This is a genomic window from Polaromonas sp. P4_F4 (assembly GCF_056401355.1).
Genome location: NZ_JBFUJO010000017.1, coordinates 54,382 through 111,376 on the forward strand (window position 1 = coordinate 54,382; position 56,995 = coordinate 111,376).

Consider the following 56,995-nt stretch of genomic DNA (forward strand, 5'->3'; position numbering starts at 1 on the left):
CGGCGCGCAGCCCTGACGAATTTGATGCGGTAGGCGATCAGCGTGTCAGCCGCCAGCAGCGTGAACAGCAGCAGGCCCTGAAAGACGCCGGTGAGCGATTTGGGCAGCCCCAGCCGCGACTGGGCCAGCTCGCCGCCGATGTAGAACATGCTCATCAACAGGGCCGAAAACACCATGCCCACCGGATGCAGCCGCCCGACGAAAGCCACGATGATGGCGGCAAAGCCATAACCCACGGGGACATGAGGCGTGAGCTGGCCGATAGGCCCGGCCACCTCCAGCGCACCGGCCAGGCCGGCCGCACCGCCCGAGGCCAGAAGCGCCACCCACAAAGCCTTGCGCGAGGAAAAACCGGCATAGCGCGCCGCCGCCGGCGCCAGGCCGCCGACCTGCAAGGCAAAGCCGGCGCGGGTGCGAAACAAAAATACCCACAAGGCGGCCACGCCCAGCAGCGCCAGCAGCAGCCCGATGCTCACGCGCGAGCCCTGCATCAGCCGGGGAATCTGCGTGACGGCCTCGAAATTTTTCGTCTGCGGAAAGTTATAACCAGCCGGGTCCTTCCAGGGCCCGTAAACGAGGTAGCTGAGCACCAGCACCGCTACGTAAACCAGCATCAGGCTGACCAGAATTTCGTTCGCATTGAAACGGTCACGCAGCAAGGCCGTGAGCGCCGCCCAGGCCATGCCGCCGGCCACCCCGGCCAGCAAAATGGCCGCCACAATCCAGCTGCCGGTGGTTTTGTCGGCCAGCAAGGCCATGCCACCGGCCGCCACGGCGCCCATCACAAACTGCCCTTCGGCGCCAATGTTCCAGACGTTGGAGCGAAAGCACACCGCCAGGCCCAGCGCAATGATCAGCAGCGGCGTGGCCTTGACCATCAGCTCGCCGAGCGCATAAGGCGTTTTGATGGGGTCCCAGAAGAACACCAGCAAACCCTTGACCGGGTCCTTGCCCAGCGCCGTGAACATCAGCACGCCAATCACCACAGTCACCAGCAGGGCCAGCAGTGGCGAGGCATAGCTCCAGAACTTCGAAGTCTGGGGTCTGGCTTCAAGCCGCAGCATGTGGAACTCCTTTTTCCGTTTGGGCACCCTGATCCCAAAGCCCGCTCATCCACTGCCCCACCCGCTCCACCGTCGCGTCGGCGCGCCGCAGCGAGGGCGAGAGGTGCCCTTTGGCCATGACGTAGAGGCGGTCACAGATTTCGAACAGCTCTTCCAGCTCTTCGCTGATCACCAGCACGGCACAGCCGCTGTCGCGCAGTTTCAAAATCTCGCCACGGATTTGCGCTGCAGCCCCGACGTCAACACCCCAGGTCGGCTGCGAGACGATCAACAGGCTGGGCTTGGCCTCAATCTCGCGGCCGACAATGAATTTCTGCAGGTTGCCGCCCGACAGCGACATCGCCGCGGCATTGGCTCCGTTGGCTTTCACGTTGTAGCGCCCGATGATGCCCTCGGCCTGCGCCTGCAAACCGGCCAGGTGAATCCAGCCCCCAGCCTTCACGGCATCGCCCCGCGTCAGCAGCAGGTTGTGCGCCAGCCCCAGCGTGGGCACGGCACCACGCCCCAGCCGCTCCTCGGGCACAAAGTTCAGGCCCAGCTCGCGGCGCTGCATCGGCCCCAGCCTTCCGGCGTCCTGGTTTCTGACCAGGATGGTGCCCGCGGCAGCCCGCGTGTCTTCGCCGGACAGGGCGTACAGCAGTTCTTTTTGCCCGTTGCCCGACACACCGGCAATGCCGACCACCTCGCCAGCACAGACCTGCAGGGCAACCTGCTGCAAATCCACGCCGAATTGCTCCTCACGGGCCAGGCTCAGCCCACGCACGTCGAGCACGGTTGCGCCGACCTGCACCTCGCGGTGCTCCAGGGCCGGCGGCTCGGCGCCAATCATCAGGCGGCTCAGCGAGGCATTGGACTCCAGGCGCGGATCGCAGACCCCCGAGACGCGCCCGCCGCGCAGCACGGTGCAGGCGGTACAGAGCGCGCGGATTTCATGGAGCTTGTGGCTGATGTACAAAATGCTGCAGCCCTGCTCCGCCAGCCGGCGCAGCGTGACGAACAGGCTCTCCACCGCCTGCGGCGTCAGCACCGAGGTGGGCTCGTCGAGGATCAGCAGTTTGGGATGGGTCAGCAATGCCCGCACGATCTCCACGCGCTGGCGCTCGCCCACGCTCAGGGTGTGCACGGGCCGCGTCGGGTCGAGCTCCAGTCCGTAGGCCTGCGTCGTTTGCGTGATGCGCTGCGACACCTCGGCCAGGCGCAGCTTGTCCAGCCCGAGCCAGACGTTTTCGGCCACCGTCAGCGTGTCAAACAGGCTGAAATGCTGAAACACCATGCTGATGCCCAATGCACGCGCCTCGTGCGGGTTGCGCACCAGCACCGGCTGGCCGTCCACCACCACGCTGCCGGAGTCGGGCTTGACCGAGCCGTAGATGATTTTCATCAGGGTGGATTTGCCGGCACCGTTTTCGCCCAGCACGGCATGGATCTCGCCGGGCTGCACCGTCAGCGCAATGTCGCTGTTGGCCAGCACGCCGGGGTAGCGCTTGGTGATGCCCGCAAGCTGCAGCCGGGGTGGCGCGCCCCCGCCCGCCATGCCGCTGCTTTCGGTGGGATTGTCAGTGACAGTAGGTGAAGCAGTCATTGTCTTGGGTTGTCTGATTTGTGGATGTTGCAGGCCTGTCACCATTGATTGATGCGTACTAAATGCTATTCTTTTTGCTATTCTTTTCGGAGCGAAGTAGCCACTGACTTGACGCGCTCGCGCAGCCATTTGGCGGCATTGGAGGCATGCGTGCGTTCGTGCCAGAGCTGGTAGTACATCATGCGGGGAAACTCGATCGGGCACGGCAGTATTTTGACCGGCAGCAGCCCGGCAAACCGCTCGCAGTACTGCCGGCCGGTCGTCATGATTAGCAAGCTCGATGCCACCATGGAGGGCATCAGACCAAAGTGCGGGCAACGCACCGTGATGTTGCGCTGCAGCCCGAGGGTGTCCAGGTGCTCGTCGATCACGCCCTTGGCGCCCGGGTGCGTGGCCATCGGTGCAATGTGCTCGGCCTCCAGCCAGTTCGCGACGTGCGCCGCGCTCCAGCCGCGGCGCACGGCCGGATGGTCTTTGGCCACCAGGCACACCACCTCGTCGCCAAACAGCCGCCCCATGTGCAGGTCATCGGGCGGTGCGGCCCAGTTGCCGATCACGATGTCCACCTGACCCTGCGCCAGGTGGGCGCGGTAGTCGGACTCGGCCGTGAGCGGATGGATTTCAATATGGCAGCGTGGCGCCTGCGTCTTGATTTGCGCCACCAGCTGCGGCAGGAACAGGGGATCGAGGTAGTCGCTCGCGGCCAGGCGGAACGTCGTTTCGGCGGTAGCCGGCTCAAACCCCTTGGCGTTGCTGAACAGCATGCTGGATGCGCGAAGAATGCTGGCCGAGGGCTCGATCATGCGCAGGCCGGCATCGGTGGGCACCATGCCGGCGCCCGAGCGCACAAGAATCGGGTCGCCCGCCAGCTCGCGCAGGCGCTTGAGCGCCGCGCTGACGGCGGGTTGGTACATTCCCAGGCGCATGGCGGCGCGTGATACGCTGCGTTCAGTAAGCACGGTATTCAAGACCCTGATGAGGTGGAGGTCTATCTTGTCGAAAAGCGCCTGATCTTTCATACGCTCTTGCCCATGCGCCTGATATGCGCTTTTGTATGCCGACTGTGGACTGACTGTTTTACCCTGAAACTCATGTCTAGCATGGCCATCCGATCTGACACCCAGAACACTGTCAAGCCCATCCGGTTCATCCGGCGTGGTGAAGTGGTAACGCTTGCCAATGTACCACCCAGCCGCACCCTGCTGGAGGTACTGCGCGAAGACCTCGCGTGCACCGGCACCAAGGAAGGCTGCGGTGAAGGCGACTGCGGCGCCTGCACCGTCGTGCTGGGCGAGGCCGAGGGCAAAACCATCCGCTACCGCGCCATCAACAGCTGCATACGGTTGGCGCATTCAATTGACGGCCTGGCGCTGTGGACAGTGGAAGATATTGCCCCCACGCTTTTCACTTCGCCTTCGGCTTCGTGTAATGCGCTGCCCCCCGAGGGGGCGCTGCGCCTGCGGCCCGGCAAAGCCGGTTCCGCGGCCCCTACTGGCGAAGAAGAAAGGGGTGAACCAACACTACACCCCGCGCAAGAGGCCATGGTCCAGTGCCACGGTTCCCAATGCGGCTTCTGCACCCCCGGCTTTGTCATGAGCCTGTTCGGCATGTACCAGAACCATGTGTGCCAGGGCGAACCCATCACGCGCGCGCTGGCGCAGGAAGAACTCTCGGGCAACCTGTGCCGCTGCACCGGCTACCGACCCATTCTCGACGCCGCGCAAGCCATGGACGCGCTCCCGAAGGTGGCCATTGACGAAACCGCCCTGCTACAAAAACTGAAGCAACTGGCGCCCTCGTCGTTCCGGCCAGGCGCCGATTTCGCTTACGAATCGCCGTCCACCCTGGCAGCGCTGCTGCAGGCGCGGGCCGCGCACCCCAAGGCGCAACTGGTGGCCGGCTGCACCGATGTGGGCCTCTGGGTGACCAAGCAGCATCAGCAGCTCCGCCAGGTACTGGACGTCACCAAGGTGCGGGAACTGCGCCGCATTGAAGACTACCCGCAGCACATCGCCATAGGCGCCGCGGTGACGCTGGCCGATGCCTATGCCGCGCTGGCGAAAGACCGGCCCCAGCTGCACACCTTTGCCGCCCGCTTTGCCGGCCTGCCGGTGCGCAACGCGGGCACGCTGGGCGGCAATGTCGCCAATGGTTCGCCGATTGGCGACTCCATGCCGCTGCTGATTGCGCTGGGCGCCAACGTCGTGCTGATGAGTGAACGGCAAGGCGTGATGGGCCACCGCGAGATGCCGCTGGAGCAACTCTACATCGGCTATCGCCAGACCGTGATGGCCCCGAATGAAGTGCTGGCCTGGATCAAGGTTCCGCGACCGGGGAGCCCTCACCCTAACCCTCTCCCAGGGGGAGAGGGGATTGAAGAAAAAGACGGTATTGCTCCCTCGCCCCTCTGGGGAGAGGGCTGGGGTGAGGGGCCGGAACGGCTACGGGTCTACAAAATCTCCAAGCGCTACGACGACGACATCTCCGCGGTCTGCCTGGCCCTGAACCTGCGCATCGACAAGGGCATCGTGACCAGCGCGTCGATAGGCGCAGGCGGCGTCGCCGCAACGCCCGTGCGCGCCGTCAAGACCGAGGCAGCGCTGCTCGGCCAGGCATGGACCACCGCGACGGTGCAACAAGCCATCACCACCTTGCGCGCCGAGTTCTCGCCGATCTCGGACATGCGCGCTTCTGCCGCCTACCGCAGCACGGTGCTGGGCAACCTGCTGCAGCGCTACTGGCTCGAAAGCCAGGGACTGCAGCAGATCAACCTCGAATCCTTCCGGCTGGAGGAGACAGCATGAACGCCCCTGAAATACTGCCGGTTCATGTGGCCGGACCGGCACAGCCGTCGGCCGCCGGACGCCCCCACTTTCATGAAAGTGCCCGTGCGCAGGTGGCCGGTTCAGCCCTTTATGTCGACGACATTCCCGAAGTCAAGGGCACGCTGTTTGCGGCGCCCATCCTGTCGACTGTGGCCCACGGCAAACTGCTGGGCGTCGATGCCGGCGCCGCGCTGGCCATGCCGGGCGTGCGCGGCGTGGTGCTGGCCGGCGACATCCCGGGCGACCCGCTGCTCCCCACGTTTGGGCAAGACGAGCCCGTGCTGGCGACGACCAGGGTCGAACACATCGGCCAGGTGATCGGTGTGGTCGTGGCCGACACCGTGATGCAGGCCCGCCGCGCGGCGCGCAAGGTTCAACTCACGATAGAAGCGCTGCCGCCGGTGCTCGATGTCCGGGACGCGTTGGCAGCACAAAGCTTTGTCTTGCCGCCCGTGGTCGTCAAGCGCGGCGATGCCGAGGCCGCGCTGGCAACGGCGCCACACACCCTCCGTGGCTCGTTCGAAGTGGGTGGGCAGGAGCATTTTTATCTCGAAGGCCAGGTGGCCTATGCGCTGCCGCAGGAGCAGAACCAGTGGCTGATTTATTCCAGCACGCAGCACCCCGGCGAAGCCCAGCACTGGGTATCGCACGCGCTGGGCATTGACAGCCACGCCGTGCGCGTCGAGTGCCGCCGCATGGGCGGCGGGTTTGGCGGCAAGGAAACCCAAAGCGGCCACATGGCGGTGTGGGCGGCGCTTGCGGCCCACAAACTCGGGCGGCCCGTCAAGCTGCGCATGGACCGCGATGACGACTTCCTGGTCACCGGCAAACGCCATCCGTTTGCCTATGACTACACGGTGGGCTTTGACGACAGCGGCCGCCTGTGCGGCCTCAAGCTCATGATGGCCGTGAACTGCGGCTTCAGCGCCGACCTCAGCGGCCCGGTGGCTGACCGCGCGATTTTTCACGCCGACAACGCCTACTTTCTCGAAGACGTGGCGATCACGTCCTACCGCTGCAAGACCAATATGCAGAGCAACACGGCTTTTCGCGGTTTTGGCGGGCCGCAAGGCATGATCGCGATCGAAACCATCCTGGGCGATATTGCCCGGACGCTGGGGCTGGATCCGCTCGATGTGCGCAAGCGCAACCTGTACAGCGACGAGGTCGTCGCGCCGAAGACCGACACCACGCCCGAAACGCGTCGGGACACAACCCACTACGGCATGCGGGTCGAAGACAACATCCTGCACCCCCTGCTGTCCAGGCTGGAGCAGACCGCGCACTACCGCCAGCGGCGTGAAGCCATGGCTGCATGGAATGCGCAGAGCCCCGTGATCAAACGCGGCATCGCCATCACGCCCGTCAAGTTCGGCATCTCGTTCACCGCCACCCTGTTCAACCAGGCCGGCGCGCTGGTGCATGTCTACACCGACGGCAGCGTGCAGGTGAACCACGGCGGCACCGAGATGGGCCAGGGCCTGAACACCAAGGTGGCGCAAATCGTGGCCGACGAACTCGGCGTGGCGTTTGAGCAGGTGCTGGCCACGGCGAGCGACACGAGCAAAATCCCCAACGCCTCGGCCACCGCCGCATCCGCCGGCACCGACCTCAATGCCAGGGCGGCGCAGTATGCCGCCCGCCAGGTGCGAGACAACCTGGCGCAGTGGGTGGCCGGGCTGGACCGCTGCGATGTGGCGGCGGTGCGTTTTGCGGGCGGCGAAGTCACGACGCCGGCCCGCACGCGTGCGTTCACCGAGGTTGCCAAGCTCGCGCATGCCAACCGCATCCAGCTCTGGAGCGACGGCTTTTATCGCACGCCCAAAATTCATTACGACAAAACCACGCTGACCGGCCGGCCGTTTTACTACTTCGCCTATGGCGCAGCGTGCACCGAAGTCGCCATCGACACCCTGACCGGTGAAAGCCGCGTGCTAAAAGTCGACATCCTGCACGACGTGGGCACCAGCATCAACCCGGCGATCGACATCGGGCAGATCGAGGGCGGTTTTGTGCAGGGCATGGGCTGGCTCACCACCGAGCAGCTGGTGTGGAATGACAAGGGCGCGCTGTCGACCCACGCCCCCAGCACCTACAAGATCCCGGCCACCGGCGACGTTCCCGAACACTTCAACATCGCACTGTGGCCCGAACCCAACCGCGAAGACAACGTGTTTGGCAGCAAGGCCGTGGGCGAGCCACCGCTGATGCTGGCGATCAGTGTGTATGAGGCCTTGCGCGATGCGATCGCTTCAGTCCGGCCGGACCGGACCGTCGTGCTGCAGGCGCCGGCCACGCCCGAGCATGTGCTGGCGGCGCTTGGCCGCCCTGCTGATATCCCTGCTCACATCTTCATGTCGAGGAAACCCCGCAAGGTTTGAGACGTGTTGCCGACATGCCAGGCCAGGAAGAACTCGGTTTTCGCCCGGGTCCCGTGCAGGGCCCGGTATAAAACATTCTGCATCTGCAGCCTTTGCATCGATTCGGGAACGATCGCAATCCCAACGCCCGCCGCCACCAGCCCCACCACGGTCGACATCGGGTAGGCCTCTTGCACGATACGCGGTGAAAAGCCCGCGGCCTCGCACATCTTGCGCAGCTGTTCGTGGATCGCGGGCGCCTCGCTGCGGCTGAAGAATACGAAGTCCTCCTCCGCCAGCGACTGCAGCATGACCCTGTCCTGCCCCGCCAGCCGGTGATGCGCCGGCAGCGCGGCCATGAAGCCTTCCTTGAACAGGCTGCGCGTGGCCAGCCAGGGCTCGGTGACGGACTGGCGAATGATGCCGACGTCGATCTCGCTGTTTTTGAGCATGACGGTTTGCCGGGCCACCGTGAGCTGCTGCACGGACACCGCCACGTGGGGATAGAGCCGCCGGTATTGGCTTAACAGGGCAGGCACCGAGGTGTAAATGGTGGAGCCCACAAACCCGATGCGCAGCGAGCCGGTTTCTCCGCGGCTGGCGCGGCCGACGACCTCGGGAATGCCTGCCGACAGCGCCAGCAGGCGGCGCGCTTCCTCCAGCAGCGCCTGGCCCGCCTGCGTCAGGGCCACCTCATGCGAGGAACGGATCAGCAAAACCGCCCCCAGTTCCTGTTCGAGCCTGGCGATCTGGCGGCTCAGGGGCGGCTGTGAAATGTGTACGCGCGAGGCGGCGCGGCTAAAGCTCAGCTCTTCGGCCACGGCCACAAAGTAAGACAGTTGGCGCAAATCCATGAATACCTTTCTGGTATAGCCAATGACTTTATTATGCATTGGACAGCAATAAAGGCGGGGCATAGCATCCACTCCATGACGACTGCTTCTGGAGACAAAATGACCCCTCACCTTCCCCCCGGTTCCGGCCGGCGCCGCCTGCTCTCGCACAGCCTGAAGCTCGCCGCCCTGGCGCTGGCCTTGTCGGCCGCCTGGGCTCCGCCCGCAACCGCCCAGGCGGCTTACCCGTCCAAGCCCATCAAGCTGATAGCGCCTTTTGCCGCGGGCGGCGCGGCCGACACGGTGGCGCGCATCCTGGCGCCCAAGCTGTCCGAATCCCTGGGCCAGCCCATCATCATTGAAAACCGCGCCGGCGCGAGCGGTGCCATCGGTTCCGCCTATGTCGCGGCGGCAGCGCCGGACGGCTACACCCTGCTGATCAACCTGGGCCCGCCGCACCAGACCGTGCAGTTCTTTACCAAGGGGATCAAATACGACCCCGTCAAGGACTTCACCGCCATTTCGCACGTGGCCACCGCGCCGCAGTCGCTGGTGGTGCCCGCGTCCTCGCCGATCAAGTCGGTGGCCGATTTCGTCGCGGCGGCCAAGGGTTCGGCCAAGGGCTTGTCGTATGCGACCTCCGGTTCCGGGACCTCGCAGCACCTGGCCGGCCTGCTGCTGGCGAGTTCGCAAAAACTCGCGCTGACGCATGTCGGCTACCGGGGCGGCGCGCCGGCTCTGACCGACGTCGTCGGCGCGCAGATAGACGCCGGCCTGCTGGTGCTGTCCAACACCCTGCCTTACATCCAGGCGGGAAAACTCCGCGCGCTGGGCGTGGTGGAAAGCCACCGCTCCAAATCGGCCCCCAACATCCCGACGCTGGCCGAAGGCGGCCTCACGGGCTTTTCGGTGCCCGACACCTGGGTGGGCGTCATGGGGCCAGCCGGCCTTCCCGCACCCATCGTGCAGCGGCTCAATGCCGACATCCTCAAGATCCTCCGCAATCCGGACGTCAAGGCGCAACTGCAGCAAAACAGCTATGACGCCGTCGAAGCCTCGCCCGAAGAGTTCGCCAGGCTGCTGGCCGACAGCACTCAGGTCTACAAGTCCATCGTCCAGAAAGCCGGCATCACGCCCGAATGAATTGAACCAGAAAACCAACGACAAAATGACAACCCAACCAGCCACCACCCCCGCAGGCCGCAGGGCCAGCGCCGCCTTTCCCCGCGTGACCGTCGTGCTGACCTTCCTGATGGAGAACTGGTCCGTCGGCAAGGCGCCGCCCTATTCGCCCATGACCAGCCCGCCCAAAGCCGGCGAGATTGACCGGGCCGGTATTCTCTGGGCCAACTATGGCGGGCGCTCCGGCATCGCCAGGCTCATGCGAATTGCCGAACGCCACGGCGTGTCGGGAACGGTCTGCGTGAACGCGCGCTCGGCCGAGCTGTTTCCCGAGACGGTCAGGCACATCGTGAAGTCGGGCTTTGAACTGAGCGGCCACAACTACGCGCAGGACGAGGTGCTGTCCGGCCTGAACGAGGCCGACGAGCGCGCACTGATCCAGAAAAGCCTGCGCATCCTGCAGGAAGTGTCGGGCGTGCGCCCCACCGGCTGGCTGAGCTCCACCATCGCGACCACCGACCGCACGGCCGACCTGCTGAGCCAGGAGGGCCTGCTCTGGCACGGCGACTACAACGACATCGACCAGCCGCACCAGGTGGCGACGCAGTCCGGCCGCATCGTGGCGATTCCGCACAGCGACTATGCCGACAACCGCGTGCTGCGCGGCGCGCCGGACGACTGGTACCACTGCTACAAGGACATGTTCGACTACCTCTACCGCCAGGAGTCGGGCGCGTTGATCAACATCACCATGCACGGCAACTTCGGCGGCCGGCCCCTGATGTCGGCACAGCTGGACAAGCTGCTGACCTACATGCTGGCCCATGACGAGGTCTGGATGCCGCGGCATGACGAGCTGGCCCACTGGGTCAACGAGCACGGCATAGCCGAAACGCCCTTCATCCAGCGCTTTGCGGCCTGAGCCGACACCACCCACCGTAACACCCCCGACAGGAAAGCCGAGACATGATCACCGAGATTGAATGCCGACAGGCCGCGGATGCACTGCTGGAAGCCGGCCGCACCCGCCAACCAATACGCCAGGTCAGCCAGACCTGGCCCGCGATGGACATCGAAGATGCCTATGCCATCCAGAAACTCTGGGCAGACGGCAGGATGGCGCAGGGCGCGCGCATCGTCGGCCACAAGATCGGCCTGACCTCACGCGCGATGCAGAGGGCGTCAAAAATGACGGAGCCGGACTACGGCATGCTCATGGACGACATGCTGTACACCGACGGCGCCCGCATACCGGCCAGCGGCTTTCATTCGCCGCGCCTGGAAGTGGAGCTGGCCTTCGTGCTGGGCCGGCCGCTGAGCGGCAAGAACATTTCCATTTATGACGTGCTGGACGCCACGGCCTATGTGACGCCCGCGCTGGAAATCATCGACTACCGCACCGACGTGCCGCGCGCGATTTGCGACACCATCGCCGACAACGCGGCAGCGGCAGCCATGGTGACGGGCGGGCGTGTCGTCAAGCCCATGGACGTCGACCTGCGTTGGGTCAGCGCGACGCTATCCAAAAACGGCGTCATTGAAGAGTCCGGTGTTTCCGCCGCCGTCATGGGGCACCCCGCCATGGGCATCGTCTGGCTGGCCAACAAGCTGGCCCTTCACGGCATCACGATGCAGGCAGGCCACATCCTGCTGGCGGGCTCGTTCACACGGCCCACGCCGGTCGCCGCGGGCGACACCATCCATGCCGACTTCGGCCCATTGGGCTCCATCGGCGTGTCTTTCAGCTAAGCGCCGCTCTAAACTGGCCTCGGGGCGTGCGGATTCATTTCACCGCCCGGCCATAACGCGAGCAATAACGCACGCACTCACCAAGCAACAAGGCGGAACCATGGAATTGCCGGTCAACGAATTCAAGAACGCGCTGCGAAGCGGCCATCAGCAGATAGGCCTGTGGTGCACGCTCTCCAGCCCCTACGGCGTCGAGCTGCTGGCCGGTTCCGGCTTTGAATGGCTGCTGCTGGACACCGAGCATTCCCCCAGTGACGTCACCAACGTGCTGGCCCAGCTCCAGGCCGTCGCGCCCTACCCGGTTTCCGCCGTGGTGCGGCCCGCCTGGAACGACCCGGTGCTGATCAAGCGCTACCTCGACATAGGCGCGCAAACCCTGTTGATCCCCTATGTGCAGAACGCCGAGGAAGCCAGGCGGGCCGTGCAGAGCATCACCTACCCCAGCGGTGGCATGCGCGGCGTCTCCGCGCTGACGCGGGCCTCGCGCTTCGGCCGTGTTCCGAACTACGCCAAAACCTGCCGCGACGAGCTGTGCCTGCTGGTGCAGATTGAAACCCTGGAAGCGCTCGACAACATCGAAGCAATTGCGGCCGTCGACGGCGTGGACGGCATCTTTATCGGCCCGGGCGACCTGGCCGCCAGCATGGGCTACCTCGGCGAGCCGGGCAACGCCGCCGTCGTCGCGAAGATCGAAGAGGCCATACGCCGCATCATGGCCTGCGGCAAGCCCGCCGGCATCCTGACGGGCGACGAGGCCTTTGCCCAGCGCTGCATCTCGCTGGGGACCACTTTTACCGCGGTGGGCGTGGACGTGGGGTTGCTGGCCCGCTCCACCTCGCAGCTGCGGCAGCGTTTCGGCAACACCAGGGCCTGAGTCAAGGCCTGAAATCAGGCCTCGCGGTACATCCCCGAGTCGCCCCGCACACCCAGCTTCTTCCGGAAGGCCTGCAGGTCAAAGCCCTCGCGGGCGAGCTGCCTTTGCATCACGGCCTGGGCGGCGGCGACAGCGTCGGCGCTGGCCCATTCCACCACGGTCACCACGTCGAACTCGCTGCTGTCGCCCGTCTGGGTCAACACATGCTTGCGCAGGCAGCCCGGCAAGCCGCCCAGCATGCGCTGCACATGATGGATTCGCTCGACAAAGGCGGACAGCGACTGCGAGGGCACCACGAATTTATCGACGCGGAACACGGAGGTGGACGTGGAAGCGCGGGGGGATGATTCAACTGGCATGGGACAACTCCTTTGAAGTTTGCAGGCCGAACTGGCTTGCGAAAACAGGAGCGTAAAACCTCAAGTAAAGTTGAGGTCAAGCGCAATTTGCAAAGGGCTTCTCATGAACTCGACACCGGAACAGACCGGCATCTTCCCCACGCTCTCGGTTGGCGACATGGCGCGCCGCAGCGGCGTGGCGGTGTCCACGCTGCACTTCTATGAAACGAAAGGGTTGATCAGTAGCAGCCGCACCGAAGGCAACCAGCGCCGCTATGCGCGCGAGATGCTGCGGCGCGTGGCCTTTGTGCGTGTGGCGCAGCGGGTCGGCATCGCGCTGGCCGACATCGAGACGGCCCTGGCCACCTTGCCCGCCAAGGCCGCGCCCAGCCGCGCGGACTGGGCGCGCCTGTCGGCCGCCTGGCGCGCCGACCTCGACGAACGCATGGCGCAGCTCAAGAGACTGCGTGACACGCTGGACGACTGCATAGGCTGCGGCTGCCTGTCCATCGACAAGTGCCGGCTGCGCAACCCTTTGGACAAGCTTGGCGAACAGGGCGCGGGGCCGCAGCGTTTGTGGGTCATGCGCCGGGATGGCTCCTAGGATCTGACTTCACCCGAAATTTGCTTTCCCCCTCTCCCTCTGGGAGAGGGCGGGGGTGAGGGCCGCAGCCTTTGCATGCGCCGCGGCATTTTTCCCGCCGCTGGGCCCTCACCCTGACCCTCTCCCAGAGGGAGAGGGGATAAAGGATCACCCGTCCTAAAAAAGCGGCCGGAACAAATCCAGCAGCATCATCAGCACCGCAAAGCCCATCACCACCACGCCGCCCCAGCCGAACCAGGTGGTCTTGAAACCCGAGGTGAATTTGCCCATCACCGATTTCCGGCCGGCCAGCAACATCAGGCCGGCCATGATGGGCGCGGCCACCACGCCGTTGATGATCGCGCTCCAGTAGAGCGCCTTCATCGGGTCTATGCTGGTGAAGTCCATGCCGGTGCCCACGATGGTGGCGATGACGATGATGGCGTAAAAGCGCTTGGCCTCGTACCAGCGGCGCTCCAGGCCCTCGGGCCAGCCGAAGGCTTCGGCTACCGCGTAGGCGGCCGACGAGGCCAGCACCGGCACGGCCAGCAGGCCGGTGGCGATGATGCCGCCGGCAAACAGCGCAAAAGCAAAGTCACCGGCCAGCGGGCGCAGGGCCTGCGCCGCCTGCGCGGCCGAGGTCACGTCGTGGATGCCCGCTGCATACAGCACCGCCCCGGCCAGCACCATGATGAAAAATGCGATGGCGTTGGAGAAGAACATGCCGATGTAGGTGTCGCGCTTGACGCGGCGCAGGTCGCGGCGCACTTCTTTTTCCGGCCCGTGCCCCGTGCCCTTGAGGCGCAGCTCTTCCACCTCCTGCGAAGCCTGCCAGAAAAACAGGTAGGGCGAAATCGTGGTGCCCAGCAGCGCGACGATCATCATCCAGTAGCCCGAGGTCCATTGCAGCTTCGGAACGACCAGGTCATGCAGCACCTGGGCCCACTGCACCTGCACCAGGAGCACGGCGATCACGTAGGCAAACAGGAACAGCGTCAGCCACTTGAGGATGGGCGCCAGCTTGCGGTAAGGCACGAAGACCTGCAGCAGCACCGTGATGACGCCGAAGGCCACCGCATGGAAATGCTCGCCGCCGCCCACCGCCAACTGCAGCGCCTCGCCCATGGCGGCGATGTCGGCAGCGATGTTGATGGTGTTGGCGATCACCAGCAAAAACACCATGCTCATCAGGAAGGCGCGCGGCGTGTGCTCGCGCAGGTTGGCCGCCACGCCCTTGCCGGTGACACGCCCTATGCGCGCGCTGACCAGCTGGATGGCGATCATGAAGGGCAGCGACAAAAACACCGTCCAGAGCAGCCCGGTGCCGAACTGCGCCCCCGCCTGCGTGTAGGTGGCGATGCCGGAAGGGTCATCATCGGCGGCGCCGGTGACCACGCCTGGGCCGACATGGCGCAGGAAGGAGGGGATGCGGTTCAACATGGGCGCGAGACTAGCAAGGCGCGATTAGGCCAGGCTTAAGCCGGCTGACGGGCGGCTTGCAGGCCGATGGACCAAGGTGGATACGACTGTAGACCTTGAGAAACCGACGTCAGACGCTGGAAAATCAATAGCAGCCCAAATCCTTCACATCGGCTCGCCACGGATCGCGGCCGGCTGCTACTCGCTCATCACCACCAGCACCTGCGCATCGGTGCGGCCCAGCGAGAGATAGATGTGGCCAACGCCGCTGTCGAAATAGGCCGATTCATGACGGCCGACTTCGACGATTTCGCCGGTCTCGAACTCGATGCGCACCCGGCCGGACAGCACCGTCACGAACTCCTGCCCCGGATGGCGAATGAAATCAGGGAACTGATCCCGCTCGCGCGCCACGATGCGGCCGTGCAACGGCGTCATGCGTTTGCCGGGGAAGCTGGTTGCGAGCATGCGGTAGTCGTAATTGCCCGAACTGTAGGCCGGCGCCCCGCCGGCTTCGGACCACACCACCACGGGCGCCGCCGTGCCGGCCGGCGGCGTGGCCCGCGCATCCAGCAGTTGCCCCACGTCCAGCGACAGCGCCCGCGCCACGGCCGCAAGCTTTTCATAGCTGACCGAAATCTGGCCCAGTTCCATTTTGGACAGCGTGGACAGCGCCACGCCTGAGTGGCCCGACAGGTCCTTGAGCGTCAGCCGCCGTGCCTTGCGGTGTTCGCGCAGCCTAAGGCCAAGCTGCACCCGGTCGGCCTCCGGGGCGGCGGCAGGGGTGCGGGCAGAGCTTACAGAGCGTGCGGGCATGGTGTTTTCCCTTGTTCAGACTGAAAATAGGTAAATGGCACTGGACAGGCACGATTCTCGCATGTGAGAATTCTCAAATGAGAGAATTTGACATTGTTATCTTTGGTGCCGGCATCGCCGGTGCATCCGTGGCCTGGCGCCTGGCCGGGCAGCGCAGCGTGCTGCTCCTCGAACGCGAGGCCCAGCCCGGCTACCACTCCACCGGCCGCTCGGCCGCCATGTTCATGGAAAGCTATGGCCCGCCGGCCGTGCGGGCGCTGACCCGCGCCAGCCGGGCCTTCTACGAGCACCCGCCCGAAGGCTTTGCCACCGCGCCGCTCATGCAGCCACGGGGCGCGCTGTACCTCGCCACGCCCGGGCAGGAAGCGCTGATGGCGAAAACCCGCGCCGAACTGGCCGCGACCTGCCCCGGCCTGGAAGTGCTGGATGCGCGTACCACCCTGGAGCGCGTGCCCTGCTTGCGGCCCGAAATGGTGCACGGCGCCCTGTACGACCCGGGTGCCCAGGACATCGACGTGCATGCGCTGCACCAGGGCTTTTTGCGGGGTTTTCGGCAACAGGGCGGTGAGCTGCGCACCAGCGCCACGCTGACCCAGGCCAGCCATGACGGACAGGGCTGGGCGCTGCAGTTTTCCGACGGCCAGACGCTGCGGGCACGCACGGTGGTCAACGCCGCCGGCGCCTGGGCCGACGAGTTGGCGGGCCTGTTTGGCGCCGCCCCCATCGGGCTGGTGCCGCACCGGCGCAGCGCCTTCACCTTCAAGGCGCCCGAGGGCGTAGACGTGTCCGGCTGGCCGGCCGTGGTGGGCATGGACGAAAGCTATTACTTCAAGCCCGACGCCGGCCAGTTGCTGGGCTCGCCCGCCAATGCCGACCCGACGGTTGCGCACGACGTGGTGCCCGAAGAGCTGGACATTGCCACGGGCATTTACCAGATCGAAAGCGTCTCGACCCTGACCATTCGCCGCCCCGGCAGCACCTGGGCCGGGCTGCGCTCGTTTGTGCCCGATGGCGAGATGGTGATAGGCTGGGATGGCGCCTGCCCCGGCTTTTTCTGGCTGGCGGCCCAGGGCGGCTACGGTATCCAGAGCGCGGCCGGCGCCAGTGCGCTGGCCGACGCCTTGCTGCGCAATACCCCGCTGCCGGCAGAGCTGGCCCGGCACGGCGTCGAAGCGGCCGCACTGTCACCGGCCCGCCTGCGTTGACAACGCCACCTTGATTGATACCGGGACATCACGACCATGAACAAGCCCTCCACGTCTTCCTCAACCGGAACCGCGCTTGATTCGGCCCTGGCCGAAACCACCGCCCGCTACCGCGCCCGCAACCCCGGCAGCGAACGGCTGCTGCTTGAGGCGGCCGACGTGCTGCCCGCGGGCAATACCCGCAGCGTGCTGTTTTACACGCCGTTCCCGCTCTACATGGCGAGGGGCGAAGGCTGCCACCTGTGGGACGCCGACGGCCACCGCTACCTGAACGCGCTGGGTGAATTCACCGCGGGCATCTACGGCCACTCAAATCCGGTGATCCGGCAAGCCATCGTGGCCGCGCTGCAGGACGGCCTGAGCCTGTCGTCGCACACCGCGCGCGAGGCCGCGCTGGCGCATGAAATCCAGCGCCGCTTTCCCGGCATGGCGCTGCTGCGCTTCACCAACTCGGGCACCGAAGCCAACCTGATGGCGCTGGCGGCTGCCACCGCGCACACCGGCCGGCGCAAGGTGCTGGTGTTCAACGGCGCCTACCATGGCGGCGTGCTGTCGTTTGGCGGTGGTGGTTCGCCCGTGAACGTGCCGCACGACTTTGTGGTCGCGCCCTACAACGACCTGGACGCCGTGCATGCGCTGGTCCAGACGCATGGCCCGCAACTGGCGGCCATCCTGGTCGAGCCCATGCTGGGCGCGGGTGGCTGCATTCCCGCAGAACCCGCCTTTTTGCACGGCCTGCGCGCGCTGGCCGACGACTGCGGCGCCCTGCTGATCCTCGACGAAGTCATGACCTCGCGCCTGTCCGGCGGTGGGCGGCAGGCCTTGCTGGGTTTGAAGCCAGACCTGACCACGCTGGGCAAATATTTCGGCGGCGGGCTGTCCTTTGGCGCGTTCGGTGGCCGGGCAGACGTGATGTCGCGCTTTGACCCGCGCCGCGCCGACGCACTGGCCCATGCTGGCACCTTCAACAACAACACGCTGACCATGGCCGCCGGCCTGGCTGGGCTCACGCAGGTGCTGACACCGGCCGCGCTCGATGCGCTGAACCAGCGCGGCGAGCGCCTGCGCGAGCGGCTCAATGGTGTGTTCAAACGCCACGCGGTGGGCCTGCAGTTCACCGGTCTGGGTTCGTTGATGCAACTGCACGCCACTGCCAAACCGCTGCGCAGCGCGGCCGACCTGGCCGGCGCCGACGACCGCGTCAAGGCGCTGCTTTTTTTCGATCTGCTGGAGCGCGGCGTTTTTCTGGCGCGGCGCGGTCTGGTGGCGCTGTCGCTGCCCTTCGGCGATGCCGAAGCCGATGAATTCGTGGCCGCACTGGACGCCGTGGTCACGGCTCGCCATGCGCTGTTGCCCGTTGCGGGTTGACTCGTTTTCTTGAACCGTTTTCTTTTCACGAGAGGTCATCATGTCAAGCACGTCAAATACTTCAGGCACTTATTTCAACCCACTGCGCCGCGCACTGATCGCCAGCAGCTTCCTCCTTGCCGGGCTCGCCTGCGCGGCGGGCTACCCCGAGCGGCCCCTCACGCTGGTCGCGCCCTACCCTGCCGGCGGCGCGGCTGACGTACTGGCCCGCCTCCTGGCCCGCAAGCTCGAAGAGCAGCTGGGCCAGCCGGTGGTCGTGGAAAACAAGCCCGGTGCCGGCACCGCCATTGGCGCCGCCGCCGTGGCCAATGCCAAACCCGACGGCTACACGCTGCTCGTCAGCTCCAACTCCACCTTCACGCTCAACCCGGCCTTGCAGGCCAAACTCTCGTATGACCCAGTCAAGGGCTTCGAGCCCATCGGCATGGTCGGCTCGGTGGCACTGGCGGTGCTGGCCCATCCGTCCGTCACGGCGAGCACCGTGCCGCAGTTGGTGGCCGCCGCCAAAGCCAACCCGGACAAGTTCCTCTATGGCAGTTTCGGCAACGGCACCAGCTCCAACTTTGCGGGGGCCATGTTCAACAACGCCACCGGCCTCAAAATGACCCATGTGCCTTACAAGGGCAGCGCGCCGCTGATGACCGACCTGATCGGCGGGCAGATTCCGCTGTCATTCGACACCGTGGTGGCCGCGGCGCCGCAGCTCAAGACCGGCAAGATCAAGGTGCTGGCGGTCACAACGGCGAAACGCTCGGCTCTGCTGCCCGACGTGCCCACCGTGGCCGAGTCGGGCTACCCCGGTTTCGACATGACTGCCTGGCTGGCGCTGGTAGCGCCGCACGGCCTGCCGGCCGACGTCAAGGCCCGGCTTGAGAAGGCCCTGGTCACCATGATGGCCAGCACCGACACCCAGGACAAGATGAAGGCCGCCGGCTTCGAGCCCGGCTACCGTGCCATTGCCGACTGGCCCGGCATGATCACCGCCGACATTGCCCGCATGAAAACAATCGCCGAACGCTCGCAAATCAAGGTGGACTGATATGACAGCCCCCACGCTTGTCGAAACAGCATCCTCCACGCTCGTCGAAAAATCCGCGGTTGAACTGCGCCGCCTGATCGGCAGCCGCCAGCTCTCGCCGGTGGAGTTGCTCGACGCCTGCATCGCGCGCATCGAAGCCCTCAACCCGGCCGTCAACGCAATCTGTGCGACCGACTTCACACGGGCGCGAGAAGCTGCGCGCCAGGCCGAGGCGCAGGTGATGCGCGGCGAGCCGCTGGGCCTGCTGCACGGCCTGCCCCTGGGCGTGAAAGACCTGCAGGACACGGCGGGCCTGCTCACGACCTATGGCAATGTGCGGCTGCGCGGCAATGTGCCCAGCGCCGACAACGCGCTGGTGGCCCGGCTGCGCGCCGCCGGCGCCATCGTCACCGCCAAGACCAACGTGCCCGACATGGGCGCGGGCGCCAACACGCGCAACCCGGTCTGGGGCGCCACGGGCAACCCGTTCAACCCCGCACTCAACGCCGGCGGTTCCTCGGGCGGCTCGGCCGCGGCGCTGGCCGCCGACCTGCTGCCGCTGTGCACTGGTTCGGACACCGGTGGCTCGCTGCGCATTCCGGCGGCGCTGTGCGGCGTGGTGGGCCTGCGCCCCTCGCCCGGGCTGGTGGCCAACGATGCACGGCCCCTGGGCTGGTCGGTCATTTCGGTGCTGGGGCCCATGGGGCGCACCGTAGCCGACACCGCGCTGATGTTTGCCGCCAGTGTGGGGCCCGACGCGCGGGATCCGCTGTCGTACCCGGTCGATGCCTCGGCATTTTGGCCGCTCCAGCAGCTTGATCTTTCAACACTGCGCGTGGGCACAACGGAAGACTTCGGCCTGTGCATCGTCGACCCCGAAATACGCCGGGTGTTCCGCCAGCGCGTCGAAGCAATCCGGCCGCTGGTGGCCAGCTGCGAGCCCGTGGACCTGCAGCTGGGTGATGCCGACCGCGCCTTTGACATCCTGCGCGCCGAAAGCTTTGTCGCCGCCTTTGCCGAGACCTGGCAAAAAGAGCCCGAAACGCTGGGCCCGAACGTGCGCGCCAACATGGACATCGCGGCGGCCATCACCCTGGCCGACCGGGCCTGGGCGCACCTCGAGCAGACCCGCATTGCGCGCCGCTTTGCCAAGGCCTTCGAGCAATACGACCTGATCCTCGCACCGACCACGCCGGTCACGCCCTTCCCGTGGACGGAGCTGTACGCCGGCAACATCGATGGCCAGGCCATGCGCAACTACTACCACTGGCTGGGTCTGACTTATGTGGTCACGCTGGCCACCAACCCGGCCCTGTCGCTGCCCTGCGGCACTGACGAACACGGCATGCCGTTTGGCCTGCAGGTCATCGGGCGCCTGCGCGGCGACGCGCAGCTGATGGCGGCGGCCCAGGCGCTGGAGCAGGCGTTCGAAGCCACACCCGCGCTGCGCCGTCCGAAGCCGGCGATCGATGCGATGCGCACGGCGCGGCCCGAACTCAGGTCCATCGTCACGCACCCGCCGGAGACAGGCAGTTTGAGAGACTCCGGCGACGGCATGACAGCTGTTTAGCCGGACAGTTCCTGCTCACCGGTAAACAGGTCCGTATCCGCGCCGTATCCGCGGCAAAACGGCCTCAAGGCAAAACGGGGGTCGGCAGAGGCAACTCAAGGCCCCGGCGCCTCATTTCCTCGCGTACCAGATCGGGGCGGTCGCTCACGATGCCATCAACCCCCATGTCCATCATTCTTGCCATGAGGCCGGGGTCGTTGACTGTCCAGGCCAGTACCTTCAGGCCCAGATCGTGCGCCTCTTTCACTTTTGCCGCGGTCAGGTCGCCGTGGTACGCCGACCAGGTGTGGCCACCGGCCGCCTTGATCATGCGTGGGACGGAGCCGTGGTCCTTGTACCGCAGACCGGCAGTCCACGGCGAAGCACCCGCCTTGTCGGCTTCGATGTTGTCCATAAAGCGCTGCTGGGCTGTCAGGTACACCGTGGGGATGTCGGGCGCTTCACGTTGCACAACCTGGAGGGAGCGCCATTGGAAGGACAAAACCGAGCTGCGTGGCGCGACCCCGGCCTCGCGAATTGAACCGAGGACGGCACGGGTGAAGGCCTCGACCTCCATCGTGTCCTGGGGTGCCAGAGGTGACACTTTGGTTTCGATGGCGAAGCGAACCCTGTCATTTCCGGATTTCTTCACCAAGGCGAAAAGATCGGACAAACGGGGTATTCGCACGCCGTCCATCCCACGCTGATCCGGGTAAAGCCGCGCGTACTGTGTGCCTGGTTTGATACGGCCTACGTCATATCGGCTGAGCTCGTCAAACGTCAAACTGCTGATAACAGGACCGCGAGTTTGCAGAAACTTCCCGTCGGGTCCTCTGGTGATGTCGGGATTAAGCGCCGAGTCGTGAGAGATGACCAGGACACCGTCTTTGGTAATCGCTATGTCCAACTCCAGGGTGGTTACCCCATAGCTGAGTGCTTGCGCGAATCCCTCAAGCGTGTTCTCTGGCGCAATCGCCCGGGCGCCACGATGGCCTTGCAGGTCGAAGGCGTAAGCGCCTGCACTTATCAGCAGGAACACAAAGGCGGCGAGAGCCGGTCGCAGTGCTGCCATTGAAGTCTCCTTCAACTGTGAGTTTAGGCTTGCGAACACTGTCGATTGATAGAGGATTACCAGAAGTCCTCGGTACCATCGGCGATCTCATTGGCGAAGATCGCTCCCGGAGGGTGACTGATGTTTCGGCGCTGCCCGGCATGCCTTGTTGCGTCATTCGCTCGAAAAGTGCGAACATGCTGTTGTTATCAGCATTGAATCGAAATCAGATGGGCGCGTTGTTGGTGACTCTGCAATTTGGCCTGCTTCTTGTGCTGGCAGCGGCAGCGGCACGAAATATCTTGCTTGGCGATATTCCCGCGGGAGCGTTGATGATGATGGGGATATCCATCGCACTCATCACCTGGGCGCTTATGCACAACAGGCCGGGAAACTTCAACATCCACCCTGCGCCCAAGGTTCGGGGCGTTTTGGTTACAACCGGTCCGTATCGGTGGATTCGCCATCCCATGTACACGTCGCTCCTTCTGGGCGCGGCAGCGCTGGCGTGGACGTCCAGCACCTTCCTGGGGTGGGGTGCATGGTCCATGCTGGCCATTGTCCTGTTCATGAAATCAAGCCTGGAGGAACACGGCATGCGCAAGCAGCACCCTGGGTATGCTGCCTACGCCCTTCGAAGCAAACGTTTTTTACCCTGGCTGTTTTAAAGGCCGCAGGCAAGCGCCTGGGATGCCATGACCGCATGCGGATTCACGCACGGCCCGGGCAGCCTTCTGACGCCTGGCCTCAGCGGGACACGCCAAACTCCCGGGCGAGCTGGCGGTATTCCGCGATCTGCTTGTCGATGAGCGCGTCAAGAGCCGCGCCAGTCAGCCCGCCGGGTTGAAACCCGGCGCGTTCCAGTTCACGGGGAAAGGACGGATGCGCCATCGCGCGAGCCAGTGCCTCGACCCATTCGCGCTGCTCCCGCTCACTGACCGCCGGCCCCACATAAACCCCGCGCACGATGGGCCAGCGAATGTCAAAGCCCTGCTCTTTGGCGGTGGGAACCTGGGCCCAGCGCCCCGGCAGACGCTCCGCCGCCAGCACGGCCAGCACCCGGACCGGCGCGCCCTGATCGATCTGCCGGGCCACCTCGGCGGCATCCCCGGCAAGGACCTGGACATGGTCGCCGCGCAGCGCGGTCAGCGCTTCCCCGCCGCCTTCAAAGGCCACGAAACGCATCACCTTGTGGCTCACGCCGGCAGCCCGGGCCAGCAGCGCCGCCTTCATCCAGTCCTGGCTGCCAATGGATCCGCCGCCACCAAAGACGATGCGGTTCGGTGACTCACGCAGCGCACTCATCAATTGCCCTAGCGTTTGGAACGGCGCATCACGGCGCACGGCAATCACGCCGTAGTCCAGCCCCAGGCTGGCGATCCAGCGCACGTCGCGCACCGTGTAGGGGCCAAAGCGGCCCTGCGCCAGATTCAGCAGCGAGCCCGAGGAAAACGCGACGATGGCCTGGCCATCGGCCGGCCTTTGCGTCACCACGCTTTTGAAAGCCAGGGCACCAATGCCGCCTGGCTGGTAAACGATGGACAGCGGCGTGCGGGTCAGGCCCGCTTCCTGCAGGGCGGCACGCGCCAGCTGGCAGGTCAGGTCAAAACCGCCGCCCGGCTTGGCAGGTGCAATGCAGCGCGCGCCCTCCAGCGCGCCCGCATGAGCCCCCGCGCCGGCAAAACCCAGCAGGAGAAGGCTCAGCAGGATGGGGAAACGTTTCATGATCGGGGCCACCATATTGCAACACAGGTGCCGTTGGCCGCTGGCGTCGGCTCAATGCGCAGGCGGCCTCCGTGGCGCTCGGCCACCGAGCGGGCAATGGCCAGCCCCAGGCCGGAGCCCCGGCTGCCCCGGCTTTTGACAAAACGCTGGCCGATCCGATCCAGCACCTCGGGGTCAATACCGCCCCCGTCGTCGATGACCTGCAGGCTGAAGCCCAGCGCGTCGGCCGCCGCCTGCAACGTGACCGTGCCCTGTTCGCGGCCATGCTGGATCGCGTTGTGGGTAATATTGAGCAGGGCCTGCTGCAGCAGGCTGCGGTCGCCCTCGGCCTCAAGCGCTTCGGCCTGCACTTCCACGCCAAAATCGACGCCGCGTGCCCGCGCCAGGGGCAGCAACTCCAGCGCCACTTCCCGCGCCAATCTACCCAGGTCAAACTTTTCCCTTTGCGGCGTGGCCGCGTCACTGCGAGCCAGGGTCAGCAACTGGTTGGTGGCACGAATGGCATTGCCCAGTTCTTCGGACAGCGCCTGCAGCGCCAGTTGCCGCCGCGCCGGGTCCGGCTCGCGCAGCACATAGTCGAGCTGGGCACGCAGAATGGTCAGCGGGGTGCGAAGCTGGTGCGAAGCATCGTCGACAAAGCCCCGGCGCTCGGCCACCAACTGCTCGGTGCGCGCCATTTGCTGGTTGACGGCATCGACCAGGGGCCGGATGTCGTTGGGCAAATCAGCCGTCTGCAAGGGACGCAGGTCGTCAAGCTCCCGGGCCTGCGTTTGCGCTGCCAGGCGCGTCATCGGACGCAGGGCCACCATCAGCCCCATCACCACCGCCAGGCCCATCACGACCAGCAGCAGCACATCCCGCCAGGCGGCACGCCGCACAAAACTGGCGGTGAATTGCTCGCGCGATGAAGTGCTCTCTGCGACCTGGATCACCAGTTGCGGATCGCCGCTTGCGTTCAGGGGCTGTTCCAGGGGCCGCATGAAAGCGCCCACACGCACCGACTCGCCAAAATAGGTGGCGTCATAAAACATCGGCTGGCCTGTCCGCAAGACCGATGGCGGCGGCGGCAGATCGGGATTGCCGATTTCCACCAGGCTGTCGGCCGTGGCCACCCTGAAATAGACGTTTCCCGTGGCCGTGAGCTGGAAAAATTCGAACAGGCGGTAAGGGAGCTCAACGGACAAGCCGCCCGAGGCCGTCGAGACATTCAGGTCCAGGGCCTTGATGGCCCCGAGCAGCGAGCGGTCGTAGGCCGCATTGGCTGAAGCCACGGCATCGGCGCGGGTCAGCCACAGGCTGGCCGCCGTCACCAGCGCCATCGTGGGCAACAGCAGGGCCAGCAGCCTGACCCTAATGCTGGCCCGGCGAATCCAGTTCCAGTACATAGCCCAAGCCCCGGTAGGTCTGAATGCGAACGCCGCTGTGGTCAAGCCGCTTGCGCAGCCGGTGCACCAGTACGTCGATCACGCTGGGCTGCACGTCTTCCTCGTCGCTGAACACGCGGTCCATCACCTGCTGGCGCGACAGCGGCTCTCCACTGCGCTGGATCAGGGCCTTGAGCAGCGCATGCTCGCGCGGCGAAAGCGGCAGGTTCTCCGAGCCGAGGGTGAACTGGCGCGACACGGTGTCGAACAGCAGCGGGCCGCAGGCAAAGCGCGGATGCTCGCTGCCGCGGGCGCGGCGCACCAGCGCGGTCAGCCGGGCTTCCAGTTCGGCCAGCGCAAACGGTTTGACCAGAAAATCATCCGCGCCCTCGTTGAGCGCGTTGACCCGGTCGGCGAGCGAGTCACGGGCGGTCAGTATCAGGACCGGCAGGCGTTTGTCCTGGGCGCGCAGCCGGCGCAGGATCTCATCGCCGCTGCGGCCGGGCAGACCGAGATCAAGCACCACCGCGTCGTAGTCGTGATCCTCCAGCGCACGCTCCACCAGACGGCCGTCGTCGCGCCAGTCCACGCGGTTACCGCTTTGTTCAAGTGCCTTGGTCAACCACTCGCCCAGGGCGTGCTCGTCTTCAGCCAACAGGATTCGCATGTCAGGGATTATCGGGTCGACCGGGCTGCCAGACTGAAAGGCAATTGTTAGGTTCGCCCGGGCACGATAGCGGGCATTCTCAAAACTCCAGGAGACTTCCATGACCGACTTGACCCTCAACCGCCGCAGCCTGCTGATGGCCGGCACCGCAGCAGCCTCCAGCCTGTGGCTGCCCCAGGCACGCGCCCAGGCCGCATGGCCCGCCAAGCCGCTGCGCCTGGTGGTGCCGTTCGCACCCGGCGGGAGCTCTGAAATCGTCGCGCGGGCCGTGGCCGGCGAGATGGCCAAAACCATCGGCCAGAACGTGTTTGTGGACAACAAGCCGGGCGCGGCAGGCAACATCGCGATGCAGGAAGTTGCCAACAGCACCGATGACCACACCCTGATCCTGGGCCACATCGGCACCCTGGCCATCAACCCCTACATCTTTCCGAAGCTGCCTTATGACGCCAACCGGGACTTTGTGCCCGTCACCCTGGTGTCCAAAGTGCCGAGCCTGTACGTGGTGCACCCCGACCTGCCGGTGAAAAACCTCAAGGACTTCATCGCTTACGCCAAGGGCCAGCCAGGCAAGCTGAACTATGGCTCTGCCGGCAACGGAAGCGCGGGCCACCTGGCCTTCGAGTACCTGAAGCTGGTCAGCGACACCTTCGTGGTGCATGTCCCCTACCGCGGCACCGGCCCCATGCTGACCGACCTGATGTCCGGCCGGCTGCAGGCTGCGTCGGTCGGCGCTCCAGCCCTGCTGCAATTCATCAAGGCCGGGAAACTGCGCTGCATCGCCACCGGTACCGCGCAGCGCCTGCCGCAGCTGCCCGACGTTCCCACCGTGGCCGAACAGGGCTTCAAGGGATTCGAGATGACGCAATGGTACGGACTGCTGGCCCCGAGCAAGTGGCCCAAGGCCCACATTGCCAAGCTCGAAGCCGAGGCCATCAAAGCCGCCCGTGGAAGCGTGGTCAAGGAAAAGCTGGCCCAGGAAACCGCGCTGGCCGTGGGCAACACGGGCGCCGAGTTCGACGCTTTCATCAAGTCCGAACAAGCGCGGTGGAAGCCCGTGATCGCCCGCGCCGCGATCAAGCCTGAAGGGACTTAGGTCCGCGGCGCTGGCCGCGGAGCAGATCAGCTCCCGGCCGGCGCTTCCAGGCACACATTCGGGGCGCAGGCGCATCCCACGGGTTAAAACTCAATTTTTTAACTGGAGAGGCGCTTTCTTCGCAAGAAGACTCACCAGATGTTGACGGATCACGGACGTAATGTGTTCACGCTTCCCCTGCTCAAGCATGCCGATCTGCCGTGTCGCCGGACGGCCTGGTAGCGGCAGGACGCGCAATGTAGGGTCGTTCACCCAGTCGGCATTTCTCCAATGCGGCACGACGGTGACGCCGACATTCTGGCGCACCAGATCGATGATGCTGGACACCGAACTCAGCTCCAGAAAGTCCTGCGGCATCAGACCCAGTTTGCGCAAGGTCTGCTCGATACGGATACCGCTGGGGGTGCGGCGATCAAAACGTAAAAACGGGTTTTCACGCAGCAGCTTCTTGATGTCGCTGTCGGGCCCGGCCACCAGCGAACTGGCCACCAGGGTCAAGGGCTCCACGTACAGCGGTGTCCACAGCAAGCCCTGGCGTTCCATCGGGGGGCCTTCGATCATGACAGCGGCATCCAGCGCCCCGCTGATAACACTCTGGGCCAGACCGCTGGACTCCTGCACCACCAGGCGCACATTCAGGCGGGGAAACCGCGGCTTCATGGCGACTACCGTGTTGGACAGCAGGCCCATGGCCGAAACCGTCGAACCCACAGTCACCGTGCCGGCGATCTCGTTTTCTTCCTCCAGGCCTTCGCGCATCTGCTCATAACAGGCAATGATTTTTTCCGCATGGGCGATCAAGGCGCGCCCGGCCACCGTCAGCAGCACGCCGCGCCCCGACCGTTCAAACAGCCCGGTGTTCAGCTCGGCTTCCAGCGCCCGCATTTGCAGTCCGACGGCAGCTTGCGTCAAAGCGACCCGCTCGGAGGCCGCGGCGAAAGAGCCCTCTTGTGCCACAGCCAGAAAGGTTCTGAGAAATCGAATGGTGCTCAAGGGAACAAACCCATTGTTGGGCCCAAAATACTAAAGAATAACTTTAGCATTGCAAAACAAAATATGGATATATTTTTTAGATTGGATGGAGAACAATGGCTCACCAACCTGTTGTTTGACATGCAATTGTGCTCACGCGCAGCGCCGTCCAGTGCAGGTTTATGGCCCTTATGGCCCTTTTTAACCTGACTATTTATGCCTGACTTGCTCTCCCCGACAGCCCGCGCCGACAGTCCCGCCGATGCCTTTGGCGCACAACGCGCCGAGGCGATTTACGACCTGGGCCACAGCACCATCTTTGCGTCGCGCAGCGACCCGCGCTTTTCCTACTGCACCTACGCGCCGCCCACGTCGAGCAATGAGCAGCATCCCAAAGCCTTGGTCGTGGTCGTGCATGGCACGGGCCGCGCATTCACCGAATACCGCGATGCGTTTGCCGAATTTGCCAAATGGAACGACTGCATCGTGCTGTGCCCGCTGTTTCCGGCCGGACCCCAGGGCGACGGCAACCGCGACGGCTTCAAACACCTGCAGGAAGCCGATATCCGCTACGACCGGATCTTGCTGGATATGGTGGACGAAGTCGCCACCAAGTTCCGCGCTGATTTTTCCAGGTTTGCGCTGTTCGGCTATTCGGGCGGCGGCCAGTTCGTCAACCGCTTTGGCCTGCTGCATCCAGAGCGCCTGTGGGCGCTGTCGATCGGCGCGCCGGGCTCGGTCACCCTGCTCGATTTCAACCAGGACTGGTGGGTCGGCGTGCGCGACTTTGCCCGCCAATTCGGCCAGCCGCTGAACCTGGACGCGCTGAAAGCCTTGCCGGTACACATGGTGGCGGGCAAGGCCGATTTGGAAACCTGGGAAATCACCCACCAGGCAGGCGGCAAGTTCTTTATGCCCGGCGCCAACGATGCCGGGCGCACCCGGCCGGAGCGGCTGGAAACCCTGCGCAAGTCCTTCGAGGCAGCGGGTGTGCAGGTGCACCTGGATCTGGTGGACAACGTGCCGCACAACGGCCTGGCCTGCGTGGACAAGGTGCAGGACTTCTTTGCGGCCACGCTGCGCCGCCTGCGGGCAGCCAGCCGCTGAGCGGCCTCAGTCACTTCACCATTTCACCATTTCACCACTTCAGCCACTCCACTGACAACGGAAGAGCCATCATGCTGCGTTTTGCGCTGTCCCGCCTTGCCATGGCCATACCGACGCTGCTGATCGTCGCGGTGGCCGTGTTCGTACTGATCCGATTGATTCCCGGCGATCCGGCGCAGCTGCTGCTCGGTGACCTCGCCGACCCGGTCCGGCTGGCCGACCTGCGCGCCCAGCTCGGCCTCGACAAGAGCTGGCCAGTGCAATTCACCATCTGGGGCCGCCACGTGCTGGGCGGCGACCTCGGCGTTTCCATCAACACCGGCGAACCCGTGCTGCACCTGGTGCTGAGCCGCTTTCTCGTCAGCGCGCAGATTGTGATCATTGCCGTGTTCTTCGCCACCCTCGTCGCCGTGCCCGCCGGCATGATCGCCGCCTGGAAGCAAAACCGCCTGCCCGACCTGATGCTGGTCGGCACCGCGACCCTGCTGGTCTCGATCCCCACTTTCTGGCTGGGCCTCTTGCTGCTGCTGTTCTTCGGCCTCAAGCTCGAATGGCTACCCGTGGTCGGCTATGTCTCCATCATGAGCGACTGGAAGTCCGGCCTGCTTTACTTGTTGATGCCCATCCTCACGCTGTTCCTGCATGAGATCGGCGTGCTGATCCGCATGGCCAGGGCCAGCACGCTGGAGGTGCTTCGGCTGGACTACATCACCCATGCGCGCGCCAAGGGCCTGTCGGAGCGCGCCGTGCTGCTGCACCACGCCTTTCGCAACTCCTTCGGCCCAACCTGGACGCTGATCGGCCTGGTGCTGGGCAACCTGCTGGGCGGCGTGGCCGTGGTCGAGACCGTCTTCACCATCCCCGGCCTGGGCCGCCTGCTGGTCGACGCGATCTTCGCGCGCGACTACCCGGTGATCCAGGGCTGCCTGCTGCTGGTCGCCGTGATCTACGTGGTCACCAACCTGGTCATCGACCTCTGCTATCCGATCTTCGACCCGAGGGTGCTCGCGGAATGAAAAAGTTTTTAAGCCCGCAGGCCCTGATCGGCCTCGCCATCGTGGGGCTGATCCTCGCGGCGGCCGTCCTGGCCTTCTTCTGGACGCCGCACGAGCCGCTCAAGATCAATTTCTCGGCGCGCCTGAAGCCGCCCAGCGCCACTTATTGGCTGGGCACCGACGAGTTCGGCCGCGACGAGCTCTCGCGCCTCATGGCCGGCGCTTCCAACAGCGTGTGGGTCAGCTTCCTCACGGTGCTGTTTTCCATCACCATAGGCACCGCCATCGGCGTGCTGACCGGCTTTGTGCGCGGCTGGACCGACCGCATCGTCATGGCCTTCATCAACGCCCTGCTGGCCTTCCCCGGCCTGCTGCTGGCGCTGGCGCTGCTGGCGGTCTTCGGCGCCAACAAGTACGGCATCATCCTGGCGCTCGGCCTGGCCTACACGCCCTCGGTCACCCGCATCGTGCGCGGCACGGTGATGTCGCTGCGCGAAAAGGAATTCATCGAATCCTCGCGCGTGCTCGGCAATTCCGAGCTCTACACCATGTACCGCCACGTGCTGCCCAACTGCGTGGCGCCGCTGACGGTGCTCGCAACCTCGATGTTCGGTTGGGTCATCCTCGCGGAAAGCTCGCTGTCCTTCCTGGGCCTGGGCGTACCTCCGCCGGCGCCGACCTGGGGCAATATGCTGGCCGCGGCCCGGCCCTTCATGGCGCAGGCCACTTACCTTTCTATCTTCCCGGGCCTGTGCATCGCGCTGACCTTGCTGGGCATCAACTTCCTGGGCGACGCGGTGCGCGACCTGCTGGATCCGCGCATGAGGGGAATCGAATGAGCCACTTGGTGGATGTCTCCGGCCTGAGCCTGTCCATAGGCAAGGGCGGCCGGGAAATCGTGCGCAATGTCTCGTTCACGGTCGCGCCCGGCGAAATCGTCGGCATCGTCGGCGAATCCGGCAGCGGCAAGACCCAGGCCGCACGGGCCATCATGGGCCTCACGCCGCCGCCGCTGGTGCGCAGCGCGGGCCACATCCTGTTCGAGGGCGAAGACATGGCGGCGGCCGGCGACGCGCGTTTGCGCGCGCTGCGCGGCGCGCGCATCGGCATGGTGTTCCAGGAGCCCATGACCTCGCTCAACCCCTCCATGACCATAGGCCGGCAGCTTGACGAAGGCCTGGCCCTGCACCGGCCCCAGCTCACACCGGCCGCGCGCCGCGAGATGGCGCTGGCGATGCTGGCGCGCGTCGGCATCACCGACCCGCAGGCCGCGCTGGCCGCCTGGCCGCATGAATTCTCGGGCGGCATGCGTCAGCGCATGATGCTGGCCTCAGTCATGCTGCTCGAGCCCGCGCTGCTGATCGCCGACGAGCCGACCACGGCGCTGGACGCGCTGGTGCAGCGCGACGTGCTCGAACTCATGGTCGGGCTCACGCGCGAACACAACACGGCCGTGTTGCTGATCAGCCACGACCTGCCCATGGTCGCGCGCTACACGCAGCGCATGATCGTCATGCAGCACGGCGAAGTCGTCGAGGCCGGCGACACGGCGGCCTTGCTGGCCGGCCCGTCGCAGGCCTACACCCGCAAGCTGCTGGAGGCCATCCCGCGCCGGCAGGCGGCGCGCACAATTGCCGACGACCAGCCCGTCATCGAAGTGCGCAATCTCGTATTCGACTACCCAGGCAAGCGCCGGCTGTTCGCCAAGTCCACGGCCAAGCGCGTGCTGCACGGCATAGACCTGGTGGTGCACCCGCGCGAAATCGTCGCGGTGGTGGGCGGCTCGGGTTCGGGCAAGACCACCCTGGGCCGCGCGATTGCCGGCCTGATCAAGCCGACCGAGGGCGACATCCGTTTTCGCGGCCGTTCGATCGCGCGCAGCGACGCGGGCTGGCTGGACTACCGGCTCAATTGCCAGATGGTGTTCCAGGACCCGTACTCGTCACTGAACCCGCGCATGAGCATAGGCCAGCTGGTCGGCGAGGGCCTGCGGCTGGTACCTGGCCTTTCCTCGGCCGAACGGCAGTCGCGTGTTGCCAAGATGCTTGACGAAGTCGGGCTGGAGCCGAGGCACGCAGCGCGCTATGCGCATGAACTCTCGGGCGGCCAGCGCCAGCGCGTGGCGATTGCCCGGGCGCTGATACGCGAGCCGGCCTTTGTGATCGCCGACGAGCCGGTATCCGCGCTGGACGTCACCGTGCGCGCCCAGGTGCTGGCGCTGCTGGCCGAACTGCAGGAGCGGCACGGCTTTGCCTGCCTTTTCATCAGCCACGACCTCGGCGTGGTCGAGCAGGTGGCCGACCGCGTGATCGTGATGCAGGCCGGCCGCATCATCGAGCAAGGCAGCCGCGACGAGGTGTTCGACCGTCCGCAGCATGCCTACACGCGCAAGCTGCTCTCGGCGATTCCCGCGCTGACGCCCACCGGCCAGGGCGGCATGCAGCTCAAGTGGCGTTTTGACGAAGCCGACGCGCCAGCGGGCGTCCTGCAACCTGCCCTGCAACCCGCCATGTACCCCTCTGTTTAACCTCTTCCGTTCGATTTCCGATTCTTAAGGAGCTTTCCATGCTTTCGATGCGATTGAAATTTCTGAGCGCCGCCGTGCTGGCAGCCTGCACCGCGGCCCACGCCCAGACGGCACAAATCGTGGTCGCGCAGCCGGCCGACATCCGCTCGACCAATCCCGGCGTCAACCGCGACAACACCACCGACGGCGTGGTGCTCAACATCGTCGAAGGCCTGGTCGGCTACCACGAGAACGGCACCGTCGGCCCGCTGCTGGCGCGCTCCATCGTCGTCAGCCCCGACGGCCTGACCTACATCTTCAAGCTGCGCACCAACGTCAAGTTCCACAACGGCGAGCCCATGACCTCGGCCGACGTGCTGTGGAGCTGGAAGCGCTACACCGACCCCAAAACCGACTGGCGCTGCCTCAGCGAATTCGACGGCCGCTCCGGCATCAAGGTGACGTCGGTCACGGCGCCCGACGCTCAGACCGTGGTCATGCAGCTGGACCGCCCCTCGGCGGTCTTCCTGGACAACCTGGCCCGTACCGATTGCGGCATGACGGCCATCCTGAACAAGAAATCCGTCAAGGAAGACGGCAGCTGGGACAAGCCCATCGGCACCGGCCCCTTCAAGTTCGAGGAATGGAAGCGCGGCGAGTACGTGACCCTCAGCGCCTTTGCCGACTACCAGTCGCCCCCCGGCACCAAACCTGACGGCTACCTCGGCCTCAAGAAACCGCTGGTCGAACAGGTCAAGTTCCTGACCGTGCCCGACATGTCGACCTCCAAGGCCGGCCTGCAGTCCGGCGCCATCGACGCGGGTCAGATCACCTCGTCCGATGTGCAGGAACTCAAGGGCAATAAAAATCTCAGCGTGGTCGCCGCAGTCGATGCGGGCAAGAACACGCTGCTGATGCAAACCAATGATCCGCTGCTGAAAGACGAAAAAATCCGCCAGGCGATCGCGCTGTCGCTGGACATGAACCAGATCGTCGCGGCCTCGTCCGAAGGCCTGGCCCGCGTCAACAACTCGGCCATCCAGGACACCTCGGCTTACTACACCGCGGCCCAGAAAAAAGGCTACCGCTACGACCCCGCCAAGGCCAGGCAGCTGCTGCGCGAAGCCGGCTACAAGGGCCAGCCCATCGTGATCCAGGCCAACAAGCGCGCCCATGTGCCGAGCTTTTCGGTCGCTGTGATGAGCCAGGCCATGATGCAGGCCGTTGGCATCAATGCGCAGATCGAGGTGCTCGAATGGGCGACCCAGCTGGACCGCTACAACAGCGGCAACTACCAGATGAGCTCCTTCACCTATTCCTCGCGCCTGGACCCGGCCCTGAGCTACGAGCAGTTCTCCGGCAAGAAGGAAAAGCAGCCGCGCAAGGTATGGGATGACCCGGCCGCGCAAAAACTGATCGACCAGAGCTTCACCGAAGCCGATCCGAAAAAACGCCAGGTCCTGTTCGACCAGTTGCACGCCCTGATGATGGCCAAAACGCCGCTCGTTGTTCTGTACAACGTTACCGATTCATGGGCTGTGCGTAAACGGGTCACTGGATTTTCAGTATGGGAAGGCAAGCCGCTCCTCTGGAATACCCGGATCAGTAAATAGCAAAGAGCAGAGAGAGCAGAGAGCAGCGTCCCGGCCGGGGGGCCCAGTTTGCCAAAACAGCGGCAGCGGCGCCTTCGGGCCGCGGCGCTGTCGAAATCGGTGACCGCGCCCTTCTGGACGGCTTTCCCCTGCTTCTCCTGCTTCTCCTGCCTCCCCTGCTTTCCTGCATAGCCAGACTGCCTGCCGTTCGCGTGGCACAAACGGACTGGCAGGTCTCCAACCTCACAAGCTTTGCACATGACTACCCTACAGCAATTTCCTTTTGTGTCAGTTTCGGGTGCGCCCCATGCACGCGGGCTGCAATACGGGCAGCAGGCCGCTGACCGCGTGCGCGCCAGTGCACGTCTTTATGGCCAGACCCTGATAGACCTTGGCTACAGCGATAGCGCCCGCTCGCAGTTGATTGCGCATTTTGCAAAGGAAATAGAAGGCTTCGCCCCTCATTACCTGGACGAGATGCGCGGCATTGCGAAAGGGGCCGGCGTCGACTTCCAGGACATTGTGATGATCAATGCCCGCACCGAAGTACTCGCCAAGGCACGGGCCGAAAAGGTCAAGCAGGCCGACCTGGAGCCCGGCGACGGCTGCACCGGTGCATTGATACTGCCTGAGCGCTCAGCAAGCGGGAACCTGCTTCATGGGCAAAACTGGGACTGGCGCGCCGAGTGCGTGGAAACGTCCGTCGTGCTGCGCGTGCGCAATGACAACGGGCCTGATTTTTTGACCTTTGTGGAGGCCGGCGGCCTTGCCCGCAGCGGCTTCAACAGCACAGGCGTTTCCATCACGGCCAACTACCTGGAGTCGGATCGCGACTTTCAGCAACTGGGCGTTCCGCTTTCACTGATTCGACGGAAAGTGCTGGAGCAGGAAATTTTTTCACTGGCGATGAAAGCGGTGGCCACCACGCCGAAATCCTGCTCGAACAACATCATGCTGGGCATGGCAGAGGGCTTCGGCATCGATTTTGAATGCACCACCAATGAGGCGTTTCCTATTTATCCCGGCCCCGACAACCTGATCGTCCATGCCAATCACTGGATGAGCCCGGTCGCCTTAAGCAAACTGGTCGACAAGGGCTTGTCGAATTCGCCGGACAGCCACTACCGGGACTGGCGTGTGCGCAAGTTGCTGAATAAAAAAGAGAAGCTTGGCCGCCAGGATTTGAAAGACGCATTTTTCGACAATTTTGGCGTTCCCTACGCTGTTTGCCGCCCACCGCGGCCTGGCAGCAATGAAAACCTCTCGGCAACGGTTGCCATGGTCATCATGGAGCCGGCAGCCAGGGAAATGGATGTGGTCCCCCTGCCGGCCCTTAACCGTGTTTTCACGCGCTACAGCCTGACCGAAGAGCCCAAGGTCTTCGAGTCATAGAACTGGAACGAGGAAGAACGGTGGGCGCCACAGGTAGCCGGATTCCGGATTCACGGCGTTTCAGGTTCGCACAGCTTGAACAGAGGCCCCCGCAAACCAGACGCCGCATCCGGCTGGGTTCTAATAACTGATAACCGCGGGACCTCAGCCTTCGGAAAACAGCGCCACAATCGTCTGCCGCATCCACCGGTTACCGGGATCAGACTCAAACCGTTTGCTCCAGTGCCGCGACACTGTGAAGCCGCCATGCAGGCCATTCGTGAGCCACAGCCCGTCACTCAGCAGGTAGCTGTTTGAGCACCGGCGCAAAAGTCACAAACACCGATGTGCCTTCGCCCGGCGTCGATTCCACCCAAATCCTCCCGTGATGCCGGGCGATGATGCGCTGGCAGGTTGTCAGCCCAATGCCGGTTCCGCTGAACTCGCTCAGAGTGTGGAAACGTTGAAATGGCTTGAAGAGCAGTTCGGTGTTCCGCGCATCAAAGCCAGCACCGTTGTCCTGAACCCGAACAATCACGTCAGCCCCCTCTGCATCCACCAGCAGCCGAATGTGCGCATCGTCGCGCTTGCCGGTGAATTTCCAGGCGTTGCCCAGCAGGTTGGCCAGCAGTGGTAGCACCAGGCCGGCGTCTGCGCGCACATGCAACGATGCGGGCGCTTCAAAGCGCACCTTGCGATGGGGCTCCTGGTGCTGAAGCTCCTCCATGATGTCTTGGGCGATGGGAACGAGGTCCACGTCTACGATGTTCAGCACCGTCGTGGAAACCCGCGACAGGGACAGCAGGTCATTGACCAGGCTGGCCATCTGCTTGGCCGAACGTTCGATGCGGGCGGTTAATTTGGCACCGTCCTCACTCAGCACAGCGGCATACCGCTTCTGAAGAATCTGCGTGAACCCGACCACGGAGACCAGCGGTGACTTCAGGTCGTGCGCGACAGTTCTTGCAAACGCGTCGAGCTCGGCATTGACGCGCACCAGTTCGGCCGTTCGTTCCGCCACCAGCCGCTCCAGCTCAAGCTGGTTCGCCGCACGCTGCGCCTCGTGTTGCTTTGCTGCCGTGACGTCGATGGCCATCACCATGGCGGCCTTGCGCTGCAGGAACTGCACCGTATGCAAGGTGAGGTGAACAAAGACGACCTCGCCGGACTTCTTGCGGTGCCGTACCACACCCATGTCGTGCGGTCCCTCCAAGACGTCCTGCTTGGTTGCGAGCAGGAGCGGCAAGTCTTCTGCCGAGCGTATGTCCCTCAGGTTCATATGCAGGAACTCATCATGCGAATAACCGTAATACCGCGTGGCAGCCTCATTCACGGCCAGGAAACCGAGCGTCTCCTGGTCATACACCCACATCGGCTTTGGGTGTTGCACGAACAGATCGCGCGCATGCAGCTCCATGGCTTCAGCCCGGTTGCGTGCATCGAAGAGCCGCCTGTAGCCCGCGTTGACCAGGAAAATCAGGCCAAGGGATGTGCTCAGAACATAGAAGATGCCCTTGTAGCGCTGGGCTGTCGCCAGCCAGGCAGGGTCGACAGAGATGGACGTGACAAAAGTGTCTGAAGCAAAAATCCAGAGAACCCCAAGCGCAGCGTAAAGCACGCCGATTCCCAAGGAAAACCTTGAAACGTTCGGCCTCAGGACTGCTTTGAAGTTTTGACTCATGGCAAACTCTATTGGGTCCTCCTGGCACCTCGCCACAACGGCGAGCTCTTCCTCGTCGTGCTTCGCCTCCGCGGCACGGCACGACGATAGCACGGGACGAAGAGCGCCAACACCGCGACCACCTCAGGAAAGCGACGATTTTCCACCTTTTTGCACCCTACTTTCTCGCCGGGTTTCGCTACGGCGCATGAGCAGCGCTCATGGGCTCTCCCGGGCAGCAGCGCGACTGCAGTTTTACCGCTGGATGGTGTTCAACGTTCTGACTGGCAAGGCGACAACCTCCTGCGGGCATTAACGTCGCACCGACCTATGACTTGCGATGCACGGCGGTATACGAGACCAGAGCCCTGGCTAACGAAAAGGGCCACTGGCCCGGCACGCCCTTGGCATTCTTCCAGGGCAACGCGACCACCTTTGCAGTGACTCTCGCTAACGTGCTCGAAGGCGAAGCAGGCTATGGGTCTGGCCGAGGCGACTTCGAAACGGGACTTGACCGCTCGACCATACCTCGATCGCCGAGTGGCACGGCAGGAGCCTTGTGCAGCGCTACCTGATGACGCGAGGCGAGACTCCGATCATGGAGGAGTACAACGAGGTGCACATCTTCGCTGGCCGCAACGCACGAACGATGCGTCGCATGTTCGCCTGGGAGATTCCGGCGCAGATCCGGCAGTTGTTCGAATAAGAGAGAGGCTGAGCCGGAGCCCTGCCGCAACGCTTAGTCCTTAGATGGCGCGGTTCAGGTCCACGTCCAGGCCTGCCCGCTTCATCTCGCGCGCCAGCAGCAGCCGCCACACGCCTGCTTCGTCAACCGTGATACGTGTCGCGCCCTTCAAGGCGGCCGGCAACGCACCCTGTTCGGACTGCAGGCAGACGATGCGGCTGCGGCCGAGCACGGCGAGCATGAATCCGATGGCCAGCATGGCTGCCGGCGCCTCGGGGTCGTCGCCCGGCAGGAGCAGCAGGAACGCCACGTTGCGCAGAGCCTCGAGTTGATCGACAGAGACGGCATCGAGTACCGCCGCCTCCAGTCCCAGCTGCCCCATGAACTCGCACGCCTGGCCCGCAGCGTCGTCGCCGCCCCAGCCCAGGACGGCCACGCGTCCGCCGGGCACGGCTTGCTGCGCTGTGATGGAAGAGGAAGCGGAATCGGGATCGGCTTTGGACATGGGCATCATGGTAACAGCGGGAGATGAAGATGTCTGCGCGGTCGTCGGTACAGGCGACGGTGCCGGGGTGGGCGCGGACGCCGGAGCCGGAGCCGGAGCCGGAGCCGGAGCCGGAGCCGGAGCGGGTGCGGGTGCGGGTGCGGGTGCGGGCGGTGGCGGTGCTTCCGCCTCTGCAGCCAGAGCCGCAGCCGGCGCGCTCGTCGGTACAGGCGACGGTGCCGGGGTAGGTGCAACCACTGGCGCCTGTACGGGTGGTGGTGGCGGCGGCGGTGGCGGCTCCGCCTCTACAGCCGGGGCAACCGCCGGCGCGGCAGCGGCCCGGCCCTCAAGGCGCTCCGTCAGCAGCTTCTTGGCCGCATTCAGATGGGCAATGGCCCGATCAATCCCATGCTTGACTTTTTGCTGGCGCTCCTCGACCGAGTAGCGGTCGCCGAAGGTCTTGTCCAGGAAGAAGTCCTGTGCCGCCACGGCGTACTGCCTGTACTCGGGCGTGCCCACGCCGAAGCTGTCGGCAAGGGTGGCGTTGATTTTCTTTTGCAAGGCCTCCATGCCCGAGTCCCAGCCATCCCGTGCGACCGAGACATCGAAAGTCCGCAGCATCTTGACCTGCCGGTTGACCTTCTCGATCGTGTTCTTGATCGAGACCTTGTCGTGGGTGCCAGCGGGTGGCGGTGTGTGTTTGTCGATGGACATGCAGCTTCCTTATGCGGCCAGCCTGCACTTTAACGCGTCCGTGACGCGAACCCGAAGAAGCTCGTGGCGCAGCCTACAAAATCAGCATCGCCCGGAAGTCATTGACATTGGTATTCGTCGGCCCGGTGATGACCAGATCACCCAGCAGCTCAAAGTAGCCATAGGCGTCGTTGCGGTCCAGGTACTGGTTCAGCTTCATGCCCTGCGCCAGCGCCCGTTCCAGGGTGTCGGGTGCGACGAACGCGCCGGCGTTGTCTTCCACACCGTCAATGCCATCGGTGTCGGCGGCCAGCGCATACACGCCCGGTTGTCCCTGCAGCCCCAGCGCCAGCCCCATGCAGAATTCGCCGGCCCGCCCGCCCCTGCCTTTGGGGGTACCGTCGGGCTGCTTTTTGATGGTGACGGTGGTTTCGCCGCCGCTCAGAATCACACAGGGTTTCTGGAAAGGCTGGCCCTTGAGCGCCACCGCGCGGGCCAGCGCCGCATGCACCTTGCCGACTTCGCGCGACTCGCCTTCCATTTCATCGCTGAGGATGTAGGCCGCCAGCCCCGCATCCCTGGCTACCGCGGCGGCGGCTTCGAGGCTTTGCTGCGGCGTGGCAATCATGTGGACCTCATGGCCGTTGAAGGCCGCATCGCCGGGCTTGGGCGTTTCGAGCGCGCCCTGCTCCAGCAGGCTCATGAGCCCGCCCGGGATCGCGATGCCGTAGCGCGCGAGGATGGCCACAGCCTCGGCGCAGGTGCTGGCATCAGGCACGGTCGGGCCGCTGGCGATGATCGACGGGTCGTCGCCCGGCACGTCGCTGATGGTGAGCGTGACCACACGCGCCGGCGCGCAGGCCGCGGCCAGCCGCCCGCCCTTGATGCGCGACAGGTGCTTGCGCACACAGTTCATCTCGCCAATGTTGGCGCCGCTGTTCAGCAGGTCCTTGTTGATGCGCTGCTTTTCTTCCAGCGTGAGGCCCTCGGCGGGCAAGGTCAAAAGAGACGAGCCGCCACCGGAGATCAGGCACAGCACCAGGTCGTCGGCGGTCAGGCCCTGCGTCATGGCCAGGATGCGCTGCGCAGCCGCCAGGCCCGCCGCATCGGGCACCGGGTGCGCCGCCTCGACCAGTTCGATGCACTGCTTCAAGCCCGCAGGTCGCGGCGGGATATGGTGGTAGCGCGTGACCACCAGGCCCTCCAGCGGTGCATCGGCGGGCCAGAGGGCCTCGACCGCCTGCACCATGGAGCCCCCGGCCTTGCCGGCGCCCAGGACAATCGTCCGGCCCTTGGGCGGCTTGGGCAGCCACGCGGCCGTGTTGTGCAAAGGCAGCGCACGTTGCACTGCCGCGTGGTAGAGATGCTCCAGAAACTGGCGCGGCTGGGAGGCGGGGTTGGGTGCGGTCATTCGGATGTCTCTTGCGGGTTATTGGAAGGCAGTTGATTGAACAGCGCTGCTTTCCGGCACTGCTCGCTGTCCCGCCCAGACCGTCATTGTGCCGCCGTAACTCGCCTGTAACACCGCACCACGGTTAAAAGTGAATTACCCCGCGCTAGTGTGGTGTTGCATGCTTGACGGTACAAATAAAACCGATGGATTTTTGTTCAGGACAAGGCGCAAACCACAGCAATAGCCCCGCTATTGCGCGGATTTGCAACGCCGTCATGGACGAAAAGACGCGGTTTTATGTACCGGATAGCGTGCAACACCACACTAGCCATCCCCCCAGCAAAAAGCGCCCTCCGGGGGGCCGACGCCAGCGGCCGGCCCGGCCTACTTCTTGCCCAGACCCAGCCGCTGCGCGCCCTCGGTGTACAGGCGCACCTTGTCTTTCATGAAGGCGTCCATCTGATCGGCGCCGACATTGACCAGCTCGAACCCGCTCCTGGCCGCGAGCTCCTTCATTTCAGGGTCGTTGTTCATGGCGGCCCAGAGGTCCGAGAGGCGCTTGCGCGCTTCGGGCGGGGTTGACTTGGGCACACCGATGCCGCGGTAGGCGCCATCGACCCAGTCCACACCGAGCTCCTTGAAGGTGGGCACCTCGGGCATCAGCGGGTGGCGCTTTTCCATGGCCACGGCCAGCGGCCGCAAGCGGGTCTTGTTGCTGATGGCAAACGGCGTGTAGGTCATGGCACCGTCGACCTGGGAACCGATCACCGCCGTGGCCATGTCGCCTGTGCCCTTGTAGGGGATGTAGTTGGTCTTGACGCCGAAAGCCGCATTCAGGCGTTCGTGCGCCGCATGGTTGGCCGAGTTCAGGCCCGAGCCGCCCAGGCTGAGCTGGCCGGGTTTGGCCTTGGCCGCTCTGAGGAAATCGGCAAAAGTCTTGATCGGACTGGACTCGGGCACCACGAGAATGTCGGGCGTGTAGTGGAACCAGAACACCGGCGTGATGTCCTGCGTCTTGTACTGCACCTGTCCCTCCAGCGGCTGGAACACGATATGCGGCAGGTTGATGCCAACCACGTTGAGCCCGTCGCCGGGCAACTGGTTCATCTGGCCCCACATCAGCCCGCCGCCCGCACCGGCCTTGTACTGGATGATGGTGTCAATCGCAGGGCATTTCTTCTTCAGCACAACCTGTTGGTGGCGTGCCGACAGGTCGGACTCGCCGCCTGGCGGAAAGGCCTGCCAGTACAGCACGTTCTTGTCGAGGCAACCGGGCCCGGCGGCCGCCGGAGCGCCTTGCGCCAGGGCCAGTGGGGCTAGCAAGGCCAGGCCGATTGCACTTAAAAGCTGCTTCATGGTTTGTCTCCTGTGGGTTATTGCCGTCTCGTCATCCATCAGGCCAGTCGGGCCCTTACCGTCTGGTCTGTCAGGCCCGTCACGCCGCCTGGCGCACCGGGGCCGCAGCAAAGCGCGCGCAGACGGCTTCGGTGACCTGTGCCATCGTGGCCTTGCCGCCGAGGTCGCCGGTATGCAGCGCCGGGTTGGCGGTGATGGCTTCCACCGCCTCCATCAGCACCCTGGCGGCCTCATGCTCCCCGAGGTGCTCGAGCATCATCACGCAGGACCAGAAGGTGCCCACCGGGTTGGCAAGGCCCTTGCCCATGATGTCGAAGGCCGAGCCGTGAATCGGCTCGAACATCGACGGATAGCGGCGTTCGGGGTCAATGTTGCCGGTGGGCGCAATGCCCAGGCTGCCGGCCAGCGCGGCGGCCAGGTCGCTCAGGATGTCGGCATGCAGGTTGGTCGCAACAATCGTGTCGAGCGAGGCCGGGCGGTTGATCATGCGCGCCGTCGAGGCATCCACCAGTTCCTTGTCCCATTTGACATCCGGAAACTCTTTGGAGATCTGCAGGGCGATCTCGTCCCACATCACCATGGCATGGCGCTGGGCATTGGACTTGGTGATCACGGTCAGCAGCTTGCGGGGGCGCGACTGCGCCAGCTTGAAGGCAAAACGCATGATGCGCTCCACACCGGCGCGCGTCATCATGGAGACGTCCGTCGCCACTTCGATGGGATGGCCCTGGTGGGCGCGGCCGCCGACGCCCGAATACTCGCCCTCGGAGTTTTCGCGCACGATGACCCAGTTCAGGTCTTCGGCCTTGCAGCGCTTCAGGGGGCCGTCGATGCCCGGCAGGATGCGCGTGGGGCGCACGTTGGCATACTGGTCAAAGCCCTGGCAGATCTTCAGGCGCAGGCCCCAGAGCGTGATGTGGTCCGGGATGTGCGGGTCGCCGGCGGAGCCGAACAAAATCGCGTCCATGCCACGCAGCGCATCCAGGCCGTTGTCCGGCATCATCACGCCGTGCTGGCGGAAATAGTCACCGCCCCAGTCGAACGAGGTGAAATCGAATTTGAACTTGCTCTGCGTGGCGGCCAGCGCTTGCAGCACGGTCTGGCCGGCCGGCACCACTTCCTTGCCGATGCCGTCACCGGGAATACACGCGATCTTGTAGGTTTTCATGAAATGTCCTGGGCTGTTGTGAGTTGTCCTGCCGACAACTTTAACGACTGCCCATCGCGTATAAAACATTTCAGGTTATGTCATTATTGCCTTCAAGTTAACAATCATTGGACTCCGTTTCGGCAGCCTCAGGCGGGGTTTCCTCCCCGGATCAACACCGCCATCAGCGAACGGCGGGTATCCACCAAAAACAGCTCCGCACGCAGAGGCAGACCGCGCTGTGGCGGTCATGCCGGCCCGATCACTGCCGGATACGCCCGGCCTCGGTGACGATGGTTAGTTCCACAAACCTTGAGCCGGACCGCATGCCCGGCTTGAAGCCGACCTTGTAGCCGCCCAGGTCGAGGTCCAGGCCGTCGAGCGCTTTCACCATTCCGTCGCGGGAGACACGGGCGCCCATGCGCCGCACGGCTTCCACAATCACCGTGCCGGCAATGTAGCCCTCCATCATCGCGTAGCTCACCGGCACTTCCAGGTCAGGGGTGCTGCCCGCCAGGTCGCTGAACTCCTTGTTCAACCGGCCTGAAATCTTGTACGGGTTGGGTGTTACCTGGGTGATGGCCAGGCCCTTGAGCTGGGCCTCGCCCAGGCGCTTGGAGATCTGCTCGATGTCTGCCCCCGAATGCGCGAACAGGCGCGCCGTGCCGCCGCCTCCCTGGTATTTTTCAATGAAGGCTGCCGCAGCGGAGCCGCTGGCAACGATGATGATCGCCTGCGGCGCCGCGGCAATGAAGGTGTCAATCACCGCATTCGGGACCTTGGCCGTACCGGCCGCGTAAGCGCCCTTGGCTGTGATGTGCGCGCCCTTGCTCTTCATCACGTCTTCGGTCGCGGCAATCAACGGGACAGCACCGGGGCCATCCTGGTAAAAGAGGCCAATGCGGGTGATACCGACCGTGACGAGATGTTCGGTGATCTTGTTGATCTCATCGCGCAGATTCGCGCGGACGCTGTAGAGCAAGGGCGCCTCGGCCCTGATCTCGTTCACGCGGTAGCCCACCAGCGGGATATTTTCCTTTTCGAGCAGGCCGGAACTGACCAGCTCGCCAATCACGTGGTCGCCGAAATAACCCGCCAGCACGAGCGGGCGGCTCTCGCCGAGCAGCTGCCGGGTGGCGGTCATATTTTCGGCAGGGCTACCGGAATCGTTCTTGCGGACCAGGCTGAACGTATGGCCGTTCACCCCACCCGCCTTGTTGGCCTTGTTCAGGGCCAGCTGGATGCCGGTTGAATAGGCGCGGGCCTGCGAGCCCTCCAGCCCGGACAAGGGGGCCACCTGCCCGACAACAATCTGGACGGCATTGACTGCCAGCGGTGCGGCCAGGGCAGCGGCAACCGCCAGGTGACGAATCAGGAACTGCAAACGCATCATCATGGGTTTCTCCTCCTCATAGGGTGTGGCACGCCAGGCGGACCGAGAGACCGCGGCGACCATCTGTTTCTTGGCTATTAGGCTATTGGGTTATTAGGCCCATCGGATATCGGCACAGGGCAGTGCCCGGCTGCAGCCGTCAGGCGGCAACCGCCACGAATTGAAGCACGGGATCCGGCGATGCCTGTACGTGAAATTACGCAGATGCGCCCGCGCATTGCGGCGCCGACGGTTGCGGATGCGGTGACTGGTCAGCGGATCAAGGCGTCCGGGCACCCGCCTCAAACCACCGCCGGAGCAGCTCACGCTCCGCGTCGGTCATGCCGGTGGCATTGTTCATGGGCATGGCCTTGCTCACCACGGCCTGCTGGTACACGGCTTGCGCATGCCGGCTGAGCTGCTCCGGCGAATCCAGCCGCACGTTTTTCATCTGCACCTGCTCGCCATGGCACTGGTAGCAGCGCTGGGCCAGCACCTTCTGCACCGCTGCATAACTGCCGGCGCCGTCAGCCCCTGTACCGCTTTGGCCAGTCGCCATCGATTCGGTAGCAACCGGATTCATCCAGGCGATCGCGCCGATGATCACCGCGACCCCGGTCAGCGCGTAAGGCAGCGGGTGGCGGTTGCGGCCCAGCTTGTAGCCATGGCGCAGCACAAAGAACTGCCGGATGGCGGCGCCGGCCAGCATCATGAGGATGAGCACCAGCCAGTTACGCGGATGACTCCAGGTAAAGCTGTAATGGTTGCTCAGCATGGCAAACAGCACTGGCAGCGTGAAGTAAGTGTTGTGCACGCTGCGCTGCTTGCCGCGCAGGCCGTGCACCGGGTCCACCGGCTCACCGGCCTTGATGCTTGCAATCACCTTGCGCTGGCCCGGGATGATCCAGAAAAAGACATTGGCGCTCATGGCCGTGGCCATCATGGCCCCCACCAGCAAAAAGGCCGCGCGCCCGGCAAACCAGTGGCAGGCCAGCCAGGATGCGATGCACACCAGCAGCGCAACCAGCGCCCCGACGATGGCATCGCCACTGATCTCGCCCCCACGCTTTTCACTGCGTATCATGCGCTGCCCCCCGAGGGGGCCCAATTTCCTCGGGGCGGCCCAGCGGAAATTGCGCTGGCCGAAGAGCTGGCAGATGCCGTCGTACAGCATCCAGAACACCACCAGGAAAGACAGCGCCACACCGACAGCCGCACCCGTCGACCAGTTCATCAGGGACTTGTCGATCAGGTAGGTGCCGGCGTTCCAGAGATAGGAGATGGTGAAGAGCGCAAAACCCGACAGCCAGGTGCTGTAGCTTTCCCAGTAAAACCAGTGCAGGTGCGCCGGCAGCTGTGGCGGTTGGACCGCGAACTTGACCGGGTGGTAAAAGCCGCCGCCGTGTACCGCCCAGAGCTCGCCGCTGACACCCTGCCGCTTCAGGTCCTCGTCTTCCGGCGGCGTCAGGCTGGAATCGAGAAAGACAAAGTAAAACGAGGAACCGACCCAGGCGATGGCGGTAATGACATGGACCCAGCGCAGCAGCAGGTTGGCCCAGTCGAGAAGGTAATTTTCCATATCTCTCAACCTATGCAAACCTGCTCACCACTGCGGGCGCTGTAAGCAGAAATTAGGCCGCGAACAAAAGAAACAGACTACGTTTCCCGGCTCCGCTGCGGCCTGATGGCGCTAGTTTATCGAGTTTGACGGCCGCCGCAAAATTCGTGCGGCACCGCCTCAGGCCGCGTTGACGGTTTGCAACAGCTGCGCCGCTACAGCGACCGCAATCACTTCCGGTTCCTTGCCGCCGATACCGGGCACGCCGATCGGGCAGGTCACCTGCGCCAACTCGGCCGGGGTGAAACCCCTGGCCTCCAGCCGATGGCGAAACACCGCCCATTTGCTTTTGCTGCCGATCAGGCCAATGTAAGGCAGGTCGGCCTTCTCGCGCTGGCGTTTCAGGCAGGCGGCCACTATATCCAGGTCCTCCGCATGGCTGAAACTCATGATGAGCACGCGCGACTGCGGCGCCAGGCCGGGCACGGCCGCCTGCACCGGCCCGGAATACTCGCACACGACGCGTTCCGGCACCTCGTCGGGGAAGACCTCGTCGCGGCTGTCGATCCAGGTGAGCAGAAATGGCAACGGCGCCAGCACCTGCACCAGCGCATGGCCCACATGGCCACCGCCAAACAAGGCCACCGGCACCAGCCTGCCGGCCAGTTCATCGGCCAGGCTTTGCGCCAGCGCGGGCGCATCATGCGCGCCGACCCTCTCGAAACGAAGATGCACCACGCCACCGCAGCATTGGCCCAGCGCCGGCCCCAGCGCAAAGCGCACCGGCGCCTCGGCGGCCTCTTTCGCCTCTTTCCCTTGCACGCCCTCGGCCCGCAGTTGCGCACGCGCCCTGGCAATGGCTTCGTATTCCAGGTGACCGCCGCCTATGGTGCCCACCAGGGCGTCGGCGAAAACGGCCATCCAGGTACCGGCCTCGCGCGGAACGGAGCCCTGGGTCGAAACCACCCGCACCAGCACCGCCGGCTCATGGGCCAACCGGTCCAGAAAGGCGTCGATGGGCCGACTGATATTGCTGGAAACCATTGGTGACGAGTTGGCCATGTCAGCGGATTAAATTGTGGGCAAAATAGTTACATCAACAACATGAATTCAACAAAGGGCACAAGGAGCACAAGGAGCGCTAGAGGCACACAAGAGACACACCAGGCGACAAGGCACGCCGTACGCGAATACAGACTGAACCCTTACCTTAGCACCACCTCGCACGATTCGGCCACAGAAATGGCGCCCGGCAACATCTCGCTCCCGGGATCAGTCCGGACATACATGGCAACAACAACAAACAATAAGCGCACACCCATCATGAGACACGACACGCCTGACTCCGCACTTCGCCGCCATTGGCTGCTGGCACTCCTCGCCGCTTCGGTGGCTGCACTGCTGAATGCCTGCAAGACCGCCCCCGAAATAGCGCTCCCCGAGTCCCCGAAGGAACCCGACAAACCCGACAAGCCGGTGGCCATTGCTGTTCCTGAGCCAAAAGGCTCGGCCCGAACGTCTTCAGCCAGCTCGCCGCGCGCCTACCGGGAAGACGGCGCCACCCATATTTATGGCCTCAATGCCGACCGTATTTACAAGGGGAAAATGCCGCCGCTGCTCTATGCCATCGGTGTGCTGAACGTGGAGATAGATCGGGCCGGCCGCGTGACCCGCCTGGACTGGATGCGCGCGCCGCGCCATGCCCCTGAAGTGATCGCGGAAATTGAGCGCACCATCAAGGAAGCCTCACCTTTCCCCGCGCCCACGCGGCTGGGCAAGGTGGTTTATACCGACACTTGGCTGTGGCACAAGAGTGGCAAGTTTCAGCTGGATACGCTGACCGAAGGGCAGAACTAGAGCCCTCACGGTCGCTCACGAAGTGAGCGACCGTGGGGGTCACTCTATTTTGAGGTTTTGCGTCTTCACGACGTTGCGCCAGGCGCGGTAGTCGGCTTCGATGAAGTGGCCCAGCAGCGCGGGCGAGCCGGGTGCGGGCTCGACGGCATCGGTCTTGAAGCGGGCGAGCACATCGGGCAGGGCCACCACCTTGTTGATGGCGGCGTTCAGGGCATTGACGATGGCAGCAGGCGTGCCCGTGGGCGCCATCAGCGCGAAATAGTTCACCACATCGATGCCGGGCATGCCGGCCTCGGTCATGCTGGGCACATCGGGCAGCGCACTGGAGCGCCTGGCGCTCGTCACGGCCAGGGGCTTGATGCTGCCGTTCCTGATGAAGGGCAACAGGGCGGGAATGGTGCCGGTGACCAGCTGGATCTGCCCGCCAATCATGTCCATGGTGGCGGGTGCCACGCCGCGGTAAGGAATATGCGTGATGAAGGTGCCGGTGCGCGCCTTCAGCAGTTCCAGCACCAGGTGGTTGACGCCCCCCGCACCGGCCGAGCCGTAGTTGAGTGCGCCGGGCTTCTGCCTGGCCAGCGTGACCAGCTCTTTCATGTTGTTGACCGGCAACTGGGCGTTGGCCGCCCAGACCAGCGGGCCGCTGGCGATCATGCCGACCGGCGTGAACTGGCGCAGCGGGTCGTAGTTGGCGCTGGGCAGCGATGCCGCCACCGTGGTGAACGGTGAGGCCACCAGCAGCAGGGTGTAGCCATCGGCCGGAGCCTGGGCCACATACTGCGTGCCAATCGCGCCGGACGCACCGGCCCTGTTGTCCACCACAAAGGTGGCGTTCATGACTTCGCCAAGCTTTTGCGCCACCAGGCGCGCCATGGCGTCGGTGCCGGCGCCCGGCGCAAAGGGCACCACGATCTTGACGGCGCGGTCGGGATAGGTAGAAGTAGAAATAGAAGGGCCTTGCGCCCGTGCGGCAGGAAGCACCAGACTGGCGGCAGTCCCTGCAGATAACAGCAGGGCTTGGCGGCGGCTCAGGGCGCCCGTGGAGGTGTCATTCATGTAGAACCAAAAAAAGTGGCAACCGGCGGATTGTCGCCGCCTCCCATGACTGCTGCGTGACAGGGCCGCGACAGCAGCCGTGCGGGTTCAGCTTCCGCGGTAGGTCGAGTAGCTCCAGGGACTGACCAGCAGGGGCACGTGGTAGTGCTGGCGGGTATCGGCCACGCCGAAATCCAGCGTGACCTGGTCCAAAAAGGGCGGCTCCGGCAGCAACACGCCCTTCGCCCTGAAATAAGCCGCCACATCGAACACCAGCCGGTAGGTGCCGGCTTGCAGCGTGGCGCTGTCGTAGAGCAGTCCGCCCGGGTGGCGGCCATCGTCATCAAGGGTGAAGCTCTTCACCAGCGTGGCCTGGTCGCCGCGGGTGGTGAACAGCGCGACCCGCATGCCGCCCGCCGGCGTGCCGTGCATGGTGTCCAGTACATGTGTGCTCAGGCCCATGGCGTTCCTCCAGGGTTCAGGGTGGGTGAAAAATGCGAAATGGTTCACCAAAATTGTATACAGTTTTTGGATTTGGGGCTATGATGTCTGCATGGAATCATCCACCACCCATGCCATCGTCGAAGCCCTGACCAAGGCCATTGTGGAGCACCGGCTGCACCCGGGCACCAAACTGGCCGAACAAAAACTGGCCGATCATTTCGGCGTGTCGCGCACCCTGGTGCGGCAGGCGCTGTTTCAGTTGTCGCAAAACCGCCTGATCCGCCTGGAGCCCGCCCGCGGCGCCTTTGTGGCCGCGCCCTCGGTGCCCGAAGCCCGGCAGGTATTTGCGGTGCGGCGCATGCTGGAGGCCGAAATGACACGTGCCTTTGTGCGGGACGTCACCCCCGCCAAGATCAAGGCGCTCAGGGACCACGTCACCCAGGAGAAATCGGCCGTGGAACGCAACGATGTGCCGGGTCGTACCGAACTGCTGGGCGACTTTCATGTGCGCATGGCTGAACTCATGGGCAACGAAGTGCTGGCTCAAATACTCGGCGAGTTGATCTCGCGCTGCGCGCTCATCACCCTGATGTACCAGACCGCCAGCGCCGCCGAACACTCGAACGACGAGCACGCCGAAATCGTCAAGGCCCTGGCGGCTAAAGACGAAGCGCTTGCCGTGCGCCTGATGACCGAGCATTTGCTGCATGTCGAAGAAAACCTCGCCTTTGACCGCAAGGTTCCCACTAACGATATTTCGATGGCTTTGTCATGAATACCTACGATTCCACTGCACCCTATCCCCGTGATTTGGTCGGTTACGGCCGCAACCCGCCGCATGCCCAGTGGCCAGGCCAGGCGCGCATTGCCGTGCAGTTTGTACTGAACTACGAGGAAGGCGGTGAAAACGCCGTGCTACATGGCGATGCAGGCTCCGAACAGTTCCTCTCCGAAATGTTCAACCCCGCCAGTTTTGCCGACCGCCATCTGAGCATGGAAGGCATTTACGAATATGGCTCGCGCGTGGGTGTGTGGCGCATCCTGCGCGAATTTGAAAAGCGCAAGCTTCCGCTGACCGTGTTTGGCGTCGGCATGGCGCTGCAGCGCCACCCTGAACTGACCTCAGCCTTCGTGGAGCTGGGCCATGAGATCGCCTGCCACGGCTGGCGCTGGATCAGCTACCAGAATGTCGACGAAGCCACCGAGCGCGAGCACATGCGCCTGGGGCTGGAGGCCATCGAGCAACTCACCGGCACCCGCCCCTTGGGCTGGTACACCGGGCGCGACAGCCCGCGCACGCGGCGCCTGGTGGCCGATGACGGCCGGCTGGCTTACGACAGCGACTACTACGGCGACGACCTGCCCTTCTGGATGAAGGTCGCGCGCACCGACGGCACGGTGGTGCCGCGCCTGGTGGTGCCCTACACGCTGGACACCAACGACATGCGCTTTTCATTGCCGCAGGGGTTTTCCCAGGGCGACGATTTCTTCACCTACCTGAAGGACAGCTTTGACGCGCTGTATGCCGAAGGCGACGAGGCCCCGAAGATGCTGAGCATCGGCATGCACTGCCGGCTGCTCGGGCGGCCGGGGCGCATCGTGGCGCTGCAGCGCTTTCTGGACCATGTGCAGCAGCACGACCGCGTCTGGGTGTGCCGGCGCATTGATATTGCCCGGCACTGGCAGCAGACCCATCCGTATCCAGCATGAAAGGGAACCTCGCCATGGCCATCACCCTGGAACAAGTCAATCGTGCCTCCCGCGCCGAAGCGATGGAGCTGCTGGACGGCCTGTATGAGCACTCGCCGTGGGTCGCCGAAAAGGCGCTCAACGAGCGCCCTTTCCACTCGCTGGCACACCTGAAACACGCGATGGCCCGCGTGCTGCACGACGCCGGCAAGAACGCGCAAATCCGCCTCATCCAGGCCCACCCCGAACTGGCCGGCAAGGCCATGGTCAGCCAAAGCCTCACGGCCGAGTCAGCCCATGAACAGGACAAGGCAGGCCTCACGCAATGCACGCCGCAGGAGTTTGAAACCCTGCAGCACCTCAACACCGACTACAACGCCAAATTCGGCTTTCCCTTCATCCTCGCGGTGCGCGGCCCGCGCGGCAACGGGCTGAGCAAGCGGCAGATCATCGAGACCTTTGCGCGGCGCCTGCAAAACCACCCTGACTTTGAGCTGCAGGAATGCCTGCGCAACATCCACCGCGTAGTCGAACTCCGGCTCAATGACAAGTTCGCGGCAGAACCGGCGCTGGGCAACGACGTCTGGGACTGGCATGAGCAACTGGCCCAATACAGCGACCCGGGCTACGCCGAAAAAGGCCAGCTGACGGTGACCTACCTCACCGACGCACACCGCGCCTGCGCGCAGTTCATAAGCAAGACCATGCGGGACTGCGGCTTTGACGAGGTGGGCATCGATGCCGTGGGCAACGTGGTGGGCCTCTACAAGGCCGCCACCCCCAACGCCAAAACCCTGCTCACAGGCAGCCACTACGACACCGTGCGCAACGGCGGCAAGTACGACGGCCGGCTCGGCATTTTTGTGCCCATCGCCTGCGTGCGCGAACTGCACCGCCTGGGCCGGCGACTTCCCTTCAACCTGGAAGTGGTCGGCTTTGCGGAAGAAGAAGGCCAGCGCTACAAGGCCACCTTCCTGGGTTCGGGCGCGTTGATCGGCGACTTCAAGCCCGAGTGGCTGGACCAGAAGGACGCCGACGGCATCACCATGCGCGAAGCCATGCACAATGCCGGCCTCCAGCCCGCGGACATCGCGAAGATCAAACGCCAGGCAGACAGCTACCTCGGCTTTGTCGAAGTCCATATCGAGCAGGGACCGGTGCTCAATGAGCTGGACCTCCCCCTGGGCATCGTGACCTCCATCAACGGCAGTGTGCGTTACCTCTGCGAAATCATCGGCATGGCCAGCCACGCCGGCACCACGCCGATGAACCGCCGCCGCGACGCAGCCACCGCCGTGGCCGAGCTCGCGCTCTATGTGGAGAAGCGGGCTGCACACGACGGCGATTCCGTCGGCACCGTGGGCATGCTGCAGGTACCGAACGGCTCCATCAACGTGGTGCCGGGCCGCTGCCTGTTTTCACTCGACATGCGCGCGGCCGTCGATGCGCAGCGCGATGCATTGGTCTCCGACGTACTGGCGCAGCTCAAAACCATTTGCGAGCGCCGCGGCGTGCACTACACGCTGGAGCTGACCGAGCGAGCGGCCGCCGCGCCCAGCGCGCCCGAATGGCAGCGGCGCTGGGAGGCTGCCGTGGAGCCACTGGGCGTTCCGCTGTACCGCATGCCCAGCGGCGCCGGCCACGACGCCATGAAACTGCACAAGGTGATGCCGCAGGCCATGCTGTTTGTGCGCGGCGAGAATTCCGGCATCAGCCACAACCCGCTGGAGAGCACCACCAGTGATGACATTCAGCTCGCCACGGCCGCCTTCCAGCGCCTGCTGGCCAACCTGGCTTTGGAAACCCCATGACCACCACCCATATCAACACTGACATCAACACCGATACCAACATCGACACCGCCTACAAGCAGCTTGATCGCTGGATCGACGAGCACTTCGACGAGGAAGTGCGCTTCCTGCAGGAACTCATACGCGTACCCACCGACACGCCCCCGGGCAACAACGCGCCGCACGCCGAGCGCACTGCCGAGCTGCTGCAGGCTTTCGGCTTTGAGGCTGAAAAACACCCTGTTCCCGAGGCTGACGTCCGGGCCTATGGGCTCGAATCCATCACCAACCTGATCGTGCGCCGCCCGTATTCGAAACCCGGCGAAGGACGCACGATCGCGCTCAATGCCCACGGCGATGTGGTGCCGCCCGGCGAGGGCTGGACCAAGGATCCTTATGGCGGCGAGATCGAAGACGGCAAGATCTACGGCCGCGCGGCCGCGGTCAGCAAATGCGATTTCGCCAGCTTCACCTTTGCCGTCCGGGCACTCGAAGCACTGGGCGCACCGCTCAAAGGCGGTGTCGAGCTGCATTTCACCTACGACGAAGAGTTTGGCGGCGAGATGGGGCCGGGCTGGCTGCTGCGCCAGGGTCTGACCAAACCCGACCTGATGATCGCGGCGGGCTTTTCATATGAAGTCGTGACCGCCCACAACGGCTGCCTGCAAATGGAAGTCACCGTGCACGGCAAGATGGCCCATGCGGCCGTTCCCGACACCGGCGTCGACGCGCTGCAGGGCGCGGTGCATATCCTCAATGCGCTGTATGCGCAAAACGCGCTGTACCGCAAGGTCACCTCTGGGGTCGCGGGCATCAACCACCCTTACCTGAATGTAGGCCGCATCGAAGGCGGAACCAACACCAACGTCGTGCCCGGCAAGGTGATGTTCAAGCTGGACCGCCGCATGATCCCGGAAGAAAATCCGGTCGAAGTCGAAGCCACCATCCGCCAGGTGATTGCCGACGCCGCTGCCGGCTGCGCGGGCATCAGCGTGGACATCAAGCGGCTGCTGCTGGCCAACTCGATGAAGCCGCTGGCGGGCAACAAGCCCCTGGTGGACGCGATCCAGAAGCATGGCGAGGCACTGTTCGGCCAGAAAATCCCGGCCATGGGCACGCCGCTGTACACCGACGTGCGGCTCTATGCCGAAGCCGGCATTCCCGGTGTGATTTACGGCGCCGGGCCACGCAGCGTGCTCGAGTCGCATGCCAAGCGTGCCGACGAGCGTCTGGAGCTGGAAGACCTGCGCCGCGCCACCAAGGTGATTGCCCGCACGCTGGTTGATTTGCTGGCCTGACCCGACGGCAAAAACGCACGAAAAAACTCACGAAAGACCGGGACAGCCGGCAACGGTGAGTTGCCCGGCGCCCGCAGCAGCGACATGGCGCGCGCAAACCGCCGGCACCCGACCGACCGCACTTCCGGTGCCGTGTCACATTGCCACCCGGCGCCGCGCCGGGCGATTTCCAGGCATTTCGCCGACCCGGCGAATCCGTGCGGTGCGAGAGTCACTGACGCCTGAAAGTGAGCCGTCACAGGCGTAATATTTAACTTCGGGCACATGAACCGGGAAGCCGGCGCTCGACTGCATGAATACCAGGAAAGCAGCGAGTCGCCAGTCTTCCAGCCCTCAGGAAACAAGGAGACACACCATGACTACTCCTCTTTCACCGGCTGAAGAAGCGCTGCGCGACGCCGCGCGCGACTACCACCGCAGCCCGGTGCACGGCAAGATATCCATCACGCCAACCAAGCCGCTGTCCAACCAGCGGGACCTGTCCCTGGCCTATTCGCCCGGCGTGGCCTACCCCTGCCTTGACATCGAGGCCGACCCCTCGCTCGCGGCCGAGTACACCTCGCGCGGCAACCTCGTGGGGGTGATCACCAATGGCACGGCCGTCCTGGGACTGGGCGACATCGGCCCGCTGGCAGCCAAGCCGGTGATGGAAGGCAAGGGCTGCCTGTTCAAGAAGTTCGCCGGCATCGACGTGTTTGACATCGAGCTGGCCGAGCGCGACCCCGACAGGCTGATTGACATCATCGCCGCCATGGAGCCCACGCTGGGCGGCATCAACCTCGAGGACATCAAGGCACCGGAGTGTTTCTACATCGAGACGAAACTGCGCGAGCGCATGAACATACCGGTGTTCCACGACGACCAGCACGGCACCGCCATCATCTCGTCGGCGGCCGTGCTCAACGGCCTGGAACTGGTGGGCAAGCGGATCGAGGACGTCAAGGTCGCGGTCTCGGGGGCGGGAGCGGCCGCACTGGCCTGCCTGGACGTGATGGTGGGCCTGGGGGTGCGCCGCGAAAACGTCTATGTCTGCGACTCCAAAGGCGTGATCTACCACGGCCGCCCCGGCGGTTTTGACGAATCCAAGAAACGTTTTTCCCAGGAAACGGCGCTGCGCACGCTGGCCGACGCGGTCAACGGCGCGGACGTGTTTCTGGGGTGCTCGGCGCCCGGCGTGCTGACGCAGGACATGGTCAAGACCATGGCCGCCAGCCCGATCATCCTGGCGCTGGCCAACCCCGAACCGGAAATTCGACCCGAGCTGGCCAAGGCGGCGCGGCCGGACTGCATCATTGCCACGGGCCGTTCGGACTACCCGAACCAGGTCAACAATGTCCTGTGCTTCCCCTACATCTTTCGCGGCGCGCTCGATTGCGGCGCCACCAAGATCACCGAAGAAATGAAGCTCGCCTGCGTGCGGCAGATTGCCGACCTGACCAAGGCGGACATCAGCGAGGAAGTCGCCCGGGCCTATATCGGGCAGGATCTGGTGTTCGGCCCTGACTACATCATTCCCAAGCCTTTTGACTCGCGCCTGATTCTCAGGATCGCACCGGCGGTGGCGCAGGCCGCGCAGGACTCGGGTGTGGCGACCCGGCCCATCACGGACATGGCCGCTTACCGGCGGGAACTGTCGCGTTTCGTGTACTCGACCGGCATGCTCATGCAACCGATGTTCCTTGCGGCGCACGCCATTGCGGACCCGCACAAACGCGTGGCCTTCGCCGAAGGGGAGGACGAGCGCGTGCTGCGTGCGGCGCAACTGGTGCTCGACGAAGGCCTGGCCCGGCCCATCCTCATCGGCCGTCCCGCCGTGATCGAGACCCGCATCGCCAAGGCCGGACTGCGGCTGCGGCTCGGCCACGATGTGGAATGCGTCAATCCCGAGGACGACCCGCGCTTTCGCCATTACTGGGAAACCTACCACCGGATCATGGGTCGCCACGGCGTGACGCCCGACGCCGCCAAGGCGGCGGTGCGCCGCTCCACCACCACTATCGCCGCGCTGATGGTCAAACTCGGCGACGCCGATGTCATGCTGTGCGGCATGGTGGGCCGCTACGACGGACATCTTGAGCATGTGCGCGACATCATCGGGCTCAAGGAGGGTGCGTCCGGGTTTGCGGCGCTGAATGCACTGATGCTGGACAAACGCACCCTGTTCATCGCCGATACCTTTGTCAACGAAGACCCGAGTGCCGAGCAGCTGGCCAGCATTGCGCTGATGGCGGTCGATGAGGTGCGGCGCTTCGGCATCCCGCCCAAGGTGGCATTTCTGTCGCACTCCAACTATGGCTCGTCCAACCGTGCGTCGGCGCGCAAGATGCGGCTGGCCCACGAGCTGTTCACCAGGATGGCGCCCGACGTGGAGTCCGATGGCGAGCTGCATGGCGATGCGGCGCTGTCGGAAGAGGTGCGGCGGGCGTCCCTGATGGAAAGCAATCTGAGCGGGGAGGCCAATATCCTGATTTGCCCGAATCTGGATTCCGCCAACATCCTCTTCAACGTGCTCAAGATGACGGGCGGCCAGGGTGTCACCGTCGGCCCCATTCTGCTCGGCACGGCGGCCTCGGCACACATCCTGACCACCTCGGCCACCGTGCGGCGCGTGGTGAACATGACGGCGCTGGCCGTGGCCAGCGCAGCGGCCCGGCGCTGACACGCACCCTCGGCACCGCGCCTGGTGCGGTGACAGGCACAGCCGGGATTTCCGGGGCCCGCCTGTTTCCGTGCGCCGCGAAAAACCGAGGTCTCCAAGTTTTCCCAAGCTTTTGAAGGTTTGCCGGCGCACGCTGCGCGGCCTGCCGGATTGGCGGTCAACGGCCTTAACCCCCTCCTCTCAAAACTCCCGTTGCGGCGGGAGTTTTGCTTTCCGGAAGAGCTGTCCGCACCGCCTCGGGTGAGCCAGTGAAGGCGAAGTGGGCGAATCAGTTTTTACTTTCCCGGCAGGGATGACTCGGGATAACCCTGAAATGTTATTTCCGCACTTTGCCTACATTACTTGTATGCAAGACTTGTGAGCAATAGGCCTTGCTGTTCAGAAACCCCTTTCGGAGACTGCCATGCCCAAGTTTTTCCGCTCCCTGTTCGGTCAGGTGCTGCTCGCCCTGATCGTCGGCGTGATCGTCGGTTTTGTCTGGCCAGACACGGCCGTGCAGCTCAAGCCGCTCGGCGACGGCTTCATCAAGCTGATCAAGATGCTGATCCCGCTGATCGTGTTTTGCGTGGTGGTGCACGGCATCGCCGGCACCGGCGACCTCAAGCGGGTCGGCCGGGTCGGCGTCAAGTCGCTGATCTACTTTGAGGTGGTCACCACCGTCGCCCTGGCGCTGGGCCTGCTGCTGGCCTTTGTGTTCCAGCCCGGCGTGGGCATGAATGTCGAC

49 protein-coding genes (2 of these 49 running past the window's edge) are annotated in these 56,995 nt (G+C 64.5%); 27 read left to right on the forward strand and 22 right to left on the reverse strand.

Annotated features, from left to right (window positions below):
• The 3 genes from AC1DUR_RS17555 to AC1DUR_RS17565 all read right to left on the reverse strand — a co-directional run.
• Positions 1-1,064 carry the 5' portion of an ABC transporter permease gene (locus tag AC1DUR_RS17555; protein WP_477721805.1) on the reverse strand. It extends 49 nt beyond the left edge of the window, so the window shows 1,064 of its 1,113 coding nt (coding positions 1-1,064); its start codon is at positions 1,062-1,064; its stop codon lies off the left edge, out of view.
• The gene (locus AC1DUR_RS17560; RefSeq protein ID WP_477721846.1) at positions 1,051-2,598 is read right to left on the reverse strand and encodes an ABC transporter ATP-binding protein; all 1,548 of its coding nucleotides are present in this window, start codon (positions 2,596-2,598) and stop codon (positions 1,051-1,053) included. Before AC1DUR_RS17560 ends, AC1DUR_RS17555 begins: the two co-directional genes overlap by 14 nt.
• A gap of 125 nt (positions 2,599-2,723) precedes the next feature.
• Positions 2,724-3,665: a LysR family transcriptional regulator gene (locus tag AC1DUR_RS17565; protein ID WP_477717942.1), complete on the reverse strand. Its 942-nt coding sequence runs from the start codon at positions 3,663-3,665 to the stop codon at positions 2,724-2,726.
• Positions 3,666-3,746: 81 nt separating this feature from the next.
• Between AC1DUR_RS17565 and AC1DUR_RS17570 the strand changes: the two genes are divergently transcribed.
• Together AC1DUR_RS17570 and xdhB are read left to right on the forward strand one after the other, a co-directional pair.
• Positions 3,747-5,450, forward strand: a complete 1,704-nt coding sequence (locus AC1DUR_RS17570) for a xanthine dehydrogenase small subunit (protein ID WP_477721806.1) — start codon at positions 3,747-3,749, stop codon at positions 5,448-5,450.
• Complete coding sequence (gene xdhB, locus AC1DUR_RS17575) at positions 5,447-7,852, forward strand: xanthine dehydrogenase molybdopterin binding subunit (RefSeq protein WP_477721807.1); 2,406 nt, start codon at positions 5,447-5,449, stop codon at positions 7,850-7,852. Before AC1DUR_RS17570 ends, xdhB begins: the two co-directional genes overlap by 4 nt.
• Here xdhB and AC1DUR_RS17580 read toward each other — a convergent pair.
• Entirely contained in the window at positions 7,816-8,685 is an 870-nt protein-coding gene (locus AC1DUR_RS17580) for a LysR family transcriptional regulator (RefSeq protein WP_477721808.1), read from the reverse strand. The two genes, xdhB and AC1DUR_RS17580, sit on opposite strands and share 37 nt — an antisense overlap.
• A 99-nt stretch (positions 8,686-8,784) precedes the next feature.
• On the opposite strand from AC1DUR_RS17580, the gene AC1DUR_RS17585 reads away from it, so the two are divergent.
• The 4 genes from AC1DUR_RS17585 to AC1DUR_RS17600 all read left to right on the forward strand — a co-directional run bounded on the left by AC1DUR_RS17585 (position 8,785) and on the right by AC1DUR_RS17600 (position 12,409).
• A complete protein-coding gene (locus tag AC1DUR_RS17585) occupies positions 8,785-9,807 on the forward strand; it encodes a Bug family tripartite tricarboxylate transporter substrate binding protein (protein ID WP_477721809.1) in 1,023 nt (340 codons plus the stop codon).
• Positions 9,808-9,832: 25 nt separating this feature from the next.
• Positions 9,833-10,708, forward strand: a complete 876-nt coding sequence (locus AC1DUR_RS17590) for a polysaccharide deacetylase family protein (protein ID WP_477721810.1) — start codon at positions 9,833-9,835, stop codon at positions 10,706-10,708.
• Positions 10,709-10,752: 44 nt separating this feature from the next.
• Positions 10,753-11,535: a 2-oxo-hept-4-ene-1,7-dioate hydratase gene (gene hpaH / locus AC1DUR_RS17595; RefSeq protein ID WP_477721811.1), complete on the forward strand. Its 783-nt coding sequence runs from the start codon at positions 10,753-10,755 to the stop codon at positions 11,533-11,535.
• Between the two features lie 100 nt (positions 11,536-11,635).
• Positions 11,636-12,409, forward strand: a complete 774-nt coding sequence (locus AC1DUR_RS17600) for an aldolase/citrate lyase family protein (RefSeq protein ID WP_477721812.1) — start codon at positions 11,636-11,638, stop codon at positions 12,407-12,409.
• 14 nt (positions 12,410-12,423) lie between these two features.
• Here the strand turns inward: AC1DUR_RS17600 and AC1DUR_RS17605 are convergent, their stop codons facing one another.
• A complete protein-coding gene (locus tag AC1DUR_RS17605) occupies positions 12,424-12,768 on the reverse strand; it encodes an antibiotic biosynthesis monooxygenase (protein WP_477721813.1) in 345 nt (114 codons plus the stop codon).
• 103 nt (positions 12,769-12,871) lie between these two features.
• Here AC1DUR_RS17605 and soxR point away from each other — a divergent pair, with 103 nt between their 5' ends.
• On the forward strand, positions 12,872-13,351 hold the full coding sequence (gene soxR, locus AC1DUR_RS17610; protein WP_477721814.1) for a redox-sensitive transcriptional activator SoxR: 480 nt from the start codon (positions 12,872-12,874) through the stop codon (positions 13,349-13,351).
• Between the two features lie 156 nt (positions 13,352-13,507).
• On the opposite strand, the gene AC1DUR_RS17615 is transcribed toward soxR, so the two are convergent.
• Positions 13,508-14,770, reverse strand: coding sequence for an Nramp family divalent metal transporter (locus AC1DUR_RS17615; protein ID WP_477721815.1), 1,263 nt, complete (start codon positions 14,768-14,770; stop codon positions 13,508-13,510).
• A 177-nt stretch (positions 14,771-14,947) separates the two neighbouring features.
• Positions 14,948-15,565, reverse strand: coding sequence for a helix-turn-helix domain-containing protein (locus tag AC1DUR_RS17620; RefSeq protein WP_477717951.1), 618 nt, complete (start codon positions 15,563-15,565; stop codon positions 14,948-14,950).
• 77 nt (positions 15,566-15,642) lie between these two features.
• Here AC1DUR_RS17620 and AC1DUR_RS17625 point away from each other — a divergent pair, with 77 nt between their 5' ends.
• The 4 genes from AC1DUR_RS17625 to AC1DUR_RS17640 are packed head-to-tail and all read left to right on the forward strand — an operon-like array spanning position 15,643 to position 20,726.
• Complete coding sequence (locus tag AC1DUR_RS17625) at positions 15,643-16,770, forward strand: NAD(P)/FAD-dependent oxidoreductase (RefSeq protein ID WP_477721816.1); 1,128 nt, start codon at positions 15,643-15,645, stop codon at positions 16,768-16,770.
• A gap of 36 nt (positions 16,771-16,806) precedes the next feature.
• Positions 16,807-18,138, forward strand: a complete 1,332-nt coding sequence (locus AC1DUR_RS17630) for an aspartate aminotransferase family protein (RefSeq protein ID WP_477721817.1) — start codon at positions 16,807-16,809, stop codon at positions 18,136-18,138.
• A 40-nt stretch (positions 18,139-18,178) separates the two neighbouring features.
• A complete protein-coding gene (locus AC1DUR_RS17635; RefSeq protein ID WP_477721818.1) occupies positions 18,179-19,177 on the forward strand; it encodes a Bug family tripartite tricarboxylate transporter substrate binding protein in 999 nt (332 codons plus the stop codon).
• A gap of 1 nt (position 19,178) precedes the next feature.
• Positions 19,179-20,726 (forward strand): amidase, encoded by a 1,548-nt coding sequence (locus AC1DUR_RS17640; RefSeq protein WP_477721819.1) that lies wholly within the window; start codon positions 19,179-19,181, stop codon positions 20,724-20,726.
• Positions 20,727-20,790: 64 nt separating this feature from the next.
• Here the strand turns inward: AC1DUR_RS17640 and AC1DUR_RS17645 are convergent, their stop codons facing one another.
• A complete protein-coding gene (locus AC1DUR_RS17645; RefSeq protein ID WP_477721820.1) occupies positions 20,791-21,777 on the reverse strand; it encodes a glycerophosphodiester phosphodiesterase in 987 nt (328 codons plus the stop codon).
• Between the two features lie 29 nt (positions 21,778-21,806).
• On the opposite strand from AC1DUR_RS17645, the gene AC1DUR_RS17650 reads away from it, so the two are divergent.
• Complete coding sequence (locus AC1DUR_RS17650; RefSeq protein ID WP_477721821.1) at positions 21,807-22,424, forward strand: methyltransferase family protein; 618 nt, start codon at positions 21,807-21,809, stop codon at positions 22,422-22,424.
• 79 nt (positions 22,425-22,503) lie between these two features.
• On the opposite strand, the gene AC1DUR_RS17655 is transcribed toward AC1DUR_RS17650, so the two are convergent.
• The 3 genes from AC1DUR_RS17655 to AC1DUR_RS17665 are packed head-to-tail and all read right to left on the reverse strand — an operon-like array spanning position 22,504 to position 25,512.
• Positions 22,504-23,481 carry a tripartite tricarboxylate transporter substrate binding protein gene (locus tag AC1DUR_RS17655; protein ID WP_477721822.1) on the reverse strand — a complete coding sequence of 326 codons (978 nt, stop codon included), beginning with the start codon at positions 23,479-23,481 and terminating at the stop codon, positions 22,504-22,506.
• A complete protein-coding gene (locus AC1DUR_RS17660; protein ID WP_477721823.1) occupies positions 23,478-24,866 on the reverse strand; it encodes a sensor histidine kinase in 1,389 nt (462 codons plus the stop codon). The genes AC1DUR_RS17655 and AC1DUR_RS17660 overlap by 4 nt, the downstream gene beginning before the upstream one ends.
• Positions 24,832-25,512: a response regulator gene (locus tag AC1DUR_RS17665; RefSeq protein WP_477721824.1), complete on the reverse strand. Its 681-nt coding sequence runs from the start codon at positions 25,510-25,512 to the stop codon at positions 24,832-24,834. The genes AC1DUR_RS17660 and AC1DUR_RS17665 overlap by 35 nt, the downstream gene beginning before the upstream one ends.
• Before the next feature lie 100 nt (positions 25,513-25,612).
• Here AC1DUR_RS17665 and AC1DUR_RS17670 point away from each other — a divergent pair, with 100 nt between their 5' ends.
• The gene (locus AC1DUR_RS17670) at positions 25,613-26,608 is read left to right on the forward strand and encodes a Bug family tripartite tricarboxylate transporter substrate binding protein (RefSeq protein WP_477717961.1); all 996 of its coding nucleotides are present in this window, start codon (positions 25,613-25,615) and stop codon (positions 26,606-26,608) included.
• Positions 26,609-26,698: 90 nt separating this feature from the next.
• Here the strand turns inward: AC1DUR_RS17670 and AC1DUR_RS17675 are convergent, their stop codons facing one another.
• Positions 26,699-27,601 carry a LysR family transcriptional regulator gene (locus AC1DUR_RS17675; protein WP_477717962.1) on the reverse strand — a complete coding sequence of 301 codons (903 nt, stop codon included), beginning with the start codon at positions 27,599-27,601 and terminating at the stop codon, positions 26,699-26,701.
• Positions 27,602-27,796: 195 nt separating this feature from the next.
• On the opposite strand from AC1DUR_RS17675, the gene AC1DUR_RS17680 reads away from it, so the two are divergent.
• From AC1DUR_RS17680 to AC1DUR_RS17705, 6 genes are all read left to right on the forward strand, one after another.
• Positions 27,797-28,687, forward strand: coding sequence for an alpha/beta hydrolase (locus AC1DUR_RS17680; RefSeq protein WP_477721825.1), 891 nt, complete (start codon positions 27,797-27,799; stop codon positions 28,685-28,687).
• Positions 28,688-28,758: 71 nt separating this feature from the next.
• Complete coding sequence (locus AC1DUR_RS17685) at positions 28,759-29,703, forward strand: ABC transporter permease (RefSeq protein WP_477721826.1); 945 nt, start codon at positions 28,759-28,761, stop codon at positions 29,701-29,703.
• Positions 29,700-30,521, forward strand: coding sequence for an ABC transporter permease (locus AC1DUR_RS17690; RefSeq protein ID WP_477721827.1), 822 nt, complete (start codon positions 29,700-29,702; stop codon positions 30,519-30,521). Before AC1DUR_RS17685 ends, AC1DUR_RS17690 begins: the two co-directional genes overlap by 4 nt.
• A complete protein-coding gene (locus AC1DUR_RS17695; protein ID WP_477721828.1) occupies positions 30,518-32,209 on the forward strand; it encodes an ABC transporter ATP-binding protein in 1,692 nt (563 codons plus the stop codon). Before AC1DUR_RS17690 ends, AC1DUR_RS17695 begins: the two co-directional genes overlap by 4 nt.
• A 38-nt stretch (positions 32,210-32,247) precedes the next feature.
• Positions 32,248-33,801, forward strand: a complete 1,554-nt coding sequence (locus tag AC1DUR_RS17700; protein WP_477721829.1) for an ABC transporter substrate-binding protein — start codon at positions 32,248-32,250, stop codon at positions 33,799-33,801.
• Between the two features lie 237 nt (positions 33,802-34,038).
• A complete protein-coding gene (locus AC1DUR_RS17705) occupies positions 34,039-35,172 on the forward strand; it encodes a C45 family autoproteolytic acyltransferase/hydolase (protein ID WP_477721830.1) in 1,134 nt (377 codons plus the stop codon).
• Between the two features lie 274 nt (positions 35,173-35,446).
• On the opposite strand, the gene AC1DUR_RS17710 is transcribed toward AC1DUR_RS17705, so the two are convergent.
• Positions 35,447-36,832, reverse strand: a complete 1,386-nt coding sequence (locus AC1DUR_RS17710) for a sensor histidine kinase (protein WP_477721831.1) — start codon at positions 36,830-36,832, stop codon at positions 35,447-35,449.
• 538 nt (positions 36,833-37,370) lie between these two features.
• Between AC1DUR_RS17710 and AC1DUR_RS17715 the strand changes: the two genes are divergently transcribed.
• Positions 37,371-37,517 carry a hypothetical protein gene (locus AC1DUR_RS17715; protein ID WP_477721832.1) on the forward strand — a complete coding sequence of 49 codons (147 nt, stop codon included), beginning with the start codon at positions 37,371-37,373 and terminating at the stop codon, positions 37,515-37,517.
• Positions 37,518-37,557: 40 nt separating this feature from the next.
• On the opposite strand, the gene AC1DUR_RS17720 is transcribed toward AC1DUR_RS17715, so the two are convergent.
• The 7 genes from AC1DUR_RS17720 to xdhC form a co-directional block, all read right to left on the reverse strand.
• A complete protein-coding gene (locus AC1DUR_RS17720; protein WP_477721833.1) occupies positions 37,558-38,694 on the reverse strand; it encodes a hypothetical protein in 1,137 nt (378 codons plus the stop codon).
• Positions 38,695-38,767: 73 nt separating this feature from the next.
• Positions 38,768-40,084 carry a glycerate kinase type-2 family protein gene (locus AC1DUR_RS17725; protein WP_477721834.1) on the reverse strand — a complete coding sequence of 439 codons (1,317 nt, stop codon included), beginning with the start codon at positions 40,082-40,084 and terminating at the stop codon, positions 38,768-38,770.
• A gap of 366 nt (positions 40,085-40,450) precedes the next feature.
• On the reverse strand, positions 40,451-41,422 hold the full coding sequence (locus AC1DUR_RS17730; RefSeq protein ID WP_477721835.1) for a tripartite tricarboxylate transporter substrate binding protein: 972 nt from the start codon (positions 41,420-41,422) through the stop codon (positions 40,451-40,453).
• Positions 41,423-41,501: 79 nt separating this feature from the next.
• Positions 41,502-42,590 carry a tartrate dehydrogenase gene (locus AC1DUR_RS17735; RefSeq protein WP_477721836.1) on the reverse strand — a complete coding sequence of 363 codons (1,089 nt, stop codon included), beginning with the start codon at positions 42,588-42,590 and terminating at the stop codon, positions 41,502-41,504.
• A 241-nt stretch (positions 42,591-42,831) separates the two neighbouring features.
• Entirely contained in the window at positions 42,832-43,962 is a 1,131-nt protein-coding gene (locus tag AC1DUR_RS17740; protein ID WP_477721847.1) for an ABC transporter substrate-binding protein, read from the reverse strand.
• Positions 43,963-44,221: 259 nt separating this feature from the next.
• Positions 44,222-45,520 (reverse strand): urate hydroxylase PuuD, encoded by a 1,299-nt coding sequence (locus AC1DUR_RS17745; RefSeq protein ID WP_477721837.1) that lies wholly within the window; start codon positions 45,518-45,520, stop codon positions 44,222-44,224.
• A gap of 159 nt (positions 45,521-45,679) precedes the next feature.
• On the reverse strand, positions 45,680-46,543 hold the full coding sequence (gene xdhC, locus AC1DUR_RS17750) for a xanthine dehydrogenase accessory protein XdhC (RefSeq protein WP_477721848.1): 864 nt from the start codon (positions 46,541-46,543) through the stop codon (positions 45,680-45,682).
• A gap of 279 nt (positions 46,544-46,822) precedes the next feature.
• On the opposite strand from xdhC, the gene AC1DUR_RS17755 reads away from it, so the two are divergent.
• Entirely contained in the window at positions 46,823-47,356 is a 534-nt protein-coding gene (locus AC1DUR_RS17755) for a hypothetical protein (RefSeq protein WP_477717975.1), read from the forward strand.
• Between the two features lie 39 nt (positions 47,357-47,395).
• Here the strand turns inward: AC1DUR_RS17755 and AC1DUR_RS17760 are convergent, their stop codons facing one another.
• Both AC1DUR_RS17760 and uraH read right to left on the reverse strand, forming a co-directional pair.
• The gene (locus tag AC1DUR_RS17760; protein ID WP_477721838.1) at positions 47,396-48,412 is read right to left on the reverse strand and encodes a tripartite tricarboxylate transporter substrate binding protein; all 1,017 of its coding nucleotides are present in this window, start codon (positions 48,410-48,412) and stop codon (positions 47,396-47,398) included.
• Between the two features lie 87 nt (positions 48,413-48,499).
• On the reverse strand, positions 48,500-48,853 hold the full coding sequence (gene uraH / locus AC1DUR_RS17765; protein WP_477721839.1) for a hydroxyisourate hydrolase: 354 nt from the start codon (positions 48,851-48,853) through the stop codon (positions 48,500-48,502).
• Between the two features lie 91 nt (positions 48,854-48,944).
• Here uraH and AC1DUR_RS17770 point away from each other — a divergent pair, with 91 nt between their 5' ends.
• The 6 genes from AC1DUR_RS17770 to AC1DUR_RS17795 form a co-directional block, all read left to right on the forward strand.
• Positions 48,945-49,610: a GntR family transcriptional regulator gene (locus AC1DUR_RS17770; RefSeq protein WP_477721840.1), complete on the forward strand. Its 666-nt coding sequence runs from the start codon at positions 48,945-48,947 to the stop codon at positions 49,608-49,610.
• Entirely contained in the window at positions 49,607-50,545 is a 939-nt protein-coding gene (puuE, locus tag AC1DUR_RS17775; protein WP_477717979.1) for an allantoinase PuuE, read from the forward strand. Before AC1DUR_RS17770 ends, puuE begins: the two co-directional genes overlap by 4 nt.
• Before the next feature lie 14 nt (positions 50,546-50,559).
• Positions 50,560-52,335 carry a 2-oxo-4-hydroxy-4-carboxy-5-ureidoimidazoline decarboxylase gene (gene uraD / locus AC1DUR_RS17780; protein WP_477717980.1) on the forward strand — a complete coding sequence of 592 codons (1,776 nt, stop codon included), beginning with the start codon at positions 50,560-50,562 and terminating at the stop codon, positions 52,333-52,335.
• Entirely contained in the window at positions 52,332-53,612 is a 1,281-nt protein-coding gene (locus AC1DUR_RS17785) for a M20 family metallopeptidase (RefSeq protein ID WP_477717981.1), read from the forward strand. The genes uraD and AC1DUR_RS17785 overlap by 4 nt, the downstream gene beginning before the upstream one ends.
• Positions 53,613-53,967: 355 nt before the next feature.
• The gene (locus AC1DUR_RS17790; RefSeq protein ID WP_477717982.1) at positions 53,968-56,271 is read left to right on the forward strand and encodes an NADP-dependent malic enzyme; all 2,304 of its coding nucleotides are present in this window, start codon (positions 53,968-53,970) and stop codon (positions 56,269-56,271) included.
• A gap of 403 nt (positions 56,272-56,674) precedes the next feature.
• Positions 56,675-56,995, forward strand: partial view of a C4-dicarboxylate transporter DctA gene (locus AC1DUR_RS17795; protein ID WP_477717983.1) — the 5' portion only. The gene runs 1,005 nt beyond the window's last position; 321 of the gene's 1,326 nt are visible here — the first part of the coding sequence; it begins with the start codon at positions 56,675-56,677; its stop codon lies beyond the right edge, outside the window.

Excerpts from the sequence above, each read along its gene's own strand:
- AC1DUR_RS17630 (WP_477721817.1), top strand. The coding sequence starts at position 16,807 with ATGAACAAGCCCTCCACGTCTTCCTCAACCGGAACCGCGCTTGATTCG.
- AC1DUR_RS17580 (WP_477721808.1), bottom strand. The coding sequence starts at position 8,685 with ATGGATTTGCGCCAACTGTCTTACTTTGTGGCCGTGGCCGAAGAGCTG.
- xdhC (WP_477721848.1), bottom strand. The coding sequence starts at position 46,543 with ATGGTTTCCAGCAATATCAGTCGGCCCATCGACGCCTTTCTGGACCGG.
- AC1DUR_RS17585 (WP_477721809.1), top strand. The coding sequence starts at position 8,785 with ATGACCCCTCACCTTCCCCCCGGTTCCGGCCGGCGCCGCCTGCTCTCG.
- AC1DUR_RS17730 (WP_477721835.1), bottom strand. The coding sequence starts at position 41,422 with ATGAAGCAGCTTTTAAGTGCAATCGGCCTGGCCTTGCTAGCCCCACTG.
- soxR (WP_477721814.1), top strand. The coding sequence starts at position 12,872 with ATGAACTCGACACCGGAACAGACCGGCATCTTCCCCACGCTCTCGGTT.
- AC1DUR_RS17615 (WP_477721815.1), bottom strand. The coding sequence starts at position 14,770 with ATGTTGAACCGCATCCCCTCCTTCCTGCGCCATGTCGGCCCAGGCGTG.
- AC1DUR_RS17670 (WP_477717961.1), top strand. The coding sequence starts at position 25,613 with ATGACCGACTTGACCCTCAACCGCCGCAGCCTGCTGATGGCCGGCACC.
- AC1DUR_RS17590 (WP_477721810.1), top strand. The coding sequence starts at position 9,833 with ATGACAACCCAACCAGCCACCACCCCCGCAGGCCGCAGGGCCAGCGCC.
- AC1DUR_RS17560 (WP_477721846.1), bottom strand. The coding sequence starts at position 2,598 with ATGGCGGGCGGGGGCGCGCCACCCCGGCTGCAGCTTGCGGGCATCACC.
- AC1DUR_RS17700 (WP_477721829.1), top strand. The coding sequence starts at position 32,248 with ATGCTTTCGATGCGATTGAAATTTCTGAGCGCCGCCGTGCTGGCAGCC.
- AC1DUR_RS17620 (WP_477717951.1), bottom strand. The coding sequence starts at position 15,565 with ATGCCCGCACGCTCTGTAAGCTCTGCCCGCACCCCTGCCGCCGCCCCG.
- uraD (WP_477717980.1), top strand. The coding sequence starts at position 50,560 with ATGGCCATCACCCTGGAACAAGTCAATCGTGCCTCCCGCGCCGAAGCG.
- AC1DUR_RS17710 (WP_477721831.1), bottom strand. The coding sequence starts at position 36,832 with ATGAGTCAAAACTTCAAAGCAGTCCTGAGGCCGAACGTTTCAAGGTTT.
- AC1DUR_RS17735 (WP_477721836.1), bottom strand. The coding sequence starts at position 42,590 with ATGAAAACCTACAAGATCGCGTGTATTCCCGGTGACGGCATCGGCAAG.
- AC1DUR_RS17625 (WP_477721816.1), top strand. The coding sequence starts at position 15,643 with ATGAGAGAATTTGACATTGTTATCTTTGGTGCCGGCATCGCCGGTGCA.
- hpaH (WP_477721811.1), top strand. The coding sequence starts at position 10,753 with ATGATCACCGAGATTGAATGCCGACAGGCCGCGGATGCACTGCTGGAA.
- AC1DUR_RS17685 (WP_477721826.1), top strand. The coding sequence starts at position 28,759 with ATGCTGCGTTTTGCGCTGTCCCGCCTTGCCATGGCCATACCGACGCTG.
- AC1DUR_RS17680 (WP_477721825.1), top strand. The coding sequence starts at position 27,797 with ATGCCTGACTTGCTCTCCCCGACAGCCCGCGCCGACAGTCCCGCCGAT.
- AC1DUR_RS17745 (WP_477721837.1), bottom strand. The coding sequence starts at position 45,520 with ATGGAAAATTACCTTCTCGACTGGGCCAACCTGCTGCTGCGCTGGGTC.
- AC1DUR_RS17565 (WP_477717942.1), bottom strand. The coding sequence starts at position 3,665 with ATGAAAGATCAGGCGCTTTTCGACAAGATAGACCTCCACCTCATCAGG.
- AC1DUR_RS17770 (WP_477721840.1), top strand. The coding sequence starts at position 48,945 with ATGGAATCATCCACCACCCATGCCATCGTCGAAGCCCTGACCAAGGCC.
- AC1DUR_RS17605 (WP_477721813.1), bottom strand. The coding sequence starts at position 12,768 with ATGCCAGTTGAATCATCCCCCCGCGCTTCCACGTCCACCTCCGTGTTC.
- AC1DUR_RS17695 (WP_477721828.1), top strand. The coding sequence starts at position 30,518 with ATGAGCCACTTGGTGGATGTCTCCGGCCTGAGCCTGTCCATAGGCAAG.
- AC1DUR_RS17640 (WP_477721819.1), top strand. The coding sequence starts at position 19,179 with ATGACAGCCCCCACGCTTGTCGAAACAGCATCCTCCACGCTCGTCGAA.
- AC1DUR_RS17665 (WP_477721824.1), bottom strand. The coding sequence starts at position 25,512 with ATGCGAATCCTGTTGGCTGAAGACGAGCACGCCCTGGGCGAGTGGTTG.
- AC1DUR_RS17655 (WP_477721822.1), bottom strand. The coding sequence starts at position 23,481 with ATGAAACGTTTCCCCATCCTGCTGAGCCTTCTCCTGCTGGGTTTTGCC.
- xdhB (WP_477721807.1), top strand. The coding sequence starts at position 5,447 with ATGAACGCCCCTGAAATACTGCCGGTTCATGTGGCCGGACCGGCACAG.
- AC1DUR_RS17645 (WP_477721820.1), bottom strand. The coding sequence starts at position 21,777 with ATGGCAGCACTGCGACCGGCTCTCGCCGCCTTTGTGTTCCTGCTGATA.
- AC1DUR_RS17690 (WP_477721827.1), top strand. The coding sequence starts at position 29,700 with ATGAAAAAGTTTTTAAGCCCGCAGGCCCTGATCGGCCTCGCCATCGTG.
- AC1DUR_RS17785 (WP_477717981.1), top strand. The coding sequence starts at position 52,332 with ATGACCACCACCCATATCAACACTGACATCAACACCGATACCAACATC.
- puuE (WP_477717979.1), top strand. The coding sequence starts at position 49,607 with ATGAATACCTACGATTCCACTGCACCCTATCCCCGTGATTTGGTCGGT.
- AC1DUR_RS17570 (WP_477721806.1), top strand. The coding sequence starts at position 3,747 with ATGGCCATCCGATCTGACACCCAGAACACTGTCAAGCCCATCCGGTTC.
- AC1DUR_RS17705 (WP_477721830.1), top strand. The coding sequence starts at position 34,039 with ATGACTACCCTACAGCAATTTCCTTTTGTGTCAGTTTCGGGTGCGCCC.
- AC1DUR_RS17760 (WP_477721838.1), bottom strand. The coding sequence starts at position 48,412 with ATGAATGACACCTCCACGGGCGCCCTGAGCCGCCGCCAAGCCCTGCTG.
- AC1DUR_RS17790 (WP_477717982.1), top strand. The coding sequence starts at position 53,968 with ATGACTACTCCTCTTTCACCGGCTGAAGAAGCGCTGCGCGACGCCGCG.
- AC1DUR_RS17725 (WP_477721834.1), bottom strand. The coding sequence starts at position 40,084 with ATGACCGCACCCAACCCCGCCTCCCAGCCGCGCCAGTTTCTGGAGCAT.
- AC1DUR_RS17720 (WP_477721833.1), bottom strand. The coding sequence starts at position 38,694 with ATGTCCATCGACAAACACACACCGCCACCCGCTGGCACCCACGACAAG.
- AC1DUR_RS17660 (WP_477721823.1), bottom strand. The coding sequence starts at position 24,866 with ATGTACTGGAACTGGATTCGCCGGGCCAGCATTAGGGTCAGGCTGCTG.
- uraH (WP_477721839.1), bottom strand. The coding sequence starts at position 48,853 with ATGGGCCTGAGCACACATGTACTGGACACCATGCACGGCACGCCGGCG.
- AC1DUR_RS17755 (WP_477717975.1), top strand. The coding sequence starts at position 46,823 with ATGAGACACGACACGCCTGACTCCGCACTTCGCCGCCATTGGCTGCTG.
- AC1DUR_RS17600 (WP_477721812.1), top strand. The coding sequence starts at position 11,636 with ATGGAATTGCCGGTCAACGAATTCAAGAACGCGCTGCGAAGCGGCCAT.
- AC1DUR_RS17635 (WP_477721818.1), top strand. The coding sequence starts at position 18,179 with ATGTCAAGCACGTCAAATACTTCAGGCACTTATTTCAACCCACTGCGC.
- AC1DUR_RS17740 (WP_477721847.1), bottom strand. The coding sequence starts at position 43,962 with ATGATGCGTTTGCAGTTCCTGATTCGTCACCTGGCGGTTGCCGCTGCC.